The following is a 54,994-nucleotide window of genomic DNA, read 5'->3' on the forward strand; positions in this document are numbered from 1 at the left end:
ACAGCATGTCCTCGAGCTGCGCCACCTGCTTGCTGACGGCGCTCTGGGTCAGGTGCAGTTCCTGGGCCGCGCGGGTGAAGCTGAGGTGGCGGGCGGCCGCTTCGAAGCACTGAAGGGCGGTGGTCGAAGGCATCAGGCGTTTGGACATGACGGGCAAATACCGAGCAAAAAAGGAAGGAGTTCATTCCATAGCGGAATCATGTGTTTCGAAAAGGTCGTTTGTTGACCCCGGCCTATAGATTAATACTGACCTGGATCAACGATTACAACCGGTCGTGTGAAGAGGAGGTCAGTACCCGCTTCCGGCATCTGCAAAACAACAACAACGAACATCAGAAATTTATAAGAATTCTGCTCCAGTCTTCAGCCGCCCCGCTGCGGCCGACCCATTCGAGGGTTCTTCATGGCTTCGCTACACAACAACAAACAGCGCTCCCTGCAGCACGGTCTGACGTCCCGTCAGGTATCCATGATCTCCATCGCCGGCATCATCGGCGCCGGCCTGTTCATCGGCTCCTCCAACGCCATTGCCACCGCCGGCCCGGCCATCCTCATCTCCTACGCCATGACCGGGCTGCTGGTCTTGCTGGTGATGCGCATGCTGGGCGAAATGGCCATCGCCAACCCCAACAGCGGCTCGTTTTCCACCTATGCCTCCGAAGCCATCGGCCCTTGGGCGGGCTTTACCATCGGCTGGCTGTACTGGTGGTTCTGGGTACTGATCATTCCGGTCGAGGCCATTGCCGGCGCCGACATCCTGCATGCCTACTTCCCTGGCGTGCCGTCGTGGCTGTTCGCCTTCCTGATCATGCTGGTGCTGTCGGGTACCAACCTGATCAGCGTGAAGAACTTCGGTGCCTTCGAGTACTGGTTCGCGCTGGTCAAGGTGGTGGCGATCATCGCCTTCATCGTGGTCTGCAGCCTGGCGGTGTTTGGCGTCTGGCCGCTGGCCGAGGTGTCCGGGGTCAGCCGGTTGTGGGACAACGGCGGCTTCATGCCCAACGGTTTCGGCACCGTGCTCGGTGGCGTGCTGATCACCATCTTCTCGTTCTTCGGTGCCGAAATCGTCACCATTGCCGCTGACGAAACCGCCAACCCGAAAGACAAGATCCGCCGCGCTACCAACCTGGTGGTGTACCGCATCGCCATCTTCTACCTGGCGTCGATTTTCCTGGTGGTATCGCTGGTGGCGTGGAACGACCCGGGCCTGAAAGCAGTAGGTTCGTTCCAGCGCGTGCTGGAAGTGCTGAACGTGCCTGGCGCCAAGCTGCTGGTGGATATCGTGGTGCTGGTGGCCGTGACCAGCTGCATGAACTCGGGCCTGTACACCGCGTCGCGCATGCTCTATTCGCTGGGTGCCCGCGGCCAGGCGCTGAGCGTTACCAAGCGTATTTCCGGCTCTGGCGTACCGACCGTGGCGGTCATCTTCTCGACCCTGGCCGGCTTTGCCGGGTGCTTCGTCAACTATGTGTTCCCGGGCAAGGTATTCGGCTTCCTGCTGTCCACCACCGGCGCCATCGCCTTGCTGGTGTACCTGGTGATTGCCGTGTCGCAGCTGCGCATGCGGGCCCGTGCCGAGCGTGAAGGGCGGCCGCTGGAACTGAAGATGTGGCTGTTCCCATGGCTGACCTGGCTGGTGATCGGCACCATCGTCATGGTGCTGGGCTACATGCTGTTCAGCGATGCCTACCGCTACGAGACGCTGATGACCGCTGGGGTGACCGCGTTTATCCTGCTGGTTTCGCTGACCCAGCGGCGCGCCAGGGCGGTTGCCCAGACGGCCTGATGTTTCTGCTTTAATGTGGGGGCGTTGCGCGCCCCCCATATCAATAAGCACAGGAAGCGTATGAACGACCACTCCCTTTCCCTCCAGGCCCTCGCCGCACCCGACGGCACTTGCTACGGCTGCGGTTGCTCCCACCCCAGCGGCCTGCACCTGCAAAGCCACTGGGACGCCGACGGCATCCACCTGGTGTGCCGGCACGCGCCCGACAGCACCTTCATCGGCTGGCCCGGCCTGGTCTATGGCGGGCTGCTGGCGATGCTGGTCGACTGCCACTCCAACTGGACGGCAATGGCTTACCACTACCGCAACGAAGGTCGCGAAGCGGGCAGCCTGCCGCGCATCGACTGTGTCACTGGCAGCCTTGGCCTGAACTACCTCAAGCCCACGCCCATGGGTGTCGAATTGTTGCTCAAGGCGCGTGTGGAAGGTGATGTAGGGCGCAAGACCCGGGTGATTTGCGAAGTCTGGGCCGACGATGTGCTGACAGTGACTGCCGATTCGGTGTTCGTTCGCGTCGATACCGAAAAGCTCAAGCTCAAGGCCCACGGCCAGGCCTGAGCTGCCGGTGCTGATGAGTGGTCGGTGATGGTCAGCGGCCGGGGATGTCTCTAGAGTGAGAGGTTCATTCCCCAGGCAAGGTTGATCATGACCGATCTCAGTGCTTTCCCCATTACCCGCAAGTGGCCCGCCAGACACCCCGAGCGCCTGCAGCTGTATTCGCTGCCGACGCCCAACGGCGTCAAGGTGTCGATCATGCTCGAAGAGATCGGCCTGGCCTATGAGCCGCACAAGGTCAGCTTCGACAACGATGACCAGCTGAGCCCCGAGTTCATCTCGCTCAGCGCCAACAACAAGATCCCCGCCATCCTCGACCCCAATGGCCCGGGTGGCCAGCCGCTGCCGCTGTTCGAGTCGGGAGCGATCCTGCAGTACCTGGCGGAGAAGAGCGGCCAGTTGCTCAGCCAGGACCCGGCCCAGCGTTACCAGACCTTGCAGTGGCTGATGTTCCAGATGGGTGGCATCGGGCCGATGTTTGGCCAGGTCGGGTTCTTCCATTTCTTTGCTGGCAAGGAATACGAGGACAAGCGCCCGCGTGATCGTTATGTCAACGAGTCCAAGCGCCTGCTCGGTGTTCTGGACCGGCATCTGCAAGGCCGGGAATGGATGGTCGACGAGTACAGTATTGCCGACATCGCGATCTTCCCGTGGGTGCGTAACCTGGTTGAGCGTTACAACGCCCGAGACCTGGTTGGCTTCGATCAGTTCAAGGAAGTGCAGCGGGTGCTGGCGGCGTTCCTCGAGCGGCCGGCCGTGCAACAGGGCCTGAAAATCCCAGGTTGAGGTTGGCTGAAAGGGCCCTATCTCCGGCAAGCCGGCTCCCACAGGTAATGCACAGGGCTTGAGGCCTGTGGTGTTCCTGTGGGAGCTGGCTTGCCGGCGATAGGGCCAGTGAAGGCGAAACTGTCTTCAGGCTCAGAAGATGTGGTGCAGCAGCCAGTACAGGCTGCCGGCCAACAGCATCGCTGCCGGCAAGGCCAGCACCCAGGCCATCAGCAGGTTGACCAGCGTGCGCTTCTGTATCCCCGACCCGTTGGCCACCATGGTCCCGGCCACCCCGGAACTCAGCACGTGGGTGGTCGACACCGGCAACCCGAACATGTCCGCCGCACCAATGGTGCACATTGCCACCACTTCGGCCGAAGCCCCCTGGGCATAGCTGAGGTGGGCCTTGCCGATCTTCTCGCCTACCGTCACCACGATGCGCCGCCAGCCGACCATGGTGCCCAGCCCCAGTGCGATGGCCACGGCCACTTTCACCCACAGCGGGATGTAGCGGGTGGCGTCGTCCAGCTGGGTCTTGAACAACAGCACCTGGCTGCGCGTGCCTGCATCGAACACCACCAGCTGGTTCTTCTCGATCAGGCGGATGGCTTCGCTGGTCAGGTACATGTCGTTGCGCACGTTGGCCATGGCTTCGGCCGGTACCCGCTTGAGCGAGCCATAACCTTTGACCTCTTCGCCGATCATGCCGGCCAGTGCCGCCAGCGCCGGTATCAGTTGCGGGTTGGCCCTGGGCTCGGCAATGAACGTGGTCAGTACCTGGCGTGGGTCGGCCGGTGCTGCTTGCGGGGCGCCGCGCACCAGTGCCTGGCGGGTTACCTCGGCGACCGCGGAAAACTGCATGGCCTGTTCATTGGGCATGGTCTTGTTCAATGCGTAAGCCATCGGCAGGGTGCCAACCAGAATCAGCATGATCAGGCCCATGCCTTTCTGGCCGTCGTTGGAGCCGTGGGCAAAGGACACCCCGGTGCAGGTCAGGATCAGTACGCCGCGAATCCACCACGGTGGTGGTGTCTGGCCTTCCGGCGCCTGGTACAGCTCCTTGCGCTTGACCAGCGCGCGCAGGGCCAGCAGCAACAGGGCGGCACAGGCAAAGCCGATCAGTGGCGAAAACAGCAGGGCATAACCGACCTTGCTGGCCTGGGCCCAGTCCACGCCGCTGGTACCGTCGCGCCCGTGCATCAGCGCGTTGGCCACGCCCACCCCGATGATCGAACCGATCAGGGTGTGCGAGGATGAGGCCGGCAGGCCCAGCCACCAGGTGCCGAGGTTCCAGATGATCGCCGCCAGCAGCAGGGCGAAGACCATGGCGAAACCGGCCGAGGAGCCGACCTGCAGAATCAGCTCCACCGGCAGCAGGGCGATGATGCCGAATGCCACCGCGCCGCTGGAAAGCAACACCCCGAGGAAGTTGCACAGCCCGGACCAGACCACGGCGACGGGGGCCGGCAACGAGTGGGTGTAGATGACGGTGGCCACTGCATTGGCGGTGTCATGGAAGCCATTGACGAACTCGAAGCCCAGGGCAATCAGCAACGCCAGGCCCAGCAGCAGGAATGGTGTGACCGTGGTGATTACCGTGCCGCTGGCCGTCACATCCTGCTTCAGGCTCCAGGCGGTGTAGGCGATACCGGCCAGCAGCAGGCCGAAGAACAACACCAGGGTGGCTCGCCCGGGCTTGTGGGCAAGTTGTGGGCGGGCATCGCGTTGGGCCAGTTGCGGCAGGCTGGCCAGTGAAGGGGTTGCCATGGTGGCTCCGGTCGGGGGGGCAAGGGTGCCGAAGGCCTTGAGCATAGAAACAATTCGTAACCCGGCCGTGACCTCGATCAATGATTTATCTAGGCTCAAGACGGACGGTAGTGGCAGGAGAAACCCATGATTCGCTGCAAGCGTGTCTACGATGCGGTTGAGCAAGACGACGGTCAGCGCGTGCTGGTCGATCGCCTGTGGCCGCGTAACAAGCGCAAGGACGACCTGCACGGGCAGTGGTTGCGCGAAGTTGCACCCTCGGATGAGTTGCGCAAGGCGTTTCACCAGGGTGAAGTGGATTTCGCCGGCTTCACCCAGCGTTACCAGCAGGAGCTGGCAGCCCACCCCGAGCACTGGTACCCGCTGCTGGACCTGGCCGGAAAGGGCACGCTGACATTGCTTTATGCGGGCAAGGATACCGAGCACAACAATGCCCGGGTGTTGGCTGAATGGCTGGAGGACGAACTGGACCGGCGTGGGCCTGGTAGTTCGCCCGTGTGCTATGCCCCATGATTGATATTCGTTGTGCTGGCCCTATCGCCGGCAAGCCAGCTCCCACAGGTACGGTGCTGCCCTCCAGGCTATCGCTGTACCTGTGGGAGCTGGCTTGCCGGCGATAGGGCCGGGCCTGGCAAACCGAAGAGTCCGAAATGTGATGTCCCTGAAACTGACCCCCGCCAACGACACCCACCGCACCTTCGCCCGCGACCTCACGCGCCGCGCCATGCTGCCGTACTACCGCGAATACGACCTGCTGTGGCTAGAGGAAGCCTTCGACGAAGCCTGGGGCTGGCGCGAGCAGTGGCTGGTGACCGAAGGCGACGCGGTACTCGGCTTCTGCAGCCTCAGCCAGGACCGCCAGGCGCTGTTCATCCGCGAGTTGCACCTGCTACCCGAACACCGTGGGCGTGGGGTCGGCAGCTGGGTGCTGGAGCAGTTGGCACTGTGGGCCCGCCAGCGGCACCTGCCGCTGCTGCGGCTGATGGTGTTTCGCAGCAACCCGGCGCGTGTGCTCTACCAGCGCCACGGCTTTGTCGAAATGGGTGAGGACGAATGCTTTGTGCGCATGCAGCGCACGATCGACTAATAGCTCAATGATGGCTTGTCGCGACTGGTGAGCATCGGCATAGTGACCTCAGGCGTTCACGGCCGCCTGCAGGTGGGTAGGCCGTACATGAGTGTGATCAGGGATAAGGAGACCCCCATGAATGGAATCGGTCCGCGGCTGCGGGAAGAGCGTGAGCGTCTGGGGATGACCCAGCGCGTGTTTGGCGATATCGGCGGGGTCGAACCCAATGCCCAGGGCAAATACGAGAGTGGTGAACGCTCGCCGCGGGTCGATTACCTGGCGGCATTGGCAACCCGGGGCGTGGATGCACTCTATGTGCTCAGCGGTATCCGCACCCCGGCACCGCTCGAGGGGCTGAGCGCCGATGAGTCCGGTTTGCTGGGGGCTTTCCGGCAGTTGTCGTGCGACGATCAGGCGGCACTCTGGCACTTGTTGCGGCGTTTGACCAACAACGACAAATCCCGGCAGACAGTGAGGCCGCTCACGGTTGAACGTCAGGTGTTTCTGACAGAAGGAATGCGTTAGGTCCGCCGTGAAAAATTTTGTTAAGGTGGCGGGATCCAATCGCCCTGCTGACGAGGTGTGTGCTTGATTAGGGTCTTAGTGGTCGACGATCACGATCTGGTACGAACCGGTATTACACGCATGCTGGCCGACATCGATGGCCTGCAGGTGGTGGGTGAGGGCGATTCGGGCGAGTCGGCGCTCAGGCTGGCCCGTGAACTGAAGCCGGATGTGGTGCTGATGGATGTGAAAATGCCCGGCATCGGCGGCCTGGAGGCCACCCGCAAGCTGCTGCGCAGCCACCCGGACATCAAGGTGGTTGCCGTGACCGTGTGCGAGGAAGACCCGTTCCCTACGCGCCTGCTGCAGGCCGGCGCTGCTGGCTACCTGACCAAGGGCGCCGGCCTTGACGAAATGGTCCAGGCCATCCGCCTGGCCTTCGCCGGCCAGCGCTACATCAGCCCCCAGATTGCCCAGCAGATGGCGCTGAAGCCATTCCAGCCACAGGGCTCGCCGTTCGATGCCTTGTCGGAGCGGGAAATCCAGATTGCCCTGATGATCGTCGGCTGCCAGAAAGTGCAGATCATCTCCGACAAGTTGTGCCTCTCGCCCAAGACCGTCAATACTTACCGTTATCGGATCTTTGAAAAACTCTCGGTCACCAGCGACGTCGAACTGACCTTGCTGGCCGTTCGCCACGGTATGGTCGACGCAAGCCTGTAAAACCTCATGTCCCAAGTTTTCGATGCCAGCGCATTCCTGGCTACCTGCAGTGGTCGCCCGGGCGTCTACCGGATGTTCGACGGCGAAGCCCGGCTGCTTTACGTGGGCAAGGCCAAGAACCTCAAGAAGCGCCTGGCCAGCTATTTCCGCAAGACCGGCCTGGCGCCCAAGACCGCCGCGCTGGTGGCCCGCATCGCACAGGTCGAAACCACCATCACCGCCAACGAAACCGAGGCGCTGCTGCTGGAGCAGAACCTGATCAAGGAGTGGCGGCCGCCGTACAACATCCTGCTGCGCGATGACAAATCCTACCCCTACGTGTTCCTTTCCGACGGCGAGTTCCCGCGGCTGGGCATTCACCGTGGGGCGAAGAAGGCCAAGGGCCGCTACTTTGGCCCGTACCCCAGCGCCGGCGCCATTCGCGAAAGCCTCAGCCTGCTGCAAAAGGCATTTTCGGTGCGCCAGTGCGAAGACAGCTACTACGCCAACCGCACCCGGCCATGCCTGCAGTACCAGATCAAACGCTGCAAAGGGCCCTGCACGGGCCTGGTGACCGCCGAGGAATATGCCGAGGACGTGCGCCACTCGGTGATGTTCCTCGAAGGGCGTAGCCAGCAACTGGGCAACGAACTCAATGCCGAGATGGAGAAGGCCGCCATGGCCCTCAATTTCGAGAAGGCCGCCGAGTTGCGCGACCAGATCGCCTTGCTGCGCCGCGTCCAGGACCAGCAGTACATCGAAGGCGGCAGCGGCGACGTCGACGTTATCGCCGCCTTCGTCAACCCCGGCGGCGCCTGCGTGCACCTGATCAGCGTGCGCGGCGGGCGGGTGCTGGGCAGCAAGAACTTCTTCCCGCAGGTAGGCATCGAGGAGGAGGTGGCCGAAGTGATGGCCGCGTTCCTTTCCCAGTACTACCTGGGCAATGCCGAGCGCGAATTGCCGGGCGAACTGATCGTCAACGTGGTGCACGAAGACTTCGCCGCCATCAGCGAAGCCCTGCAGACCCTGCGTGGCCGCGAGCTGACCATCAGCCACCGGGTACGCGGTACCCGCGCCCGCTGGCAGCAGCTGGCGGTGACCAACGCCGAGCAGGCGCTCAATGCCCGCCTGGCCAACCGCCAGCACATGGCCGCACGTTTCGAGGCCCTGGCCGAGGTGCTGGGCCTGGACGAGGTGCCGCAGCGCCTGGAGTGTTACGACATCAGCCATTCCAGCGGCGAAGCCACCGTGGCCAGCTGCGTGGTGTTCGGCCCCGAAGGCCCGCTCAAGTCCGACTACCGTCGCTTCAACATCGAAGGCGTCACCGCTGGTGACGACTACGCCGCCATGCACCAGGCCCTGACCCGCCGTTACGGGCGCATCAAGGATGGCGAGGGCAAGCTGCCCGATGTGCTGCTGGTGGACGGCGGCAAGGGCCAGCTGAACATGGCCCGTGACGTGATGCAGGAGCTGGGCTTCAGCGACCTGACCCTGCTTGGCGTGGCCAAGGGCGTGACGCGCAAGGCCGGTTTCGAAACCCTGTACCTGAACGACGTGCACCATGAGTTCACCCTCAAGGGCGACTCACCGGCCTTGCACCTGATCCAGCAGATCCGCGACGAGGCCCACCGTTTCGCCATCACCGGCCACCGCGCCCGCCGCGGCAAGGCCCGCCGGGTGTCCAGCCTGGAGGATGTGGCCGGGGTAGGGCCCAAGCGCCGGCGCGACCTGCTGAAACATTTCGGCGGCCTGCAGGAGCTCAACCGCGCCAGTGTCGATGAAATCGCCAAAGCACCCGGCATCAGTAAAAAGCTTGCCGAGTCGATTTATGCCAGCCTGCATAGCGAGTAGAATGCGGGCTCAACTTGCGGCCAGTCGTACCGATGAATATTCCAAACCTGCTCACCGTTCTACGCGTCCTGCTCATCCCGATCTTCATCCTGCTGTTCTATGTGCCCTATCACTGGAGCTACATGGCCGCCAGCAGCGTGTTCGCCGTTGCCGCCGCCACCGACTGGCTGGACGGTTATCTGGCGCGCCGCCTGCAGCAGAGTACGCCGTTCGGTGCCTTCCTCGACCCAGTGGCCGACAAGCTGATGGTGGCGGTGGCCCTGGTGCTGCTGGTGCAGACCCACGCCAACTTCTGGCTGACCCTGCCGGCCGCGGTGATCATCGGCCGCGAGATCGTGGTTTCGGCGCTGCGCGAGTGGATGGCCGAACTGGGCGCGCGGGCGCATGTGGCGGTGTCCAACCTTGGCAAGTGGAAAACCGCGGCGCAGATGCTGGCGCTGGTGATCCTGCTGGGCAACCCGCCGGCGGTGACCTTCTGGGTAATCCTCGGCTACGCGCTGCTGCTGGTGGCGGCGGGGCTGACCCTGTGGTCGATGGTGCACTACCTGCTGGCCGCCTGGCCGCACCTGCGCGAAGGCTCGGAGCAGAAATAAAAGTTTTTTTGAATCAAGGGGTTGACGCTGTTTTAGAAATCGCTAGAATGGCACCCATCACGACGCGGGAATAGCTCAGTTGGTAGAGCACGACCTTGCCAAGGTCGGGGTCGCGAGTTCGAGTCTCGTTTCCCGCTCCAAATATAGATTTACAGGGTTTCATGGAAGTCTGTAAATCATTGAAAAAAGACGCTTCGGCGTCTTTTTTCGTTTCAGTCAGGTCCATCAGGATCCGTGGGCATTCGGGCCTTTCCAGGCTTTGTACGAAATCCCAAGTAACCCAATCACCGCCCCTCGAACGCTGAAACTTTGCAGAGTCCCCCCGCATCGACGGAAAGGCATTCTGTGATGGCTAAGCGTTGTGAATATTCGGACGAGGTGTGAGGTGTGGTCTCCGATCTTCTTCATCAAGCCCAGCAGCTACCGGCTGAAGGTGGGGGGGCGCCTGCAGCATCCACGAACTAGGGCAAAGCCCTGGTTTGGAGGCGATCGATGCCTGAAAATCGACTTTGCTGCGTCAAGAAGTTGCTTATTGCAGCTCGGGGAAAATTGTTAGAACTTTCCCGGTACAGCAACTTTGGTCATGAGGGCTTGGTTTCAGTGAATATTCTTTCAATTTCCCTTGCGTATTGTCTGGGGTAGGGTATTCGGATCTTTATTATGTATTCTGGTAGTTCGATTTTTCTCTTCGATATTATGTAGTATTCAATAGTGTGGCCGATTGGGAAATTTACCTTGGGGGCGTGATTGATTATATTGTCTCTGCCTCCATTTGGCTCTCTGTAGGTGGCTTGTTTTTTTATGATGTAAGCAATTAAATGTTTTTGGTGGTTTGATATGGTGTGCAGCAAATCTTCGCAAGAAAGCGAGGCATGTTGCATCCATTTTTCCATTAGATTTATAATGGGTTTGTGAACTTTTGAGCTTCTATCTATTTTCTCAGGGATGTGCTTGTCTAAGTCGTCAAGGAAGGTTGTGTAGGTGTCGGACTGCATAAGTTCGGAAAGTTTCATTTAAAATCCTTTGTAATTCTTAGATCTCGCAATACCTCAATTAACTCACTCCCTGGGTGTCTGTAGGGATCTTTGGCTGCATGCTTCCAAGCTGTTACTTTTTCAAGGTTGTATGGGGTGTGAATGTGTTTGCCGTCGCGTTGAGGTCAGTGGCGGTGGTATAGCTCGATCGAGACGTTTCTAGTTCTTTCCTCTTGGGTTTTGAAATGAAACTCTCTGACTCGAATTCTTGGGGCAAGGCCTAGGCGCACTCTGAACATATTTACTGGTGAGTACATGCCCTAGGCGCTGCTTTGAGGTGACAACTGTTGTCGTCATGAGATGCTTTTCCTGGACTCGTTAGGGTTATTTGATATCGGGTTGCTTTTTACTTGCTACGAAATATGCAAAGGCGTTATTCGTGAGGTACTTTCCATTTTGTCCGCTGTAATAACTAGCAGCGTCTGGCCATGCAAGGAAATTATTTTCTGGTTTTTCGGAAATGTTGCCGCTTTTGCGGTCAATTGAAAAAAGTTGCATCGCTCCCTTCCTAGCTATCTTAAAGACTGTTTTTACAAACAAATCGGTTGCCGGGTCTTTCTTGGGGTCGTATGAAGCAGATAGTCTTCCATTTCGAAGGCAGGTGGGATCGTAGTCTGCTATGTTGGGTCTGATGTACTGGATGAGACCAGGGCCGATCGTCGCCCCGAAGTAGGAGTTTCTATCCTCGTTGGGGAATATATAATTTTTGCTGTATATGTGCTCTGGTAGTATTAGTTTGTTCCATATGGAGTGCTGTGGGCTGTCATTGTGGCATTCATTTAACGTGGGCATTATTTTGGGTGATCGCTCCTCCCATTTTCCTGTCTCGATAAATGTTATCTCGGGAAGTTGAGATAGCAGTTCTTTGGAGAAGCTAAGTTCATCGGCTTTCGTCATAAATACTAGGAGTGTTGGTGTTTTGTTGGCCATTATTGATTACCTTATTATGATTTGCCCGACTGGCATGTTGGTGGTGTCTAAAGATCCTGGGCTAGTAATTTTCCCTTTGACGATGGTGATTACGATAGCGCTAGGGTCTTGTTTCGTGATTCGGATGGCATTATCCCATTCGCGTTGTGACATTCCGTTGATTTTTCCTTTGTCCACTGTTTGAATGTATACGGTTCGGCCCTTGGCATCAGTGAATGTCATGTCTGTATATGAACCTCCCTTCCGACCTAATCCTCCAGGTAGAGGCTTTAAGTATGTCTCTCTAAGTTCAATGCCAGTCCCTGTCTGTCGTCCCCCTTGAGTATGCGACATAGGTGAGAGTTTATTGTCACGTAAGAACTGATCTCTAATTTGATCCATGTGACGTTTCGTTAGTGTATTCCCCCGGCGGCAAAGCCCCAGAGGGTCGATCCATGCGGCGGTGTTGGGGCCGTACTGGTAGAGGTTTATTCCACCTGCCAACCCTGCAGGATCCGGTGTGGTGAACCTTCCCACATCTGGATCATAAAATCTGAACGTGTTGTAGTGTAACCCCGTCTCTCGGTCAAGGTACTGACCTTGGTATCGCAAATTCTGCTCGCGCTCTTGCTGTGGACTGCGCCATTCATCTCGTGTGGCTCCCCAACCGTGATAATCGATGCGCCACAATGTATGACCATCTTCATCCGTTAACTGTTCGGGCAACCCGGCCAAGTTGGAGTGGAAATGCCGTATTTCTTCTTCATTCAGATTCTCGTCTATACGTGCTAGTGGCTCATAGCTGTTAGGGCTCGCATAGATATAAAGGGTGGGCAGTGAGCTCTGTACTTCTTGTAGCAAGCGTAATCCCTGCCAGTGAAACAGCGTCCGGCATAATGGCTCAGCTTCGCCTGGCTTGTAGATCGCCTTGCAGACCCGTCGCCCCAGCGGGTCGTAGGAAAATACAATGCGTTCAACCTCACCATATCTCTCCTGCTCCAGGCACACCAGCCTATGTTCGGCGTCATACTCGAAGCGCTGCAACCGATGGCTACCGATTCGCTTCTCACTTAAGCGGCCAAAGCGGTCGTAGCGGTAGCGCTTGTCCTGATAGGCGAGGACACGGTTGTGCTCCAATAGTCCGTTGAGCTTTGGCCCGTCGAACATGTTTCCTGCCTTGTCGTACTTGAAATCCTCGACCTGTGTCGCCTGCCAGTTGAGACGTGCCTGTTGGACGGTTTGAAGTTGTTGGTTGGGATCGTAGCCATACCGATTGCTGCCTGTGTAGCTCCTACCCGTATGGGGTTGGTTGTGAAAGCGACCGATGACCTGTTCGAGGTGGGCATCTTCATCACTGGGAGCGCAGGACATGCCTTTGCGCTGGGTCTGAGTCAGCACTTCGGCGACAAGGTTGTCGCTGGCGTCATAACGATAGGTTTTGTCCAGTAACGGAAGAACTTCAGCGGGGGCATCGCGGTAGTGGATTGCCTTGCCACTCAAGCGCCCACTTTTGTCATAACGGGTGCGCGTAATCAGGCTGCCTTGGGTGCGCATGACTTCGTCATGCACGGCATCACGCTCAAAGTCACTAATGACCCGGCCGTCCAGGTTGATCTGGTGCAGGTGCCCACTGCCGTAGTAGAGGTAATTGATATTGCGTTGATCGGGGAGGGTGAGCGTCTGCAGGTTGCCCAACTCGTCGTAGAGATACTGCAACAGCCCGGCGCTGCTAGTTTCGCTCAACAGTTGCCCTGCGGGGTCGTAGGTGTATTCAAGCTGCTGTTCTTCACCCTGATTATTTGTGAAAGTGATGGACAACAGGTTGTCGGCGGTGTCGTAGCAGTAGTCGGTAATGCCATCCTCGGTGCGCTTGCTCAGCAGGCGGCCGACGGCATCACGTTCGAAGTCGTGGCGAATCGGCGTTGTTCGAGTTGCCGGGGCGTTCTCGGACAAAGGCGCTTGTTCATGGGGAGAGGGCACGTGGGTGAGGGTGGTGACCCCATCCAACACGTCGTATTCATAAATGCGACCACTGCCATCCAGGTCTTCCTGCGCGATTAGGCGGTCCAGCTTGTCCCAGCCAAAGCGATACGATTCATCGTTTTCGTTGGTGAGCTGCTCAAAGGGCTTGGCTTGCTGTAGTTGATCACCAGCAGCCGGTGCTGACCTGGAATCATGCAGGCGGCCTGGAGCTGGAAGTTGGGCTTGTCCCCCACCTTGAATTCAATGGCCATTTCGCGGGCTTCGACGGAGTTTTCACCGCCCCCCAAACGCGCGATCTTCGTGGGTGTGATGGTCATTGCCCCGGACTTTTTCCGCAGCATCCGCAGTTGGTCATCGATGGCTTGGTCCAGGGTCTTGTCATTGGCGACGGGGCTGCGCGCCATCACCAACGTGGTGTCTCGGGCACGAAAGCGCAGCATGTTGAGCGTGAGGTCTTCAGGTGCTTCCTCGCCTAGATTGAGGATCAGGTCGTGAGTCAGGTATTCCGTCATTGCGGGAGTCCTTTCAGGAGTTTTTTACGTACGGGCAAGTGCAAGCAGCTACTTGAAATGCCCATCCACATCGGCTTTCAGTGCACTGCTATCGCGTCCATCCGCTGCGGCACCCGCCGCTCCGCCCTCAGGGTTGAGGTCGAGCTTCGCTGCGGGCGTGTTGATCTGTCCGGTCTGTTGCCCGGTGAGGTTGAAGGTCTCGCAGGTGATATTGAGCGTGCCGTTGGCCTGCATCTCGATCAGTGTCTTGCCGCACTTGAGGCGCAGGGTGTTGCCTGCTTCGATCTCGTAGTCGCCGGCGATGAGGTCGTTTTTGCCGCCGCCGACTTTCAGGGTGTCGTTGGCTTTCACCACGCGCAGGTGATTGCGGCCGATGGCAACGGACTCGTCCTGGCCAATGCTCTGGGTCCGATCAACACCGACGGTGAGAGACTGGTTGTTGTTGACCTGGGTGTTCTGGTCCTTCTGGGCGTGGATGAATACCTCTTCCTTGCCCAGTTCGTCCTCAAAGCGCAGCTCATTGAAACCATCCCCTTTGTGGGTCTGGCTTTTGATGGTCATGCGGGTCTTGTGGTCGGGCAGGTCGTAGGGCGGGAGCTGATCACCACAGTAGGTACGCCCGGTAATCATCGGCTGGTCGGGGTCACCGTTGACGTACTGGATGATCACGTCCTGGCCGATGCGCGGGATCGCCATCGCGCCCCAGCTGCCACCGGCCCAGCCTTGCGACACGCGCACCCAGCAGGAGCTGAACTCGTTGTTCCGGCTTTCACGGTCCCAGGGAAAGCTGACCTTTGCTGGCAAGCCTGGCGCAGTACCCATTCGCCGACGCGGATGATCTCTCCCGACTCCTCCAGCGCAGGGATGAACTCCAGTGGCGAGATCAAGCGTTCGCCATGGCGCCACCGCAGCAGCGCTTCGACCCCGGTCACCAGCGGTGTCCCTTGGTCCAGGCGATAGATCGGTTGGTAATACAGCTCGAATTCATTCTGTTGCAGTGCCTGGCCTAGCGCGGACTCCAGTTCCAGATGCTGCTGTGCGGTGTCTTGCAATGTTTCGTCGTAGTGGGCGAAGCGCGCCTTGCCGGCAGACTTGGCTCGGTAGAGGGCAAGGTCGGCAGCCTGCAGCACATCCAGGGCTTTGCCATTGTCGTGCAATAGCGGAACAGTTGGTCAGTGGGGCGCAGGGATTCTTTCAAGCGCACAGCCACTTCCACCAGCACGCGATCACCGACGTTGTGGCCGAGGCTATCGTTGATCAGCTTGAAGCGGTCCAGGTCGATGAACAGCAACGCCTCGTAGTCACCGCCCTTGCGCTGCTTCCTGAAGGTCTTCTGCATCTGCTCGTCAAGCCGGATGCGGTTGGCCAGGCCGGTCAACGGGTCGTGCTGGGCGGTATGTTGTAGGCGATGCTCGGCATCCTTGCGTGCACTGATATCGGACTGCGAGCCAGCCATGCGTAGCTCGCCAGGGGTGGTCATTTCGGCGACCCCTCGCACGAGGACCCAGATGTAGTCACCGCTGTGCTTGCGGATACGGTACTCATGGTGAACGGACGATGTCTGCCCTTGTAGATGGGCATCGATGGCATGGCGAAAATCCGGCAGGTCGTCCGGGTGCACGCGACCGAACCAACTGGAACTGCTCTCGCCGATGCTATCGCGGCTGAGGCCAAGCATGCTGGCCCAGCGCTCCGAGACGTAAAGCCGATCCTGGTCGACGTGCCAGTCCCACAGCCCGTCGTTGGCACCGCGTAGCGCGCGGGCAAAGCGAGCCTCGCTATCTTCCAGCGCCTTGTGCTGGGCCGCACTGTAGGTATCGATGGCCAGCGTCATGTCGAAGAACACCGCCTTCAACAGGCTTGAATAGAGCGTGGCATCCGGGCTGTTGCCAAACACGCTTTCCAGCATGTCGTCGAGGTACAGCCGATAGCTGCCGAGGTACCACTTCAACTCCAGGCCGATCTGCTGGTGGATCACGCCGATACGCAGGCGGCCGTTGACGTAGGTTTCATCGTAGGGGCCGCCCCACAGGCACTGGTAGTACTCGGCCTGGCTCTGCTTCAAACGGGCGGTGACCTCCGGCGTGCGAAGCAATGCAGACGGCGTGGAGAATTCCGCCAGGTGACGGTACAGATGGTCGACGAAAGCCTGCTGGGACGGGGCCATGTACTGAGCTGCCGCACCTAGTCGCCTGGCGTCTTCGGCGCTCCAGTCGAGAAAGCGAAAGCGTTCGGCAATCTCCGCGTGATCGAGACGGATACGCTTGAGCAATTCCTCGAGGTCTTTTGTCACCTTCATTCGCATCCCCCGGTGTTGTTGAAGATTCCTTTCCGCTGAACCAAAAAAAAGCGCCGTGGCAACAAGTTCTGTTCAAGAACTTGTTGCCACGGCGCTTCGTCTTTCAGGCCTATTATCCTGCTCGGCAAAGCCGGTTCCCGCAGGGCGGAACCTGGTGATGGCACATTCACATCATTCAGGATCTTCCGACAATTTATCCAGCAATGCAACCAAGCGTCGCCGCAGCAGCCCCAGTTCGCGGGATTTGAAGGCGTGTCGGGTTTGTTCGAGAACCTCGGTGGCATCCAGCAAAGCGGCCTGTACCTGCCCAGCCGAGCCCAACTTTGCTTCACCGAGCCAGCGGCAAAGCGGTACGGCGCTGCAATTGCCAGGCGTACTCAGTACCTCGCAATCAGGTGCTATAGGTGCCAACAGCTGGCGCAATTGATCGGCCAGTTCAAGATTGTTGCAGATAATTCTGGTTGCCGGGTTGGACTCGCTCATCAAACTGCATTCCCATATGTTTGGTGTGCTGTTTACAACACCGCCTATGGCGTTTGATTGATTCAGGTCAATGCTGAAACCTTCCACTTGCACCGTGAAGCCCTTCGGTGCGAATAGCGCTCCTGGAAACCGAGCGCCGTGGGGCGGCGCTCGATTTCGAATGCGTAATGGACGCGCCATCAAACACGTTGCTGCGTGGTCAGTACCTGAACTCGACCCCCACGTACGCGCCAATCCCATCCCCCGGCCAGAACGACGCAGTATCCTGCCCGCGCGCGTTGTACACCGGCGTCACCGCCGTCACGTACGCCTTGTTTGCCAGGTTCTTCAGGTCCAGCGACACCTTCCAGTTGCCCTTCGGTGCCTCATACCCCAGGTTCGCCCCCCAGATGGTGTACGACGGCGCATACAGGGTATTGGCATAGTCCACTGCCGTACGCGAGGCGGACTGCACGTTGATTCCGGTGTACCAGCCGCTGTGGTCCTGGTACTGCAGCTCGCCCTGGTAGATGTGCTTGGGCACGCCCGGCAACTGGTTGTCGCCGAAGGTGTCGTCATGCCGGTAGTAGAAGTCGTTGTAGGTGTACACCTGACGCCAGCGTACCAGGTCGCCCTGCGGGTTTTCCCAGAGACGGGTGTTGAGCCCGGCCTCGACACCCTGGTGGATGGTCGGTGAGGCGTTGAAGGCGCCGGTGACCGCTGCCGACGATGACGTGGCGGGGATGATCTGCACATTCAGCAGCTCGTCGTGGATCCACGAGCGGTACAGTGCCAGGCTGCCATCGAAGATGCCGTGCGAGCCCTTGATACCGACCTCGAAGGTGTTGGCCTTCTGCTCCACCAACGGGCGGATGTAAGGCAGGGTCGGCCCGGAGCCCGAATATTCCCAGGAAGCAGGCGGGTCGATGCTGCGGCTGAAGTTGGTGAATACCTGCAGGTTCGGGCTGAACTCGTAGCGCAGGCCGATGCGCGGGGCGACGCTCCAGTTGTCGTAGTCCACGTGCTGCGGGAAGTTGGTGGTGTTGGGGTTCACCGCGTGGTCGATGTTGATCTTGCGCCGCACGTTGATGAACGACACGCCGCTGGTAAGCCAGAGGTTGTCGACCAGGTTGATATCGTTGCCCAGTGCGATCACCCGGTCGAACGAATCCTTGTAGTTGACCTGCTTGAGCGACAGCTTGTCGTCATTGGCCGAGTTCACCCCGCCACGCAGGTGCTGGGTGGAGGTGAAGGCGATGCTGCTGCGGCTTTCGTGGCCGAACAGGTAGTCGACCCGGTCGTAGCCCAGCAGCAGGCCGAGGTCGTGCCAGTCCCAGTAACTGGGATTGCTCGGGCTGCGCGGGCTGTTGGTATGGCGATAGTCGTGATACGACAGGCCGAAGGTCAGCCGTGCATCGTCGTCAAAGGTATAAGTGGTCTTGCTGCCCACCCAGATGCTGCCCGGGCGGCGTGCACCGGCACCGCTGGTCTCGGCGGTGGCGCTGGCGCGGCGCGGGTGGTGCAGCGCGGCGTCGAGGGTGGTGGCGCTGGGGTCGTTGTGGGTTTCGTCGCGGTAGCGCAGCAGCAGGCGGGTTTCCAGCTTTGGGCTGAAGCGGTAGCCGGCATTGGCGACGATGCCCGAGCTCTTCGACAGGCTGTAGTCGCGAAAACCCTCGTTGCGGTAGTTGTCGGCCTGCAGGTAGTAGTCCAGGTCGCCCTCGACCCCACCGTAGCTGATGCTCTGCTTCTGGTAGTGGTAGCTGCCGGCTTCGGCGCGCACGCGCAGGCCGGGGGCGCTGTAGCCGCTGTGGTTGACGAAGTTGACCGCGCCGCCGAGGGTCAGCGCGCCATATTGAAAGGCGTTGGCGCCGCGCAGGATTTCGGTGTAGTTCACGCCGCTGGCGTTGAGGAATTCGTAGGGTGTGCCGCCAGGGCCGGTCAGCGGCAGGCCGTCGAACAGGAACTTGATGCCCTCGCGGAAATAGCCGGGCGAGGTATTGGCACCGGAGCCGCGGATCGAGATCTTCGCCGCGTCGTTGCCGCCGGTGGACTGCACGAATACCCCGGGCTGGTAGCCGAGGGTGTCCTGCAGTGTGGCAGTGCGGCCTTTGGCGACCTCTTCGCTGTCGACCACGCTGGTGCCGCCGGGCACTTCGGCCAGGGCGCTGGCGGCCTGTTGTACTTCGGATTGCTTGGCGGCCTGCACGGTCACCGTGCCCAGGGTTTGCTCAGCGGCCAGTACCGTGACCGGGGCCAGCAGGGCCGTGGCCGCGGTGGCCAGGGCGGCGTGGCGGATGGCCAGGCGCAGTGGTTGGGGTTGAATCGCACGCATCGTTCAATTCCTTGCAAGTCATCGTAGGTCCTCGGCGTTCTATGGGAATAGTCAGGCCTGTCGAAATGTGTAAGAGCAGTTTCTGTGCCAGCTGGCGAAAGGCCGGAAGTTTGGGGGTGTGGCCAAAGTTTTAGTGTGAAGTGCTGAATAAAACAGCAAATTTTGTTGCGCTCCTGTTGTTTGCGGAACAGTGCAGGTTATATCCAAATATCCGAATGCTATGTCGCAACCTGTGGGAGCGGCTTTAGCCGCGAACACCGGCGCAGCCGGTGCCATGCAGCGCGTTGGATTCTTCGCGGCTGAAGCCGCTCCCACAGGGGATGCGGATTGCTTGCAATTTCAGTTATCTACGCGACAGCGCAGCCCAAAGGGTTGGATGTTGTCAGCGCAACAGGGATGAAACAGTTTGTATGGTTAATGCGTCAGGCGGTTTGAACTAGCCTCAATGAATGCGCAGTGTTAGCGCTGGCACGACAACTGCAATAGCCCTTTATGTAGCCGTCTATATAAAGGGCCCGTTGTGCAGCTGAATTCCCGATTATTCAATACATGCCTGGTGGCCAGTGCGCTGTTGGTTGCCGTCTGCTCACCCGCCACGTCCGCGCAGAGCCAGGCGCTGCTCAAGGGTGAAGCGCTCAGCGAAGTGAACGGCGTGATGCGCTACCCGGCCAGCGACTTCGTCGAGCAACAGCCCGGCAAGCGCGGTGGCACCCTGCGCGTGTCAGCGGCGAGCGACGCTGGCAGCTTCGATATACACGCGCTGTCCAACGGCAACATGCAGTGGATGGGCCGCATCCTGTTCGACTGCCTGGTGTACCAGGCCGAGGACGGTACCCTCACGCCGTGGCTGGCGAAAAGCTGGGACATCAGCGCCGACGGCCTGACCTACACCTTCCACCTGCGTGACGACGTCACTTTCAGCGATGGCGAGCGCTTCAACGCCGAGGCGGTGCGGGTCAACCTCGAACACATGCGTGACCCCGTGACCAAGTCGCCACTGGCCGCCGCCTATATCGCGCCGTACCTGCAGGGGCGGGTGGTGGACGAGTACACATTCGAGGCGACCCTGCGTGCGCCCTATGCGCCGTTTCTCGATGTGCTGTCGCAGGCCTGGCTGGGGATGATCTCGCCACGGCAGATCCTCGAGGCGCCGAAGACCATCGCCAGCCAGCCCATCGGCACCGGGCCTTTCGTGCTGACCGGCTGGGTGCGCGACCAGCGTGCCATCTTTGTCCGCCGCCCGGGGTACGACTGGGCACCGCCGGCAATCAACCACCAGGGCGAGGCCTACCTGGACGGCATCGAGCTGAGCTACGTGCCCGAAGCGATGATCCGCTACACCTCCCTGGAAGCTGCCGACAACGACATGGCCCTGGACGCACCGGCGCAGAATGCCGCGGCGATCCGCGCCAACCCGAAGCTGACCCTGCGCAACCGCATTCGCAAGGGCAACCCGTCGCGCAGCATCACCTTCAATGTCGACCGTGCGCCGTTCGATGACGTGCGGGTGCGCCAGGCCGTGGCCAAGGCCATCGACCGTGATGGCCTGGCGTGGATCTCCGGCTTCGGCGAGTACCTGGCCAAGGGGGATTTCCTTGCCGTGAATACCCCCGGCTATGACCCGGTGGCCCGCGAGGCCCTGGCCTTCGACCCGGTCGAAGCAGGGCGCTTGCTCGACGCCGCCGGCTGGACCGGGCGTGACGGCGAAGGCTATCGCAGCCGTGATGGCCGGCGCCTCGGGGCGACCTTGCTGACCTATGACAACCCGGCGTTCCCGGCCAATGTCCCGGTGGCTGCCCAGGCAGACCTGCGCAAGGTCGGCTTCGACCTGCGCATCGAGCTGCTGCCGCTCAGCAAGGTCATGGAGCTGCGTTACCTCGGCAACTTCGACGCCATCGGCGGTGGCTACTGGCACACCAACACGGCCGATGGCCTGTACATCCTCTACCACAGCCAATCCATCCCCAGCGCACGAATGATCGGCCAGAACGTCGGCCACTTCCGTGATGCCACCCTCGACCAGTTGCTCGGTGCCGCCCGGCGCAGCACCGACCCGACGCAACGCCGCGAGCTGTATCGCCAGGCCCAGCAACGCCTGGGCGAGACCGTGCCGGCCGTGCCCTCGGTGGAAAGCCAGATGCTGCTGGCCTACCGCAACGCGGTCGGCGGCGTGCTGTTCGATGGTTCGCACAACGTTCCCCTGTTCACCAGCGTGTGGCTGGCAAAGGAGCAACCATGAAACTGCTGATCATCTTGCTGCGCCGCCTGCGTGACGGTGTGATCGTGCTATGGGCGGCGGCCAGCCTGACCTTCCTCGGCATGCAACACAGCGGTGGCGACACCGCCCTGGCGATCCTCGGCGGCCCGGATGCCATGCCGAGCGAAGCGCTGCTGGCCCAGGTGCGCGCCGAGTACGGCCTCGATCAACCGCTGTGGGTGCAATACGGCCACTACCTGGCGCGCCTGGCCAAGGGCGACCTGGGCGAGTCGTACCGGTTGCGCATACCGGTCGGCCAGGCGATTGGCGAGCAGGCCGCCGCGACCTTGGCGCTGGCCAGCAGCGCGGCTGTGCTGGCGGTGCTGCTGGCGGTGGCCTCGGCGCTGCTCACCGCCAACCGCGGGCGGCGTTTGCGCGCGGTGGTGTCGGGCATCGAGCTGTTGCTGTCCTCGGCCCCCAACTTCGTGATCGGCACGGTGCTGCTGCTGGCCTTCGCGTTCCACTTCCATTGGCTACCGCCGTCCGGGTCCAGCGGTTGGCGCTCGCTGGTGCTACCGAGCCTGGCCCTGGCGCTGCCGATCGCGGCGGTGCTTGCACAGGTGTTGCGCCAGTCGCTGGAGCAGGTACTGGAACAACCCTTCATCACCCAGGCCCGTGCACGTGGCATGGGTGATATCGCTGTGCGGCTGCGCCACGCCCTGCGCCATGCCCTGGTGCCGCTGGTGACCCTGGCCGGCTACGTGTTCGCCAGCCTGCTCGGCGGCGCCGTGGTGCTGGAGCTGCTGTTCGGCCGCCAAGGCATTGGCCGTTTGATGCTCGACGCTACCGCCAGCAAGGACGTGCCACTGGTGCTCGGCGTAACCCTGCTGGCGGCAGCGATCTACGTGCTGGTCAACCTGCTGGTGGACCTGGCGACCCAGGCCATCGACCCGCGCACCGCACGCGTCTGAATTCAAGAGAAAGGAACCATCATGAGCCAAACCACGATTACCGATGCCGAACTGGATGCGCATTTCGCGCCGATCTATGCGCGTATTGCCGAAGGCGCGGTGGCCCGCGAGCAGCAGCGCACCCTGGCCCATGAGCCGGTGGCCTGGTTGCGCGAGGCCCGCTTCGGTGCCCTGCGCGTGCCACGCAGCCACGGCGGCTCAGGCGCAACCTTGCCGCAGTTGCTGCGCCAGCTGGTGCGCCTGGGGCAAGCCGATTCCAACCTGCCGCAAATCTTCCGCGCCCACTTCGGCTTCGTCGAAGGGCGGCTGTCGTCCGGCGACGCCGCCTCCCAGGACTACTGGTTCACCCGCGTGGTCGCCGGTGAACTATGGGGCGCGGCCATGGCCGAGCGCACCGACAGTACCGGCAATAGCGTGCAGTTGAGCGAAGACGAAGGCGGTTACCGCCTGGACGGCGAAAAGTACTACTGCACCGGCACGTTGTACGCCGATTGGGTGGCGGCAGTGGCCAACCATGGCGACGACTTTGTCAGCCTCGTGGTGCCGACCCGTGCGCCGGGCGTGGAGCGGGTCGACGACTGGGACGGCTTCGGCCAGCGGTTGACTGGCAGTGGCACCACCCGTTTCACCCGGGTCAGCGTGCAGCCGCAGCATTTGCTGCGCCGTTTCGCCAAGGGCGAGTTGCGTGCCGAGTCGTACCTCACCGCGTTCTACCAGGCGGTGCATCTGGCCACCCTGGCGGGTATCGGCCAGGCGGTACTGGCCGATGCCGTAGCGTTCGTCCAGGGCCGCACCCGCGCCTTCGGTGTGCCGGGGCAGTCGCAGCCGGCCGCAGACCCGCGGGTGCAGGCGGTGATCGGTCGCCTGTCGAGCCTGGCCTTCGCCGCCAATGCGCAAGTCACCGCCGTGGGCCAGAGCCTGCAGGCGGTGTACGAAGCCGGCCAGCACGGGGAGGTAGCCGAGCAGCTTTACACCGACGCCGAGATCCATGCCTTTCAGGCGCAGCAGATCGTCCTGCCGCAAGTGCTGGAAGCGAGCACCTTGCTGTTCGAAGTCGGCGGCGCATCGGCCACCAGCAATGCCCAGCGCCTCGACCGCCACTGGCGCAATGCCCGCACTCTGGCTTCGCACAACCCGGCGATCTACCGCGAGCAGGCGTTGGGCAACTACTACCTCAATGGCATCAGCCCGGCCCAGGCCTGGCGTGCCCTTCATGCCAGCGCCAGCGAAGGGCAGGGCAGCGGCGACGAAGCCAGCGCAGTCTGATCAGGAGAACCGGCATGACCACGAAACAGATGAGCCTGGGCATGAACATCCTCGGCTTCGGCTCGCATTCCGGCGCCTGGCGCCAGGGTGAGGCGGCAATCGACGCCTATATCGACGTCAACTATTACCGCGATATCGCGCGTATTTCCGAGCGCGGTTGCCTGGATGCGATCTTCCTTGCCGATGGCCCGGCGTTGCCGCCGGATGTGTCCGCCCAGCCTGGCGGGCGCCTGGAGCCGACCGTGCTGCTTACCGCAGTGGCGGCCGCCACCGAGCGCATCGGCGTGATCGCGACCTGCTCCAGCACTTACAACGAACCTTTCAACCTGGCCCGGCGAATTGCCTCGCTGGACCACATCAGCGGCGGCCGCGCAGCCTGGAATGTGGTGACCAATGCCGGTGACGCGGCAGCACACAACTTCGGCCTGGCTGGCGCGCCGTTGCATGTGGACCGCTACGGGCGGGCCGAGGAGTTCGTCGACGTGACCCTGAAGCTTTGGGACAGCTGGGAGGACGACGCGATCATCGGTGACCGCAGCGCCGGCCGTTTTGCCGACCCGGGCAAGGTCCACACCCTGGATTTCAAGGGCAAGCACTTTCAGGTCAAGGGGCCGCTGAACCTGCCGCGTTCGCCGCAGGGCAGGCCGGTACTGGTGCAGGCTGGCTCTTCCGAAGGTGGCAAGGCACTGGGTTCGCGCTATGCCGATGCGATCTTCACCACCCAGACCACCCTGGCCGATGGGCAGGCGTTCTATCGGGAGATGAAGGCACGGGCCAAAGCCTGGGGCCGTGACCCGCAGCACCTGAAGATCATGCCCGGCCTGTCGACCGTGATCGGCAGCACCGAGGCCGAGGCCCATGCACGCTTCGACGAACTCAATGCCTGGCATGGCGAGCACGGCCTGTTGCAGCAGGTGGCGGGGCGTATCGGCATCGATGCCAGCGAGCTGGATCCGGATGCGCCATTGCCCTGGGCGCGAATTGGCGCGGTGGCAGATTTCGAGCGGGGATCGCATGGTTTTCTGGAGGCCCAGTTGAACCTGGCGCGCAGCGAGAACCTGACCATTCGCCAGCTGTCGCGGCGGATTCTGGTCGGGCACCGGTTGGCCGTCGGTACCCCGGAACAGGTCGCCGATACCCTGGCCGAGTGGTTCCTGGCGGGGGCGGGGGATGGTTTCAACATCATGCCCGACATGTTCCCGTCGGGTGCTCGGGTGTTCGTCGAAGAGGTGGTGCCGCTGCTGCAGAAACGTGGGTTGTTCCGCACCGAATACACCGGCACCACCCTGCGTGAGCACCTGGGGTTGCCCAAGGCACACAACCAGTTCGCTGCTTAGGGGCGCTTTGCGCCCCAATCGCCGGCAAGCCAGCTCCCACAGGTGCCGGGCAAACCTGAAACCTGTGGTGATCCTGTGGGAGCTGGCTTGCCGGCGATGGGCTGCAAGGCAGCCCCAGGATTTGAAACCCGACACACATTCAAAAGGATGCACCCATGCGCTACCGCCCACTCGGCCACACCAACCTGCAAGTCAGCCTGCTCAGCCTCGGCACCATGACCTGGGGGCACCAGAACAGCGAACAGGATGCTCACCAGCAACTGGACGCTGCCCTTGCTGCAGGCATCAACTTCATCGACACCGCCGAGATGTACCCCACGCCCACCCGCGCTGAAACCTGGACCACCACCGAGCGCTACATCGGCACCTGGCTGGCGGCCCGCGGCAACCGCGACAAGGTCCTGTTGGCCAGCAAGATCGCCGGCCCGGCCCGTGACCCAGGCGGCCAGGTGCACATCCGCGATGGCCTGTCGCACCACGACCGCAAGAACATCGTCGCGGCCCTGGAGGGCAGCCTGCGCCGCCTGCACACCGACTACCTGGACCTCTACCAACTGCACTGGCCCGATCGCACCAGCAACTTCTTCGGCATCCGTGAATACCCCTACGTCGACGACCATCCGCAGACGGCAGCCATCGAAGAAACCCTTGCGGTGCTGGATGAACAGGTCAAGGCCGGCAAGGTGCGCCATATCGGTGTCTCCAACGAAACACCGTGGGGTGTGGCGCAGTTTCTGCGGCACAGCGAGGACAAGGGCCTGGCGCGCATTGCCAGTATTCAGAACCCGTACAGCCTGCTCAATCGCTTGTACGAAAACGGCCTGTCGGAGTTCAGCCATCGCGAAGGGATCAGCCTGTTGGCCTATTCGCCGCTGGCGTTCGGGGCGTTGACCGGCAAGTACCTGAACGGGGCAAGGCCGGAGGGTTCGCGATTGTCGTCGGTGTATCGCACGTTCAATCGCTACGGCAGCGAGGAGGCAAACGACGCGATTGCCAGCTACGTGCGGATTGCGCGCGAGCATGGGCTGACACCGGCGCAACTGGCCCTGGCTTTCGTCATACGCCAGCCGTTCGTGGCCAGTGCCATTACCGGGCAGACCACTTTGCTGCAGCTGCAGGAAAACCTGAGTGCACTGGATGTGCAACTGAGCGATGAAGTACTGGCCGAGATCCAGGCCGTGCACCGCCGTATTCCCAACCCGGCACCGTAGCCCACATGGCAAGGGCTTCGCCCTTGTTCGCGGCTGAAGCCGCTCCCACAGGGACCGCACGGATTCAGCCTTTGCGGTGATCCTGTGGGAGCGGGTTTACCCGCGAAGAGGCCAGTACAGGCGACACAAGAAGGACAGACATGAACGCGATCGTATCCATACCAAACACAGTGACCAGCAGCTGGAAGGTTCGCCCTAGCCTCCCACAGGGACCGCACGGATTCAGCCTTTTCGGTGGTCCTGTGGGAGCGGGTTTACCCGCGAAGAGGCCAGTACAGGCGACACAAGAAGGACAGACATGAACGCGATCGTATCCATACCAAACACAGTGACCAGTAGCTGGAAGGTTCGCCCTAGCCTCCCACAGGGACCGCACGGATTCAGCCTTTTCGGTGGTCCTGTGGGAGCGGGTTTACCCGCGAAGAGGCCAGTACAGGCGACACAAGAAGGACAGACATGAACGCGATCGTATCCATACCAAACACAGTGACCAGCAGCTGGCAGGTTCGCCCTGGCCTGGCGCTGGCCTGGATCACATTGGGCCTGATACTGCTGGCAGTAACCTTCCCCGACTGGCTCTCGCCAACCGACCCGTTGGCCGCCGACGCCCGCCTGGCTTACCACCCGCCAAGCCCCGCCTTCTGGCTGGGCAGTGACGAGAACGGCCGCGACGTTCTCAGCCGCCTGATCCATGGCGCCCGCCCATCGCTCTTCATCGGCCTGGCCGCCACCCTGGTCGGGCTTGGCCTGGGCACGCTGCTCGGCTTGCTCGCCGGCCTGGCTCCAGCCTGGCTGGACAACCTGCTGATGCGCGCCGTCGATGTGCTGCTGGCCTTCCCGGATCTGCTACTGGCGCTGGTCATCATCACCCTGTTCGGCCAAGGCACCAGCAACCTGATCCTTGCCGTCGGCATCGCCTCGGTGCCGCGCTATGCGCGCCTGGTACGCGCCCAGACCCTGACCATCCGGCGTGCCGGCTTCGTCGAAGCAGCCGTCACGCTGGGCCGCAGGCCCTTGGCGGTGGTGTTCTGGCATGTGCTGCCCAATGCAGTCCAACCCGTGCTGATCCTGGCCTGCATCGGCCTGGGTGGCGCCATCACCGCCGCCGCTGCGCTGAGCTTCCTCGGCTTCGGCGCACCACCTCCCGCGCCGGAGTGGGGCGCGATGATGGCAGTGGCGCGCAACTTCATGGCCAACGCGCCCTGGCTGATGGCCTGGCCCGCGCTGGCGATCACCCTGACCGTCATTTCCATCACCGTCATCGGCCGAGACTGGCTGCGCCGTAGCGAGGGCAGACGCGCATGAACATCTTCGAGAAGAACCAGGCACCGCTGGTGGATATCCGCGGTCTGCACGTGAGTTTCAATGGTGTGCCAGTGGTGCACGGCGTCGACCTGCAGTTGCGCGCAGGGCAGTGCCTGGCACTGGTGGGCGAATCGGGCTCGGGCAAGAGCGTCACGGCGCGTACCCTGGTCGGCCTGACCGGGGCCGGTGCCCATGTGCAGGCGCAGCGCCTGGCCTTTGCCGGGCAGGACCTGCGCCAGTTCGATGAGCGCGCGTGGCAGCGCTTGCGTGGCGAGCACATCGGCTTTGTCATGCAGGATGCGCTGGGTTCGCTCGACCCACTGCGACGCGTGGGTGCAGAGATCGAAGAGCCATTGCTGTTGCACACCGACCTGGCCGCGGAGCAGCGCCGTCTGCGGGTACTTGAGCTGTTGCGCCAGGTCGGGGTGCCTGAACCCGAAGTCCGTGCCCGGCAATACCCGTGGCAGCTTTCCGGAGGCCTCAGGCAGCGCGCCCTGATCGCCTCGGCCATCGCCTGTCAGCCACGCCTGTTGATCGCTGACGAGCCCACCACCGCGCTGGACGCGACCGTGCAGGCACAGATTCTCGACCTGCTGGAGCACCTGCGCGAGCGCGACAACAGCCTGTTGATGGTCAGCCATGACCTGGCCGTAGTCGCGCGCCTGGCCGACTGGGTGGCGGTGATGCGCCATGGGGTGGTGGTGGAGCAGGGCAGTGTCGAACAGATCCTGCAGGACCCGCAGGACCCCTACACCCAGCGCCTGCTGAGTGCGGCTCGGGCGGTACATTTCAAACGTCCGGCGGCGCCGGCCCTGGCGCTGGTGGAGAATGGCGTGGACGAACAACCCGTGGTGCTGGAGGCGCGTGGCCTGAGCAAGGCGTTTGTCGGGCCGGACGGCCGGCTGCGTCAGGTGCTGGACGATGTGTCGCTGCAGTTGCGCGCCGGGCAAACCCTTGGCGTGGTGGGCGAGTCCGGTTCCGGCAAGAGCACGCTGGGGCGCATCCTGCTGGGGCTGGAGCGACCGGAGCAAGGCAGCCTGCAATTGGCCGGGCAGGATTGGCTTGCGTTGTCTGCCGCGCAGCGGCGCCAGGCACGGCAGGGGATCCAGGTGGTGTTCCAGGACCCGCAGGCCTCGTTCGACCCACGCTACACCGTGCTGCGGGTATTGGCCGAGGCGCTGGCGCATGCGGGTGTACCGCGTGCGTTGCAGCGCACCGAGGCGGCGGCGTTGCTGGAGCGGGTGCAGTTGCCGGTGGGGTTGCTCGACCGCCGCCCGCTGGAGTTGTCGGGCGGTCAGCGGCAGCGCATCGCGATTGCCCGGGCGCTGGCCATGAAGCCCAGGGTGCTGGTGCTGGACGAACCGGTATCGGCACTGGATGTGTCGGTGCAGGCGCGAATCCTGGCATTGCTGGCCGAACTCAAGGCGGAGCTGGACCTGGCTTGCCTGTTCATCTCCCATGACCTTGGAGTGGTGGAGCAGGTCAGTGACCACGTGTTGGTGATGCAAGGGGGAAGGGTGGTGGAACAAGGGGCGGCAGCCCAGGTGCTCGGCCAGCCGCGTCAGGCCTATACCCGCGCCTTGCTCGACGCCGTGCCTCATCTTCCGGCGGCGCAGCCAAGCTGGTTCAGCCGTATCGCCGTGTAGGCAAGACACAAGGAGAACACTGTGACATCTACCCGCCGCCTGCCCGATGGTTGGGATATCCGTCACCTGCCAGACACCCCGCAGGCCTTCCTTCGCGCATTCATCCTGCGCCACCCGGTGGCCTACTCCGGTATGCTCGCCTTGCAGACCTTCGCCATGGTCTGCGCCGTGCTGGTCCCTTGGCAACTTGGCCAGATCACCCGCCTGGTCAGCCAGGGCCTGGACGCGAGCCAGGTCGTCACGGCATTGCGCTGGCCGCTGGCGGGTTTTGCCTTGATGCTGGTGCTCGAGATGGTCAGCACGCGTGCCGCCAGTGGCTTGCATATCTACACCGTGCCCCGTCAGCGGCGCGCGGTGACCCAGGCCTTGTTCGCCTACCTGCAACGCCATTCGCATCGCTACATCACCAGCGAGTTCGCCGGGGCATTGGCGCACCGTATCAGCGAGGTCTCGATCGGCACTACGCAGACCCTGGCGATCCTGATCTTCGATCTTATCCCGCTGCTTGTGACCCTGGCCCTGGCAGTCATCCTGCTGGCCACCGCAAACGCTTGGCTGGCGGCATTCATGGGCCTGTGGGCGGTCGGTTTTCTCATCCTGTGCTGGTTCCTGGCCAGGCGCAGCCACCCGCTGGCCCGCGACTTTGCCGCAGCGCGCAGTGTCAGCACCGGCAAGGTAGTGGACGCGGTGACCAACCTCACCAATATCCGGCTGTTCGCCCGCCACCCCTACGAGCATGGCTACCTGGGCAAGTTCCTCGACCACGAGGTGGTAGCGGCAGACCGCTCGCTCGGTTACATGGAGAAGATTCGCTGGCTGCAGAACAGCTGCGGAGTGCTGCTCAAGCTTGGCATCCTGCTGCTGGCGCTGTGGTTGTGGCAGCGCGGCAGCATCGACATCGCCACCTTCGTTACCGCTACCAGCCTGTCGCTGATGATCATCACGGATGTGGCCGGGCTGTCGCGGCGCTTGCTGGAGTTTTTCGAGGCCATGGGCAATATCGCCAATGGCGTGCGCACCCTGGTGCGGCCACACGAGGTACGCGACACGGCCGGCGCAACGTCGTTGAAAGTGGAGCGGGGCGAGGTGCATTTTGCCGATGTGACCTTTGGCTATCACCCCGGGCGGCCGATCTTTCAGCACCTGAACCTGCATATTCCGGCGGGCCAGCGGGTCGGCCTGGTGGGGGCGTCCGGCTCGGGCAAATCGACCTTGCTCGGGTTGTTGCTACGGTTGTACGACGTGGATGAGGGCCAGGTGCTGATCGACGGGCAGGACGTGCGCACGGTGACCCAGCATTCGCTGCACCAGCAGGTCGGGCTGATTCCGCAGGAGCCGGGGCTGTTCCACCGCAGCATTCGCGAGAACATCCACTATGGCTGCCTGGAAGCTGGCGACGATGCGTTGGCCGCTGCCATCGACCGGGCCGGTGCCCGGGATTTCATCGAAGCCATGGAGCAGGGCTTCGAATCGCTGGTGGGCGAGCGTGGTGTGAAGCTGTCCGGCGGGCAGCGTCAGCGTATCGCCATCGCCCGGGTGCTGTTGAAGAACGCGCCGATCCTGGTGATGGACGAAGCCACGTCAAGCCTCGACTCGATCACCGAGCGCTATATCCAGGACAAGCTCGACGAGATCATGGACGACAAGACGGTGATCGTGGTGGCACACCGGCTGTCGACCGTGGCGCACCTTGACCGGATCGTGGTGTTCGAGGACGGGCGCATTGTCGAGGATGGCAGCCATGCGCAGCTGCTGGCGCGGCGGGGGTATTACCATCGGCTGTGGAGCCGGCAAGGGGAGGCGGCCTGAGCCCCGCAACGGGCCCCCGAGCGCGGCCTGTCGCCAGCTGGCTGGCGACAGGCCGGAACAGCACTGTTGCCATTCGAACAGCCCTCACACACTTTGCCCCCGCAACAGCACCTCACCCTCGGCAAACCCCAACAAAATCAACCTCTTGAACCCGGCACAACTCCTGCAACAGGCCTATCGAAGCCCAGTCACCGCAGGAGCGCCCTTGAACACACCCATCCTCCCCCTGATTCCGCTCTGCACCGCACTGGCCTTGCTCGGCTGCAAGCCGAACGAACAGCACACGGCGCAAAGTACCCAGCCGCAGCAGGGCGGCACCTTGGTCTATGCAACCGACCGCGAGCCCACCTGCCTGGACCCGCATGTGGCCGGCGACATGCCGCAGGTTTTCATTGCCCAGCAGTACCTCGATTCGCTGGTGTCGATGGACAGCAACGGCCAGATCGGCCCCTGGCTGGCGACAAGCTGGGAGGTTTCGCCAGATGGCCTGCGCTACACCTTCCACCTGCGCCGCGACGTGCAATTCACCGACGGCACACCGTTCAATGCCGAAGCGGTCAAGGCCAACCTCGACCACATGGCCAACCCCAAGACCCAATCCAGTACCGCCGGTGGCTACATCCGCCAGTACCGCGGCACCAAGGTGCTCGACACCTACACGGCCGAAGTCACTCTGGCGACGCCCTATGCGGCTTTCCTCGAAGTGTTGGCCCAGGGCTTTCTCGGCATCCAGTCGCCCACCGCATTGCAGCGCAGCCGTGACCAGAACTGCGAAAGCCCGGTCGGCAGCGGGCCGTTCAAGGTGGTGCGCTGGGACCGGCAGAACCAGGTGGAGCTGGTGCGCAACCCGGCCTATAACTGGGCGCCACCTACCGCACGGCACCAAGGCCCGGCGTACCTGGAACGCATCGTCTGGAAGTTCATCCAGGAACCGTCGGTGCGCTTCGCCTCGCTGCAGGCCGGTGAGGTCGATGTGATCGAAGCATTGCCACCAGAGTCGCACGAAGCAGCACGGCGCAACCCGGATGTGGAACTGATCATCGCCCAGCGCCCGGGCAACCCCACCAATGGCACCTTCAACCTGCGCCGCGCACCGTTCGACGACATCCGTGTACGCGAGGCCTTCGTTCGCAGCGCCGATGTCGAGGGTGCACTGAAGAGTGTGTACTTCGGCGAGTTCCCCCGCGCCGGTGGCCCGCTGAGCTTGGCCACGCCGTTCTACAGCGGTGACTTCGAGCGCAGCCAGGACTACGACCCGGCCCGCGCCGCCAGGCTGCTCGACGAGGCTGGCTGGACCGGCCGCGACAGCGAAGGCTACCGCACCAGGAACGGCCAGCGGCTGCGCGCCGTCGTGCTGATCGGCGCGCGCACGCCGCCGTCGGAACTGACCCTGTGGGAGCAGGTACAGGCCACTACCCGGCAGGCCGGCCTGGAGCTGGTGCTGGACCAGATGAGCGATGCCCAGGTCACCGCCCGCCAGGCCGCCTGGGACTACGACATCCGCACCGGCTACTGGAACACCAACACCCCTGATGTGCTGCGCATCATCTTCACCACCGCGTTCGTGCAGCCAGCCGGGGTTGGCGGCTATCACCAGAACTCCTCCGGCTACGCCGACCCGGGCTACGACGCACTGCTCGACAGTGCCCTGGCCACCCAGGATGCGGAACTGCGCCGCCAGCGCTACTTCCAGGCACAGCAACAGGCCGCCGCGCAGTACCTGCAACTCACCACGTACCCACAAAGCACGCGCCTGGGTATCTACAAGACCGCCCATGGCGTGCGACTGGAACCTTCGCTGGCGGTGACCTACCTCTACGACGCATGGGTGAACAAATGACTACGACGACATTCGCGGTGACCGACCCGCGTCGCGAACGCCTGGCGGCCCTGGGCCGGCGCGCCGCCATCCGCCTGGCCGGTGGCGTGCTGGTGCTGTGGGCGGTGGCGACCCTGACCTTCTTCGCACTGCGGCTGATGCCGGGTGACCCGGTGCTGGCGATTCTCGGTGGCCCCAGTGGCAACCCGACGCCGGAAGCGATTGAAGCCGCGCGCGTGGAGTACGGCCTCGACAAGCCGTTGGCCGTGCAGTACGTGTTCTACCTCGGGCGCCTGCTGCAAGGTGACTTGGGTGTGTCCTACTCGCAGCACCTGCCGGTCACCCGTGTGCTGGCGGAGCAGGGTGGGGCGACCTTGGAACTGACCATCGCCGCCCTGCTGCTGGCCTGGGTGCTGGTGCTGCTGCTGACAGTGGTCACCGCCGGGCGCGGCAGGCTGGTCGGCGGCATCGCCTCGCTGGCGGAAACGCTCAGCGCGGCGCTGCCGCACTTCTGGCTCGGCGTGGTGCTGCTGGCGGTATTCGCCTTCGGCCTGCGTTGGTTCCCACCGGCCGGTAGCGACAGCTTCGCCAGCCTGATACTTCCGGCGTTTTCCCTGGCGATTCCGTTGGCCGGTTTCATTGCCCAGGTCACCCGGGAGTCGCTGGAACTGACCCTCGATCAACCCTTCGTGCTCACCGCCCGCACACGTGGCCTCAGTGACCTGGCCGTGCGCTTTCGGCACGCCTTGCGCCATGCCTTGCTGCCAGGTGTGTCGCTGTCGGGCTGGGCCATCGGCGCGCTGATCAGTGGGGCGGTGGTGTGCGAGGTGATCTTTTCCCGCAAGGGGGTGGGCCGCCAGCTGTACCAGGCGGTGCAGGCCCAGGACCTGCCGCTGGTGATCGGCATCAGCCTGGTAGTGGCGGCCGGCTATGTGCTGGCGAACATTCTGGTCGACCTGCTGTACCAGTGGATCGACCCTCGGCAGCAGGAGGCTGCAGCATGACAGACCTGACCCATGGCCAAGTGCTCGCGCCATTGCGCCGGCAGCGCCAAGTGAAACTGCCGCCGTTGGGCGCAAGCCTGGCGATCCTGTTCCTGTTCGCATTGCTTCTGGCCGCGTTGGCGCCGGGGCTGTTCACCCGCATCGACCCACTGGCCATCGTACCGCGAGAGGCTTTCCAGCCACCCAGCTGGGCGCACTGGCTGGGCACCGACCAGTCAGGCCGCGACATCTTCGCGCGGATCATCCACGGCGCCCGCCAGAGCCTGCTGATCGGCCTTGCGGCTACGGCCATTTCCATGGTCATCGCCATCGCCCTCGGCCTGCTCGGTGGCCTTGGCGGCGCACGCGTGGACCGTGCGGTGGGCTGGTTGCTGGAAGTGCTGTTCGCCTTCCCCAGCCTGGTGCTGGCGCTGCTGTTCGTGGCGGTGTTCGGCAGCGGTGTCGGCCCGTTGATCGTCGCCACCGGGCTGGGCGGTGCGCCGGGGTATGCGCGCATGGTCCGTGGCCAGGTGCTGGCGGTACGCAACGCCGGCTACATCGAAGCGGCGCGGGCATTGGGGCACCCGACGTCGCGCATCGTGCTGCGCCAATTGCTGCCCAACGCCATGCGGCCATTGGTGGTGACGCTGACCATGGGCGTTGGCCAGGCCATCGTCTGGGCCTCGGCGCTGAGCTTCCTCGGCCTGGGCGCGCGGCCGCCGGCGCCGGAGTGGGGGACCATGTTGTCCATGGGGCGTGACTTCATCGCCAATGCCTGGTGGCTCACCTTCTTCCCTGGCCTGTTCATCGTCCTCACCACCTTGGCGACCACAGTGACTGGCCGCTACATCCAACAACGCCTGGAGGGGCGCCTGCCATGAGCGACAAGACCTTGATCGTCGAAGGGCTGAACGTGGCCTTTGATGGCGCCAGCGTGGTCCGTGATCTGTCCTTCACCTTGCCGCCTGGCCGTTGCCTGGCCTTGGTCGGCGAGTCTGGCTCGGGCAAGAGCGTCAGTGCCCGCTGCCTGGTCGGGCTGGCCGGAGGTCGAGCGCAGGTGAGTGCGCGTCGCTTGAGTTTCGGCGGCCACGACCTGCTCGACCTCAGCGAGCGCCAGTGGCGCGCCGTGCGTGGCAAGGATATCGGCTTCGTGCTGCAGGATGCGCTGGTGTCGCTGGACCCACTGCGGCCGGTGGGCAAGGAAATTCTCGAAGTGCTGCAGACCCACGGATACGGTGACCGCCACACCCGTACTGCGCGCGTGCATGAGTTGCTCGAGCGGGTAGGCGTGCCGGATGTCGAACTGCGTGCCCGCCAGCGGCCCGGGCAGTTGTCCGGTGGCCTGCGCCAGCGTGCACTGATTGCCAGTGCCCTGGCCATGGACCCCGCGCTGGTGATCGCCGACGAGCCGACCACCGCGCTGGACGCCACCGTGCAGGCGCAGATTCTCGAAGTGTTCCAGCAGATCAAGGCCCGTGGCGCCTCGCTGCTGATCATCAGCCACGACCTGGCAGTGGTCGCCCAACTGGCCGATGAGGTGGTGGTGCTGCGCCATGGCGAAGTGGTGGAGCAGGGGCCGATGCAGCAGGTGCTGCGCCAGCCGCGTCACGCCTACACCCAGGCCTTGCTGGCGGCAGTACCGGCCGAGCACCCGCGCGGCAGCCGGCTGTCACCCGAGCGGGTTGGCGTGCGCAGTGAGCCGCGGGCACGCCCGCACAGCGACGTTTTGCTCGAAGGCCGTGGCCTGGGCAAGCGCTACCTCGGCCCGGACGGGCTGGTGCGGCAGGTGGTGCAGGGCGTCGACTTCACCCTGCGTGCCGGGCGCACCCTGGGCATTGTCGGCGAGTCCGGCTCGGGCAAGACCACCGTGGCACGCATCGCCCTCGGCCTGCTGCAGCCCGATGAGGGCGAAGTGCTTTATCGCGGGCAACCCTGGAACCGCCCGGCCAACGCCGTGAGCGAGGCAGTGCGCAGGCCGTTGCGGCGCGACATCAGCGTGATCTACCAGGACCCGCTGGGCTCGTTCGACCCGCGCTGGAGCGTGGCGCAGATTCTTGATGACGCCTTGCAGGTAGCCGGTATCGAGGCACCAGCCAGGCCAGCACGTATCGCTGTGCTGCTCAACCAGGTGCGTTTGCCGGCAGATCTCGGCCAGCGCAGGCCGTTGCAACTGTCGGGCGGCCAGCGCCAGCGGGTGGCAATTGCCCGGGCGATTGCCAGCGAACCCAAGGTGATCATCTGCGACGAGCCGGTGTCGGCCCTGGACGTGTCGGTGCAGGCCCAGGTGCTCGACCTGCTGGCCGACCTGCAGGACGAACTGGGCCTGGCCTACCTGTTCATCTCCCACGATCTGGGGGTGATCCGCCATGTCAGCGACGACGTGCTGGTGATGCGCCACGGTCAGGTGGTGGAGCAGGCACCGGTCGAGCAGTTGTTCGATAACCCGGCCCATGAATACACCCAGCGCTTGCTCGGCGCGGTGCCGCGCCTGCCCGGCAGCGGCGCCGAACTGGTGGTGCCGCCGCTGGACCTGGAACACGAAGCCTTCGACCTGTTCGACGAAACCCGCCTGTGGAAGATCGCCATTTGAACTGAGACGCCAAGCCCTGCACCGACCCCTGTGGGAGCCGCGCTTGCCGGCGATGGGCCGCGAAGCGGCCCCACGATTTCAAGGCTGTTGCATGAATCGCCGGGGCCGCTTCGCGGCCCATCGCCGGCAAGCGCGGCTCCCACAGGGGATAGCGCCAGCTTCAGGAAACTGGCAAGGGCGCTGCTCCCACAGGGCTCGGGTCGCCTAAACGAAACATGTACTTAAAGGACTGAACCATGACCACATTTCAACGTTTCCCAACCCAGGCTCCGGCCACCAGCGTCGCGGAGCTGAAAGCCCGCATCGCAGCCCTGCTGCCCGCCATCGGCGCAGGCGCCGCGCAGCGCGAACGCGAACGCCAGCTGCCCCATGAGGCCATTGCCCAGCTTGCGGCAGCCGGGCTGTACACCGTGCGTATCCCCGGGCAGTACGGTGGCCCCGGCGGCAGTGTCAGCGATGTGGTCGAACTGCTACTGCAAATCGCCTCGGTCGACTCCAACGTGGCCCAGGCCCTGCGCCCGGGTTTTGCCTTTGTCGAAGGCCTGCTGGCTTCACAGGCCGAAGGCGCCGAGCAGGAGCGCGAGCGTTGGTTCGCGCGCTATCTGCAGGGTGCGGTAATCGGCAATGCCGGCTGGGAACTGGGCGGTGCCAACGGCGCCATCGCCGCGCGCCTGGTGCGCGAGGGCGAGCATTTTCGCGCCAATGGCAGCAAGTTCTACAGCACGGGTGCGCTGTTCGCCGATTACGTCAGCGCCGTTGCCCTGGATGAGGACGAGCAACCGGTTTCGTTCATCCTGCCGCGCGACCGCGAGGGCCTGGAGCTGGTCGATGACTTTGACGCCATGGGCCAGCGCCTGACCGCCAGCGGCACCACTCACTTGCGCAATGTGCGCGTCGAGGCCAGCGATATCCGCACGCGTACCGTGGAGGAGGGCAAGCGCACCATCGTCACGCCGTTCCTGCAGCTGTTCCTTGCCACGGTGTTGGCCGGTATCGCCCGCAATGCGCTGGACGACGCCACCCGCTTCGCCCGCGAGCATGCCCGCCCGATCAAGCACAGCACGGCCAGCCGCTCGGTGGACGACCCCTATGTAGAGCTGTCGGTAGGTGATATCGCCGCCCGTGCCTATGGCGCTGAGGCCATGGTCCTCAAGGCCGCTGCAACCATCGACAAGGCCTGGGCCACGCAACTGGATGAAGCCGCCGTTGAGCAAGCTGCGATCGAGGTGGCGCAGACCCAGTACCTGGTCGCCGAGCTGGCGCTCAAGGCTGCGCAAACGCTGTTCGACGTTGGCGGTGCCTCCACCACCGGCCGCCAGCACAACCTCGACCGCCACTGGCGCAACGCCCGCACCGTGGCCAACCATAACCCGCGCCAATGGAAGGCGGCGGTGGTCGGTGCCTGGCAGCTCAAGGGCACTCGCCCACCTGTCTCGGGGCTGTTTTGACTGCCCAGCCGGCCTTGCTGGCCGGCCATGTGCAAAGCCCCAAGGTCCCGGTGATCATCGGTGCTGCCTTGTTCATGGAGCTGCTCGACAGCACAGCGGTGATGACCGCCTTGCCGCAGATGGCCGCCGATTTCGGCGAGCCGGGGCTGCGCATGAATCTGGTGGTGTCGCTGTACATGCTTGCCCTGGCCCTGTGCGTGCCGGTCAGCGGTTGGGCCGCCGAGCGCTTTCGCCCGCGCCAGGTCATGTTGTCGGCGATGGGCTTGTTCACCTGCGCGTCGCTGGCCTGCGCCCTGGCCGATACGCTCTGGCAACTGTGCCTGGGGCGCATGCTGCAGGGGGCGGCCGGGGCATTGATGACACCGGTGGGGCAGGTGATCATCCTGCGTTGGTCGAGCCGCGAGCAGCTGCTGCAGGCCATGTCGTGGCTGGCCCTGCCGGCGCTGGTGGGGCCACTGGTGGGGCCGTTGCTCGGCGGTTTGCTGGTGACGGTGTTGTCGTGGCACTGGATCTTCCTGATCAACCTGCCAATCTGCCTGCTCGGTTGCTGGCTGATCCTGCGCCATGTGCCGGATTATCCGGCACGGCCGGTGCCACCATTGGACGTGCGTGGCTTGCTGCTCAGCGGCGGGGCCCTGGCCATGCTGGTGTTCGGCCTGGAAGCGCTGGGGCTGGGGCAGTTGCCGCAGGCCTGGGCCATGGTGCTGGTGGCCGGTGGAGCAGCCTGTGCGTTGGGGTATCTGCTGCACGCGCGGCGACACCCCAGTCCGCTGGTGGACCTGTCGCTGCTGCGCCTGCGCAGCTTTGGCGTGGCCCAGGCGGGTGGCGGGCTGTTCCGCCTGGGTTCGGCAGCCCAGCCGTTCCTGATCGTGCTGCTGCTGCAGAACTGCCTGGGCTTGAGCCCGTTGGCGGCGGGGGGGCTGGTGGTCAGTGGTGGCGCTGGCGCGCTGCTGATGAAGCTGCTGGCAGTGCCATTGGTACGGCGCTACGGCTATCGACGGGTGCTCAGTTGCAATGCCGTGCTCAGTGGGGTGGGGATTGCCCTGTGCGCCAGTTTTGATCGTGATACCGCTGTGTGGCTGATGGCTGCGGTGCTGTTCGCCGCAGGCCTGGTGCGTTCACTGCAGTTCTCGACGTTGGGGGCTGCCAGTTATCAGGACGTGCCCGGTGAGCGTTCGGCGGCGGCCAGTTCGTTGTCGGCGATGTCCGTGCAGTTGACCATGGCCATGTCGGTGAGCCTGGCAGGGGGGCTGTTGGGGATGCTGGCCGGGATGGATGGGCGTAGCGAAACCTCGGTGGCAGATATCGCCACGGTGATGTTGCTGTGCGCTGTCATGTGTGGAATTTCCGGTTTGGTGTTCCGGCGTTTGGCGGACTAGTCATTGGGCGGGGCATGCATCAGTCCATTCCGGGGGTTGTTGGGTGTTGCATAAAAGGTCTCAAGTCGTTCGAAATATGACTTGGACGGTCTTGGTGAGTGAGGCATAGGATTGCAGCCACTGGAGTTCACAACCAACTCCCCCATCAGGAAAACGCACATGAACCTCAAATCCCTTATCGCCAACCCACTGGGCCACGGTGCCGCACCGCTGGGCAACATGTTCCGCAATGTTCCCGAGGCCGAAGTCCAGGCCACCATCGACGCCGCCTGGGCCAACGGTGTGCGCTACTACGATACCGCCCCGTTCTACGGCGCCGGCCTGTCCGAAACTCGCTTGGGCAACGCCCTGGTCGGCCGCCCGCGTGACGAGTACGTGCTCAGCACCAAGGTCGGCCGCATCATCCTCGACGAACTGGAAGACCCGGCAGCCCGTGAACTGGGCGAAAAAAGCGGCCTGTTCGAACACGGCAACCGCAACCGCATCGTCAACGACTACAGCGCCGACGCCACCCTGCGCTCCATCGAGGATAGCCTGCGCCGCCTGAAGACCGACCGCCTGGACATCGTCTGGATTCACGACATCGCCCAGGACTTCTACGGTGACGAATGGCTGAGCCAGTTCGAAACCGCCCGTACCGGTGCCTTCCGCGTACTGACCCGTCTGCGTGAAGAAGGCGTGATCAAGGCCTGGGGCCTGGGTGTGAACCGCGTCGAGCCGATCGAGCTGACCCTCGACCTGGACGAAGCCCGTCCGGATGGCTTCCTGCTGGCCGGCCGCTACTCGCTGCTGGACCATGACCGCGCACTGCAACGCGTCATGCCGCAAGCGGTGGAGCAGGGGGTAGGCATCGTCGTGGGTGGCCCGTACAGCTCGGGTGTCACCGCCGGTGGCGAGCACTTCGAATACCAGAAGGCCAACGCGACCGTGCTGGCCAAGCTCGAGCGCATCCGCGCCGTGGCCCGTGCCCATGGTGTGGATGTGAAGGCGGCCGCCCTGCAGTTCGCCCTGGCCCACCCGGCCGTGGTCTCGGTGATCCCGGGTTCCACCCGTCCGGCGCACGCCAACGAAGACCTCGCCGCCCTGAGCAAGGTGATCCCGACGGCCTTCTGGAACGACCTGCGCCAGCAAGGGCTGATCAACGCCCAGGCCCCGGTACCTGCTGTTTAAACCGATGTTGCAGGGCTGCCTCGCGGCCCTGTCTACCCCGAATCAATGGGGCCACGCCCCGGGAGAATCAAATGGCTACTGCACAAGCTTCCATCACCCTGGCAACCGATGCCAACCGCGTTTGGCAACTGATTGGCGGTTTCGACGCGCTGCCCGACTGGCTGCCGTACATACCCGAAAGCGCCCTGAGCGAAGGCGGCCGCGTACGCACCCGAAGAGCGTGGCTGGCGACACCATCATCGAGCGCCTGCTGGACTTCAACGAAGCCGGCCGCAGCTACAGCTACACCATCCTCAAGGGCCCGGCGCCGGTGCGTGACTACCAGTCGACCCTGCGCGTGGTGGCTGAAGGTAGCGGCTCTCGTGTGGAATGGTCCGGTTCGTTCGTGCCGGTGGGTGTCAGCGATGCTGAGGCAACTGCGTTGTTCGCTGGCATCTATGAAGATGGCCTGGCGGCGCTGAAGAAAGGGCTGGAAGGCTAATACCTGTCAGCTAAGTAATTGGGGGCCGCTTTGCGGCCCATCGCCGGCAAGCCAGCTCCCACAGGTACTGCGCAGAACTCAGGAGTTGAGCGATCTCTGTGGGAGCTGGCTTGCCGGCGATGGGCTGCGTAGCAGCCCCGTTAACGCTATCTTCGTTGCTTCAGAAAATGCTACCCATAACTGCGGTTAAAGCCACGCCTTGATTTGCCTGGACACAGCGTCAGTGGAGATCCCGTAACGGTCATGCAAGGTCGGAAGTGCACCCGCATCGAGAAATGCATCCGGTAGCGCGATCTGGCGGAAGGTTGGAGTGACCCCATTGCGCAACAGCACGCCCGCCACGGCCTCTCCCAGGCCGCCTATGATCGAGTGGTTTTCCGCAGTGACCACCAGGCGACCAGGCTTGCGTGCCTCGGCGAGGATGGTCTGCTCATCGAGCGGTTTGATGGTGGGTACATGCAGCACCGATACATCCACACCGTCCTTTTGCAGCTGCTCTGCAGCCTCCAGCGCACGCATGGTCATGAGGCCGCTGGCAATCAACAGCACATCCCGGCCACCGCGCAGCACCTGTGCCTTGCCCAGCTGGAACTGGTAATCGTAGCGATCGAGCACCAAGGGTACGTTGCCGCGCAGCAGCCTCATGTAGACCGGCCCTTGATGGGCAGCGATCGCTGGCACAGCCTGTTCGATCTCAAGCGCATCGCAGGGGTCGACGATCATCAGGTTGGGCATCGCCCGGAAGATGGCCAGGTCATCCGTGGCCTGGTGGCTAGGACCATAACCGGTGGTCAGGCCAGGCAGCCCGCAGACGATCTTGACGTTGAGGTTCTCTTCTGCGATTGCCATGCAGATGAAGTCATAGGCCCGACGGGAAGCGAATACCGCATAGGTGGTGGCAAAGGGGGTCATGCCTTCCCGTGCCATGCCAGCAGCGGCGCTCATCAGCAATTGTTCGGCCATGCCCATTTGATAGAAGCGCTCGGGGTAGGCTTTGGCGAAGATGTGCAGGTCGGTGTACTTGGACAGGTCGGCACTTAGCCCAACTATATCCTGACGTTGCTCGGCAAGGCTTGCCAGGGCATGGCCAAACGGGGCAGGGCGGGTCGGCTGGCCGTCGGCGGCAATCGAAGCGATCATGGCCGAGGTGGTCAGGCGTTTCTTGGGTGAGTTCACAGTGCTCATGCTTGGCTCCCGGCGTCCAGCGCCTTGAGGGCGAGGTCCCATTCGTTTTCATCGACGCGAATGAAGTGCGTCTTGTCGCGGTTTTCCAGGAAAGGCACGCCTTTGCCCATGCGGGTATCGCATATGATCACGCGCGGTTGCGCCCCGGTGTGGGCGCGGGCCTGGTCGAAGGCGCCGACCAGCGCATCCAGGTCATTGCCGTCCACGCGTTGAACGAACCAGCCAAAGGCTTGCCAACGGTCGACGATTGGCTCGAAGGCCAGTACCTCGCTGGAATGGCCATCCGCCTGCTGGTTGTTCACATCGATGATGGCGATCAGGTTGTCCAGGCGCCAATGGCTGGCCGACATGGCGGCCTCCCAGGTCGAGCCCTCGTTGAGCTCGCCATCGGACAGCAGGTTGTAGACCCAGCTGTCCGATCCCTTGCGTTTGAGCCCGAGGCAAGCGCCGACGGCGATGCCCAAGCCGTGGCCGAGCGAGCCACCAGTGATCTCCATGCCTGGGGTATAGGCAGCCATACCAGACATGGGCAAGCGGCTATCGTCGCTACCGTAGGTTTCAAGCTCATCCTCTGGGATTACGCTGGCCTCGATCAGTGCGGCATAGAGGGCAATCGCGTAGTGCCCGATGGACAGGTAGAAACGGTCGCGCTGCTCCCATTCGGGGTTGCCGGGGTCGAGGCGCAGCGCATGGAAATACGCGACCGCCAGCAGGTCGGCGGCGCCCAGCGCCTGGCCGACATAGCCTTGGCCCTGGACTTGCCCCATGCGCAATGCGTGGCGGCGGATATTGCGAGCGCGCACAGCCAGCGGCAGCGCCTCGGTGTAGGTAGGCACAGCAGTCATTGAAGTGACTCCTTTATCGAATCAACGATTGACCAGATGAGCCGGTACTCGCGACACCAGGAAGGCGCCAAACATGAGTACGGCCGTGATGAGATACATGCCGATGGCATTGCTGCCCAAGGTGGTAGTGACCCAGCCGATCAGGTACGGCGAGCAGAAGCCGGCAAGGTTGGCGAAACTGTTCACCGCCGCGATGCCTGCCGCCGCCGATACACCTCCCAGCAGCGTGGTGGGCAGCATCCAGAACAGCGAAGAGGCGGATAGCACTCCAGCCGCTGCGAGGCACAGGCTGAGGATCGATAGCGTCAGGCTGCTGCCCAGTGCTGCGGCGAGGCTCAGGCCCAGTGCGCCGATCAGCATGGGGATCGCCAGATGCCAGCGGCGTTCACGGTGACGGTCGCCGCTGCGCCCGGCCCACAGCATCGCGACGATGGCACACAGGTACGGCAGACTGGTCAGCAGGCCGATGTGCAAAGGTTCGCTGACGCCGGCATTACGTACCAGTGTGGGTAGCCAGAACGTGATTGCGTACTGGCCCATCACTACGCAGAAGTAGATGCCCGCCAGCAACCAGAGCCGACGGTCGCGGATGAAGTCGGCCACCGAGCCGTGGTTTACCTTGTGTTGCTCGTCTTCAGCGAGTTCCTTGCGCACCAGGGCTTTTTCTTCGTCGCTCAACCAGTGAGCCTGATCGACGCCATCCTTCAGGTAGCTCAGCACCAGAACGCCCACCAGTACCGTTGGGATGGCTTCGAGCAGGAACATCCACTGCCAGCCCGCCCAGCCGTGAACGCCGGCAAAGCGCTCCATGATCCAACCCGACAAGGGGCCACCGACCATGCCCGAGAGCGGAATCGCGATGAACCACAGCGCGGTCATCTTTGCCCGGCGGTAAGACGGGAACCAATAGGTCAGGTACAGCAGAAGCCCTGGTGCCAGGCCTGCTTCGGCGATCCCCAGCAAAAACCGCAGGGTATAGAATTGCCAGGCTGTCTCCACCAGGGCGAACATCGCCGAGATGATGCCCCAGGTGATCATGATGCGAGCGATCCAGCGTCGAGCGCCCACTTTGTGCAGAATGATGTTGCTGGGCACCTCGCAGAGAAAATAGCCAATGAAGAACATGCCGGCGCCCAGTCCGTAGACCGCTTCGGAAAGGGCCAGGTCGTCCATCATCTGCAGCTTCGCAAAGCCGACATTGACCCTGTCCAGATAGGCGCACAGGTAGCAGAGCATGAGAAAAGGCATCAGTCGCCAGGCCGTTTTACGGTAGGCACTGCTGCGCGCGGCGGATACCGCATCGAGCGCTAATGTGGTCATTCGTTCTGATCTCTTGTTGTTATCGAACGCGTGGCCTGCGCCGGGCTCGGGTGCAGGTCACGATGCACCGGGTGCTCAGTGGATCAGCATCCCGCCGTTGACATCCAGGGTAATGCCCGTCAGGTAGCTGGACAGGTCACTGGCCAGGAACAAAGCCGCATTGGCGACATCGCGCGCCTCACCCAGGCGGCCCAGCGGGATGCCTTCGATGATGGCGTGACAGCGCTCATCCTGCATGAGGCCACCGGTGATGTCAGTGTGAATCAGGCCTGGTGTGATCGAGTTGACGCGAATATTGTCCGGTCCCAGTTCACGGGCCATCGCCTTGCCCAATCCAAGCACGCCAGCCTTCGCCGCGCTGTAGTGAGGGCCACCGAAGATGCCGCCACCACGCTGGGCAGACACAGAAGACATGCAGATGATGCTGCCAGCGCGTTGCGCCCGCATGGTTGGGATCACCGCCTGGGACATCAGCAAGGTGCCACGAAGGTTCACGTTGAGAATCCGGTCATAGTCAGCCCCTGTGATTTCCAGGGTTTTCACCGGTTGAGTGATGCCGGCGTTGTTTACCAGCACGTCGATCCGGCCGAATTGCGCGAGCACTTGAGCGATGGCATCACGCACTTGTGCTTCATCGGCAACGTTGGCAGCCACGCCGAGGTGGCCTTCGCCGAGTGAAGCGGCAGCCTCGGTTGCGGCAGAGGCGTCCAGGTCCAGAATCGCGACTTTGGCGCCCTGAGCGGCAAACGCCTGGGCTGTTGCGCGGCCGATGCCGCGGGCAGAGGCCGCGCCAGTGATCACGGCAAATTTTCCTGTTAACAGCATCGAAGGTGCTCCAGATGGTTGTTGTTGTGAGCGGCGGTTCCGGCAGAACCGATAGGCACAGCTTCGTTCGGGACAGCACCCCGAGCAACGCTGCCTCCTTCACCCGGTGCTGAAAAAAATTCAGCCCTCGACTTGTGCCTTGGGCTTACAGGAAGGTAAAAGCCTTGGTATCGCTTCGAATCTTTCAGGAAATGGTCATGAGCCTGGACATCCTCAGAAAATCGCCTCAGATCCCTTCCCTGAAAGCAATTCAGGCCTTCGAGCAAGTCGCTCGCTTCGCCAACGTTGCACGGGCCGCAGAGCAGTTGAACCTCACGCCCTCTGCGGTGAGCCACCAGATCGCTAATCTGGAAGCCTTGATCGGTCGTCCATTGTTCATTCGCGAGGCGCGCGGTGTTGCATTGACCCCGGCCGGAGAGCAGTACCTGCGCGAGGTGTCAGGCATATTGCAAAGCCTGGCTACGGCCACCGAGCGCGCCGGCAACTCGGTGGGCTTCGATTGCTTGCGGCTTCATTCCGCGCCTAGCTTCGGCCTGCTCTGGTTGCTGCCGCGCCTGGACCATTTTCGGAACAGTCATCCGCAGATCCAGATCAACCTGTCGTGCTCCTACGAGTCGCTGCACTTCGGCCGCCATCAGATCGATCTGGATATCCGTCATGGCTACCCGAACTGGCCCAGCCTGGAAGTGCGCACCATCCGGCATGAGCGTGCAACTGTGCTGGCCTCGCCACAGCTTCTCGAGCGTACGCCTATCAAGCAGCCCAGCGATCTGCTGGGGCAGAACCTGATCCTGTCGGAGGCCGCATTGGTGCAATGGCCCCAATGGTTCGCCCAGCAAGGCGTGGCGTTGCCACAAACCCCCTACGCCCTGAGCTTCGATCGCTCCTACATGAGCCTGGAGGCCGCCAGCCATGGGTATGGGTTGGCCTTGGAGAGTTCCCTGCTGGCGCAGGACTATATCGCCCGGGGCGAGTTGGTACCGGTATTTGCAGAAGGCCTGGCGACGCCCGTCAGTGCCCACCACCTGGTATTTCCTCGAGGTCATGCTGAAACCCCCAGGGTTCGACAATTCCTTGAATGGGTGCAGGGCCAGCTCGGTCATGACTTCAACTACTGAGAGCAGTTTGCACAACAGATGAACTGCGGTAGGGGCCGGCTATCAAGTCAGCAGAAGGCTGGATAGCACCAGAACTCAACGGCAATAAGTGACAAGGGAAAAGCCCTACAACTCTATCGGAAGTAACAAACGAGCCATCCGCGGTGAAAACGATAACGGTGTAGCGCAGTGTTGATCAGGCCCAGAAACCAAACAGCACCAACGCCGCCACGCCAAGCCCGACCGCAACCGAACAGCCGCCCAGCGACAGTGCCGCCCGACCTTGCCGGTACCAACCATCCTGGCCCAGCTGCCGTGCCGGTGCCAACAAGCTGCGCCAGTGCAGTTCCGTGTCATGAAACGCCTGCAAGTTCGCCATGTCCGCATCCAGCCAACGGCGAAAATCGATCCGCTCGCACGCCGTCACCTGTGGGCTCTGCAAGCGCACATACCATTGCCCGGCAACACTCGCCAGCACATCCCGGCGCGAGCGACCGGCCTGCAGTGCCTGGTCCATGTGCCGCTCGATGCTCGCCAATGGCAGATCGAGGCGGGCGGCGATGCTGGCGAAGTCCAGTTGGTCGAGGCGGTTGAGCAGGAATACTTGTTGCACACGCCGTGGCAGGCGTTTCAGGGCGTGCAGCAGGGCGTCGTCGGCATGATGTTCGGCAGCAGGGTTTGGGTGCTCAAGGGGCAGCAGCAGACGGGTCATGGACAGCTCCTTGCTCTATGGAGGGGGAGGGATGGGGGCATCTTCCGTGATGCGTGATCAGCGTAGGTGAAACGAGATTGATTCTCAAGTGCTGATTCCGCAAAGTTTTGTAATGAGCGTTCACGCCCTGAAACACCTTTGCTATCATGCGCGCCATCACGATCTTCATTAGCCTGAAGAGCCAAAAAAAAGACCCAGCAAAAAGCTGGGTCAAAAACCGTGATTAGCCTGATGAGGAGATAATCTGAGAGCGACCTAAGCTCCAGGTTATCCAGCAGATCTCGCGATCAGCTGAGTGCAATAATAATCGTTATCATTTGCCAGTCAAATGAATTTTCGCTAATCCGGTAAAAAAGTTTTACCGGTGCGCTTCCTTGTCCCGGCAATCGGGGCCTTCGCCGTTACCCGGCCATCACGTTCTCTCCCTTCTTTCTTGTTTACAAACCCGATTCCACGGTGCGTTTGTGCTCGAGCAGTGCGCGCGCCATGTCCATCATGTGCATCAGGGCAAAGGTCAGTTCGCGCTGGCTGCCGTGCTGGTGGGTGGCGGTTTCCTGTGCGGTGGCGGCGGCGCAGCGCAGCAGGGCGATGGCGTGTTCCTGGGCCTGGTCGCCGGTTACACCCTCGTGCAGGGTCCAGATCCTGTTGTCCAAGGTGGGGCGCGGCGGGTTGGGGTTGAGGTAGTAGTCGAGGGCGCGGCGGGCGGCTTCGCTGTCGAGATCTGTTTCGTCGTTTTTCGGTGGTTTCATCGCGATACCTTCTGATTTCCCTTCAAACACACAGGAATCAGAGGATAGGTCAGTCTGTACTATCTATCTAAAAATAAATAATTCAGGTTGTGTATTGCTGCGAGTAATACAGTCCGTATTGTTGCCGCTCATGGAAAACTGGAACGCATTTCTCAAGCGCTACAAGCGCGAACACAATCTCAGCCAGCTCAAGCTGGCCGAGCGCCTGGGCATGACTCAGGGGGGCGTGGGGCATTGGCTGCGTGGCACGCGGCGGCCGACGCTGGAAACCATCAACGAAAAGCTCGAAAAGCTTGGGCTGGTGTTTCTGGAAGCCCAAGTCATGGTGGTGGAGCGCGATATCGTGCGCGAATCGCCTGGTCACTATGCGGCCGAGCAGCCGGTTTCGGCAGAAGCACTGCTTTACGCGAGCTTTCGCTTCCCGGTGCTGAGTTGGGCTGACTTGCAGGGGACCTTGCCAGAAACAAGCAAGGCCCACGAACAGACTGACTATATGCCCGCCGGCAATGCGTTCTGGCTGGTGGTGGAAAACGACTCGATGAATGCCGCCAGTGGCAGGAGCGTGCCTGAGGGTACGCGGGTGCTGGTGGATACTGGCCTGCCGGCAGAGCCAGGCCGGTTGGTGATTGCGCGGCAGCCCGGGCGGCCGGCAGTGTTGCGGCAGTTGGTCGAGGAGGGCGGAGACAGGATGCTCAAACCGCTGAATACCCGCTATCCGACAGTCCTGTGTGAAGACGGCTGCGAATTTCTGGGTGTGGTCGTGCGGGGGCACGGGGTCTTCTAGCTTGCCGGGGGCTGCTGTGCAGCCCTGTCGCGACACAAGGCCGCTCCTACAGCGGCCGCAGCGGGTTCGATCGAGACGCGCGCCTTTGCAGGAGGCTGATGGCAGCGATGAATATGGATAGATGGATTGCCCTGGTCCGTGACCGGATGGAGGAGCTAGGGCTCACTCAAGAGCAGCTTGCCGAGCGCGTTGGCGTGTCTCAAGGCAGCGTGGGGCATTGGCTGAACAAGCGGCGGCAGCCGAAGGTCGAGTCGATGAACCGCACGCTCATCGAAATTGGCATGCCGCACTATAACGTCAGCTTGCAGCTGCGCATTCAGGGGCAGGTTGACGGGGAGCGTAGCGTTTACGAGGTCGATGACTCCGATGACGACCTGGACCTCATGCAATACATCGTGTGCTTCCGCTACCCAGTTCTGGGTTGGGATGAGCCAGGTATCGCAGAGGGTGCGGAGCCAGGTGTGTTCGAGCAGACGGATTACCTGGCCCAAGGCAAGGCGTTCTGGCTGACTGTCGAGAATGATGCGATGAGTGCCGCCAGTGGCCGCAGTGTGCCGCAGGGCATGCGGATGTTGGTGGACCCTGGGGTAGATGCCGAGCCAGGGCGTCTGGTTATCGCTCGTCAGCCGGGCAAACCGGCGATTTTCCGTGAGTTGGCGGAGGAAGGTGGGCAACGGTACCTGAAGGCACTCAACAGCAACTACCCGGCGCTGTTGTGTGAGGAAGGCTGCGAGTTTCTGGGTGTGGTCGTGCGAGTGCATGGCTCCTTCTAGATTGCCGGGGCTGCTGCGCAGCCCTTTCGCGACACAAGGCCGCTCCTACAAGTACCGCACCAACCTCAGGGCATGCACCGTACCTGTAGGAGCGGCCTTGTGTCGCGAAAGGGCCGCAAAGCGGCCCCCCAGGAGTCTTACTCCGCCAGCTCGACCAGCACCGTCCCTTCGCTGACCATATCCCCTTCCTGGCAGAACAACGCCTTCACCGTGCCGCCATGTGGTGCGCGAATGCTGTGCTCCATCTTCATGGCCTCCAGCACTACCAGCGCCGTACCTGCTTCCACCACCTGCCCAGGCTCCACCAGCACCCGCACGATGCTGCCGTTCATGGGCGCGCCCAGGCCGCCCTGGTGGCTGTGGCTGGCCTCGGCCTCGGCAATCGGGTCGAAGGCTTCGATGGCATGCATCTCGCCATCCCACTGCAAGTACAACGTGCCACCGCGGCGGATCGCCAGATGCTGGCGTCGCACACCCGCCTGGTCATGCACCAACTGCTCGCCCACCAGTTGCCAGGTAGACGCAGCGCTGCGCTCCAGAGCAACCGCCTGGTCCTGCCCGCCACTCGCCAGGTGCAGGCTGCTGCGCGCCGGCAGGCCCAGGCGCAGGCCGTTGCGCTCGGCCCACGGCGAACTGCGGTCGTCCTCCCGCTGGTGTGCGGCCTGGCCCTGCAACCAGGCCTCGGCCGCGGCTTCCCAGAAGCCTGCCGGCAGCGCTTGAGGCGCGGGCAGCAGAACCTCCTGGTGACGCGGAATGAAGCCAGTATCCAACTCCGCTGCAGCAAACGCCGGGTGGGCGAGAATGCGCCGCAGGAAGGCGATGTTGGTCTTCAACCCGCCAATGGCAAACTCGTCGAGCATGGCCAGCAAGCGCAGGCGCGCCTGCTCGCGGTCTTCGCCCCAGGCGATCAGCTTGCCCAGCATCGGGTCGTAGAACGGCGACACCACATCACCTTCGCTGACCCCGCTGTCCACCCGTCGCCCTTCGCCGGCTGCCGACTCGCGGTACAGCGCCAGCTTGCCGGTCGCGGGCAGGAATTCGTTGGCCGGGTCCTCGGCATACAGGCGCACTTCGATGGCATGGCCGATCAGCGGCACCTGTTCCTGGGTGATCGGCAGGGCCTCGCCGCAGGCCACGCGAATCTGCCAGGCCACCAGGTCGAGCCCGGTAATGGCCTCGGTGACCGGGTGCTCCACCTGCAGGCGGGTGTTCATCTCCATGAAGAAGAACTCGCCACGGGCATCGAGCAGGAACTCCACGGTGCCGGCGCCCACGTAGCCGATGGCCTGGGCCGCGCGTACCGCCGCTTCACCCATGGCCCGGCGCAATTCGGCTGACAGGCCTGGCGCAGGGGCTTCTTCCACCACCTTCTGGTGGCGGCGCTGGATCGAGCAGTCGCGCTCGTTGAGGTACAGGCAGTTGCCGTGCTGGTCGGCGAATACCTGGATTTCCACATGGCGCGGCTTGAGCACGTACTTTTCCACCAGCATGCGCGCATCGCCGAACGACGACTGCGCCTCACGCTGGGCCGAGGCCAGGGCGTCGGCCAGCTGGCTTTCTTCCTCGACCACTTTCATGCCCTTGCCACCGCCGCCGGCGCTGGCCTTGAGCAGCACCGGGTAGCCGATGCGTTCGGCGGCGGCGCGGAAGGTGTCCAGGTCCTGGGCTTCGCCGTGGTAGCCCGGCACCAGTGGCACGCCAGCGGCTTCCATCAGTGCCTTGGCCGCCGACTTGCTGCCCATGGCGTCGATGGCGCTGGCCGGTGGGCCGAGGAAGATCAACCCGGCCTCTTCGATGGCGCGGGCGAAGCCTGCGTTCTCGGACAGGAAGCCATAGCCCGGGTGGATGGCCTGGGCGCCGCTGGCCTTGGCTGCGGCCAGCAGCTTGTCGACCAGCAGGTAGCTTTCGGCAGCCTTGGTGCCGCCGAGGTCGACGCGGATATCGGCTTCGCGGCTGTGCCGGGCATCACGGTCGGTGGCGCTGTGCACGGCCACGGTGGTCAGGCCCATGGCCTTGGCGGTGCGCATCACCCGGCAGGCGATTTCGCCGCGGTTGGCGACCAGCAGGGTGGTCAAAGCGGGGCGGCTCATGGGCGCGGCTCCTTCTTGTCGTCGGTTTGCCAGGCGGGGCGGCGTTTTTCCAGGAAGGCGCGCAGGCCCTCCTGGCCTTCGGCGCTGACGCGGATGCGGGCGATGGTGTTTTCGCAGTAGCGGCGCAGGGCCGGGCTGAGTTCACCGTCGTCCACTTCACGCAGCAGGTCCTTGGTGGCGCGCAGCGCTTGCGGGCTGTTTTGCAGCAGGTTGCTCACCCAGGCTTCGACCTGGGCGTCCAGTTCGCTTGCCGGGTAGACCTCGGCCAGCAGGCCCAGCTCGCGGGCTCGCACGCCGCTGAAACGCTCGGCGGTGAGGGCATAGCGGCGCGCGGCACGCTCGCCGATGGCCTTGACCACGAACGGGCTGATCACTGCCGGGGCCAGGCCGATGCGTACTTCCGACAGGCACAGCTGGGCGTCTTCGGCGCCGATGGCCATGTCGCAGCAACTGATCAGGCCCAGCGCGCCGCCAAAGGCCGCGCCTTGCACCACGGCCAGGGTCGGCGCCTTGAGGCGGTGCAGGGCGTACATCAGCTCGCCCAGCTCGCGGGCATCATCCAGGTTGGTGTTGAAGTCCAGCTGCGCCGACTGCTGCATCCAGGCCAGGTCGGCGCCGGCGCTGAAGTGCCGGCCGCGGCCGCGCAGCAGCACGAAGCGCAGGCTGGCGTCCTCGGCCAACTGGTCGAGGGCGACGATCAGCTCGCGGATCATCAAGGCGTTGAAGGCGTTGTTCTTGTCCTCGCGGCTCAGCCACAGGGTGGCGAAGCCGCGCGGGTCGCGGATCACTTCGAGGGTGCTGAAATCGCTCATGGGTCACATCCGGAAAATGCCGAAGCGGCTCTGTTCGATCGGTGCGTTCAGCGCGGCGGACAACGCCAGGCCGAGCACGTCGCGGGTCTGTGCCGGGTCGATGACACCGTCGTCCCACAGGCGGGCGCTGGAGTAGTAGGGGTGGCCCTGGTGCTCGTACTGGTCGAGGATCGGCTGCTTCAGCCGGGCTTCGTCTTCGGCGCTGAACGGGTGGCCACTGCGCTCGCTCTGTTCGCGCTTGACCTGGGCCAGCACGCCGGCGGCCTGTTCGGCCCCCATCACGCCAATCCGTGCGTTGGGCCACATCCACAGGAAGCGCGGGTCGTAGGCGCGGCCGCACATGCCATAGTTGCCGGCGCCGAAGCTGCCGCCGATGATCACCGTGAACTTCGGCACCTGGGCGCAGGCCACGGCAGTGACCAGCTTGGCGCCGTGCTTGGCGATGCCGCCTTCTTCGTACTTCTTGCCGACCATGAAGCCGGTGATGTTCTGCAGGAACAGCAGCGGGATGCCGCGCTGGCAGGCCAGTTCGATGAAGTGCGCGCCTTTTTGCGCCGCTTCGGCGAACAGGATGCCGTTGTTGGCGAGGATCGCCACCGGGTAGCCATGCAGGTGGGCAAAGCCGCACACCAGGGTGGTACCGAACAGCGCCTTGAACTCGTCGAACACCGAGCCGTCGACCAGGCGCGCGATCACCTCGCGTACGTCGAACGGTTGCTTGGCGTCGGCCGGCACCACGCCATACAGCTCATCGGCGGCATACAGCGGTGCCACCGGGGCCAGGCGCTGCAGCTTGCCCAGCTTGTGCCAGTTGAGGTTGGCCACGCTGCGTCGGGCCAGGGCCAGGGCGTGTTCGTCGTTGTCGGCATAGTGGTCGGCCACGCCGCTGGTGCGGCAGTGCACGTCGGCGCCGCCGAGGTCTTCGGCGCTCACCACCTCACCGGTGGCGGCCTTTACCAGTGGCGGGCCGGCGAGGAAGATGGTCGCTTGCTGGCGCACCATGATCGCTTCGTCGGCCATCGCGGGCACATAGGCACCGCCGGCGGTGCACGAGCCCATCACCACGGCAATCTGTGGAATGCCCAGTGCGCTCATGTTGGCCTGGTTGAAGAAGATCCGCCCGAAGTGCTCGCGGTCGGGGAACACTTCGTCCTGGCGTGGCAGGTTGGCGCCGCCGGAGTCCACCAGGTAGATGCACGGCAGGCGGTTCTGCAGGGCGATGGTCTGCGCACGCAGGTGCTTCTTCACCGTCAGCGGGTAGTAGGAACCGCCTTTGACCGTGGCGTCGTTGGCCACGATCATGCATTCCACGCCTTCGACGCGGCCGATGCCGGCGATCACGCCCGCAGCGGGCACGTCTTCGCCATATACCTCATGGGCAGCCAGTTGGCCGATTTCGAGGAACGGCGAGCCCGGGTCCAGCAGGCGGTCGATACGCTCGCGCGGCAGCAGCTTGCCACGCGAAGTGTGCCGCTCCTGGGCCTTGGGCCCACCGCCCTGGGCCACCTGGGCGAGCAGGCCGCGCAGGGCCTGGACCTGTTCGAGCATGGCCGCGCTGTTGCCGGCGAACTCCGCCGAACGCGGATTGATCTGGGTGTGCAAGGTAGCCATGTGCGCCCGTCCCTTGTGCTCAGCGGGTTTCGTTGAACAGTTCGCGGCCGATCAGCATCCGGCGGATTTCGCTGGTGCCGGCACCGATCTCGTACAGCTTGGCGTCGCGCAGCAGGCGGCCTGCCGGGAATTCGTTGATATAGCCATTGCCACCCAGAATCTGGATCGCCTCCAGGGCCATTTGCGTGGCGCGCTCGGCGGTGTACAGGATCACCCCGGCGGCGTCCTTGCGGGTGGTCTCGCCACGGTCGCAGGCCTGGGCCACGGCATACAGGTAGGCGCGGCTGGCGTTGAGCTGGGTGTACATGTCGGCGATCTTGCCCTGGATCAGCTGGAACTCGCCGATGCTCTGGCCGAACTGCTTGCGGTCGTGAATGTAGGGCACCACCAGGTCCATGCAGCTTTGCATGATGCCGGTCGGGCCGCCGGACAGCACCACGCGCTCGTAGTCCAGGCCGCTCATCAGCACGCGCACGCCACCGTTGAGCTGGCCAAGGATGTTTTCTTCCGGCACTTCGACGCCGTCGAAGAACAGCTCGCAGGTGTTGGAACCACGCATGCCCAGCTTGTCGAACTTGTTGCTGCGGCTGAAGCCTTTCCAGTCACGCTCGACGATGAACGCGGTGATGCCGTGCGCGCCCTTTTCCAGGTCGGTCTTGGCGTAGATCACGTAGGTGTTGGCGTCCGGGCCGTTGGTGATCCAGGTCTTGCTGCCGTTGAGCACGTAGTGGTCGCCGCGCTTTTCCGCGCGCAGCTTCATCGACACCACGTCGGAACCGGCGTTGGGCTCGCTCATGGCCAGGGCGCCGATGTGCTCGCCGCTGATCAGCTTGGGCAGGTACTTGAGCTTCTGCTCGTGGCTGCCGTTGCGGTTGATCTGGTTGACGCAGAGGTTGGAGTGGGCACCGTAGGACAGGGCCACCGAGGCCGAGCCACGGCTGATTTCTTCCATCGACACCACGTGGGCCAGGTAGCCCAGGCCGGCACCGCCGTATTCTTCCGGCACAGTGATGCCCAGCAGGCCCATGTCGCCGAACTTGCGCCACATGTCGGCAGGGAACAGGTTGTCGTGGTCGATTTGCGCGGCGCGCGGGGCCAGTTCGGCGGCGACGAAGGTGCGCACCTGGTCGCGGAGCATGTCGATGGTTTCGCCCAGGGCGAAGTTCAGGGTGGGGTAATGCATGCTGGGGCACCTTGTTGTTCTTGAAATTGGGTAACACCGTAGCTCAAGGGCTATCCACCGGCCCTGTGGGAGCGGGTTTACCCGCGAATGCGTCAGCAGGGCCACCGTCATTGCCTGGATGATCGCATTCGCGGGTAAACCCGCTCCCACAGGGTCGGTGGTGCGCCGACAAACCCGATGTCGTTTTCACCTTTACGTTAACGTAAACCTGCATGCGCTTACTGTCAATCGACTCATCACCTTTACGTAAACGTAAATCTGCGCCAGAGT

The 54,994-nt window shown here is 63.1% G+C and carries 46 protein-coding genes, 1 tRNA gene and 3 pseudogenes (1 of these 50 only partly in view); 29 read left to right on the forward strand and 21 right to left on the reverse strand.

Going from position 1 to position 54,994, the window contains the following annotated elements; translation table 11 throughout:
* A protein-coding gene (gene gcvA / locus RYH74_RS19615) for a transcriptional regulator GcvA (RefSeq protein ID WP_015271044.1) crosses the window boundary here: on the reverse strand, positions 1-148 show its start. It extends 749 nt beyond the left edge of the window; 148 of the gene's 897 nt are visible here — the first part of the coding sequence; it begins with the start codon at positions 146-148; its stop codon lies beyond the left edge, outside the window.
* A 255-nt stretch (positions 149-403) separates the two neighbouring features.
* On the opposite strand from gcvA, the gene RYH74_RS19620 reads away from it, so the two are divergent.
* The 3 genes from RYH74_RS19620 to RYH74_RS19630 all read left to right on the forward strand — a co-directional run bounded on the left by RYH74_RS19620 (position 404) and on the right by RYH74_RS19630 (position 3,127).
* Positions 404-1,786 (forward strand): amino acid permease, encoded by a 1,383-nt coding sequence (locus RYH74_RS19620; protein WP_286100214.1) that lies wholly within the window; start codon positions 404-406, stop codon positions 1,784-1,786.
* 60 nt (positions 1,787-1,846) lie between these two features.
* Positions 1,847-2,344, forward strand: a complete 498-nt coding sequence (locus tag RYH74_RS19625) for a PaaI family thioesterase (RefSeq protein ID WP_196183560.1) — start codon at positions 1,847-1,849, stop codon at positions 2,342-2,344.
* 87 nt (positions 2,345-2,431) lie between these two features.
* Entirely contained in the window at positions 2,432-3,127 is a 696-nt protein-coding gene (locus tag RYH74_RS19630; RefSeq protein ID WP_317409951.1) for a glutathione S-transferase N-terminal domain-containing protein, read from the forward strand.
* Positions 3,128-3,259: 132 nt separating this feature from the next.
* Here the strand turns inward: RYH74_RS19630 and RYH74_RS19635 are convergent, their stop codons facing one another.
* The gene (locus RYH74_RS19635) at positions 3,260-4,876 is read right to left on the reverse strand and encodes an inorganic phosphate transporter (RefSeq protein ID WP_317409952.1); all 1,617 of its coding nucleotides are present in this window, start codon (positions 4,874-4,876) and stop codon (positions 3,260-3,262) included.
* Between the two features lie 126 nt (positions 4,877-5,002).
* Between RYH74_RS19635 and RYH74_RS19640 the strand changes: the two genes are divergently transcribed.
* The 7 genes from RYH74_RS19640 to RYH74_RS19670 all read left to right on the forward strand — a co-directional run bounded on the left by RYH74_RS19640 (position 5,003) and on the right by RYH74_RS19670 (position 9,735).
* Positions 5,003-5,389: a DUF488 domain-containing protein gene (locus tag RYH74_RS19640; RefSeq protein ID WP_286100211.1), complete on the forward strand. Its 387-nt coding sequence runs from the start codon at positions 5,003-5,005 to the stop codon at positions 5,387-5,389.
* A gap of 142 nt (positions 5,390-5,531) precedes the next feature.
* Complete coding sequence (locus RYH74_RS19645; protein WP_075045798.1) at positions 5,532-5,963, forward strand: GNAT family N-acetyltransferase; 432 nt, start codon at positions 5,532-5,534, stop codon at positions 5,961-5,963.
* Positions 5,964-6,080: 117 nt separating this feature from the next.
* The gene (locus RYH74_RS19650; protein ID WP_025339909.1) at positions 6,081-6,470 is read left to right on the forward strand and encodes a helix-turn-helix domain-containing protein; all 390 of its coding nucleotides are present in this window, start codon (positions 6,081-6,083) and stop codon (positions 6,468-6,470) included.
* A gap of 63 nt (positions 6,471-6,533) precedes the next feature.
* Complete coding sequence (uvrY, locus tag RYH74_RS19655) at positions 6,534-7,172, forward strand: UvrY/SirA/GacA family response regulator transcription factor (protein WP_015271036.1); 639 nt, start codon at positions 6,534-6,536, stop codon at positions 7,170-7,172.
* A gap of 6 nt (positions 7,173-7,178) precedes the next feature.
* Complete coding sequence (gene uvrC, locus RYH74_RS19660) at positions 7,179-9,002, forward strand: excinuclease ABC subunit UvrC (protein WP_013973365.1); 1,824 nt, start codon at positions 7,179-7,181, stop codon at positions 9,000-9,002.
* 32 nt (positions 9,003-9,034) lie between these two features.
* Positions 9,035-9,595: a CDP-diacylglycerol--glycerol-3-phosphate 3-phosphatidyltransferase gene (gene pgsA / locus RYH74_RS19665; protein WP_025339908.1), complete on the forward strand. Its 561-nt coding sequence runs from the start codon at positions 9,035-9,037 to the stop codon at positions 9,593-9,595.
* 64 nt (positions 9,596-9,659) lie between these two features.
* Positions 9,660-9,735 (forward strand) — tRNA-Gly (locus tag RYH74_RS19670).
* A 441-nt stretch (positions 9,736-10,176) separates the two neighbouring features.
* Here the strand turns inward: RYH74_RS19670 and RYH74_RS19675 are convergent.
* The 9 genes and pseudogenes from RYH74_RS19675 to RYH74_RS19715 all read right to left on the reverse strand — a co-directional run bounded on the left by RYH74_RS19675 (position 10,177) and on the right by RYH74_RS19715 (position 19,126).
* Entirely contained in the window at positions 10,177-10,608 is a 432-nt protein-coding gene (locus RYH74_RS19675) for a hypothetical protein (protein WP_317409953.1), read from the reverse strand.
* Positions 10,609-10,953: 345 nt separating this feature from the next.
* The gene (locus RYH74_RS19680) at positions 10,954-11,559 is read right to left on the reverse strand and encodes a hypothetical protein (protein ID WP_139833460.1); all 606 of its coding nucleotides are present in this window, start codon (positions 11,557-11,559) and stop codon (positions 10,954-10,956) included.
* Positions 11,560-11,565: 6 nt separating this feature from the next.
* Positions 11,566-13,548 carry an RHS repeat-associated core domain-containing protein gene (locus tag RYH74_RS19685; RefSeq protein WP_317409954.1) on the reverse strand — a complete coding sequence of 661 codons (1,983 nt, stop codon included), beginning with the start codon at positions 13,546-13,548 and terminating at the stop codon, positions 11,566-11,568.
* Positions 13,549-13,595: 47 nt separating this feature from the next.
* The gene (locus RYH74_RS19690) at positions 13,596-14,033 is read right to left on the reverse strand and encodes a DcrB-related protein (protein ID WP_317409955.1); all 438 of its coding nucleotides are present in this window, start codon (positions 14,031-14,033) and stop codon (positions 13,596-13,598) included.
* 48 nt (positions 14,034-14,081) lie between these two features.
* Positions 14,082-14,828 (reverse strand): annotated as a pseudogene (locus tag RYH74_RS19695) (type VI secretion system Vgr family protein); the annotation flags it as partial.
* Positions 14,829-14,875: 47 nt separating this feature from the next.
* Positions 14,876-15,085, reverse strand: a pseudogene (locus RYH74_RS19700) (EAL domain-containing protein); the annotation flags it as partial.
* The gene (locus RYH74_RS19705; protein ID WP_317409956.1) at positions 15,040-16,332 is read right to left on the reverse strand and encodes a protoglobin domain-containing protein; all 1,293 of its coding nucleotides are present in this window, start codon (positions 16,330-16,332) and stop codon (positions 15,040-15,042) included. The gene RYH74_RS19705 and the pseudogene RYH74_RS19700, both read right to left, overlap by 46 nt.
* Before the next feature lie 171 nt (positions 16,333-16,503).
* Entirely contained in the window at positions 16,504-16,815 is a 312-nt protein-coding gene (locus tag RYH74_RS19710) for a hypothetical protein (RefSeq protein WP_317409957.1), read from the reverse strand.
* A gap of 199 nt (positions 16,816-17,014) precedes the next feature.
* Positions 17,015-19,126 (reverse strand): TonB-dependent receptor family protein, encoded by a 2,112-nt coding sequence (locus RYH74_RS19715; RefSeq protein WP_075045703.1) that lies wholly within the window; start codon positions 19,124-19,126, stop codon positions 17,015-17,017.
* Between the two features lie 520 nt (positions 19,127-19,646).
* On the opposite strand from RYH74_RS19715, the gene RYH74_RS19720 reads away from it, so the two are divergent.
* The 16 genes and pseudogenes from RYH74_RS19720 (at position 19,647) to RYH74_RS19795 (ending at position 40,738) form a co-directional block, all read left to right on the forward strand.
* A complete protein-coding gene (locus tag RYH74_RS19720) occupies positions 19,647-21,365 on the forward strand; it encodes an ABC transporter substrate-binding protein (RefSeq protein WP_410903106.1) in 1,719 nt (572 codons plus the stop codon).
* Complete coding sequence (locus RYH74_RS19725; protein ID WP_025339885.1) at positions 21,362-22,294, forward strand: ABC transporter permease; 933 nt, start codon at positions 21,362-21,364, stop codon at positions 22,292-22,294. The genes RYH74_RS19720 and RYH74_RS19725 overlap by 4 nt, the downstream gene beginning before the upstream one ends.
* Before the next feature lie 21 nt (positions 22,295-22,315).
* Complete coding sequence (locus RYH74_RS19730; RefSeq protein ID WP_317409958.1) at positions 22,316-23,560, forward strand: acyl-CoA dehydrogenase family protein; 1,245 nt, start codon at positions 22,316-22,318, stop codon at positions 23,558-23,560.
* Positions 23,561-23,574: 14 nt separating this feature from the next.
* Positions 23,575-24,897 carry an LLM class flavin-dependent oxidoreductase gene (locus RYH74_RS19735; protein ID WP_085590475.1) on the forward strand — a complete coding sequence of 441 codons (1,323 nt, stop codon included), beginning with the start codon at positions 23,575-23,577 and terminating at the stop codon, positions 24,895-24,897.
* Between the two features lie 155 nt (positions 24,898-25,052).
* Positions 25,053-26,108 (forward strand): NADP(H)-dependent aldo-keto reductase, encoded by a 1,056-nt coding sequence (locus tag RYH74_RS19740; protein ID WP_075045698.1) that lies wholly within the window; start codon positions 25,053-25,055, stop codon positions 26,106-26,108.
* Positions 26,109-26,564: 456 nt separating this feature from the next.
* On the forward strand, positions 26,565-27,413 hold the full coding sequence (locus RYH74_RS19745) for an ABC transporter permease (RefSeq protein ID WP_317409959.1): 849 nt from the start codon (positions 26,565-26,567) through the stop codon (positions 27,411-27,413).
* The gene (locus tag RYH74_RS19750) at positions 27,410-29,059 is read left to right on the forward strand and encodes an ABC transporter ATP-binding protein (RefSeq protein WP_317409960.1); all 1,650 of its coding nucleotides are present in this window, start codon (positions 27,410-27,412) and stop codon (positions 29,057-29,059) included. Before RYH74_RS19745 ends, RYH74_RS19750 begins: the two co-directional genes overlap by 4 nt.
* Positions 29,060-29,080: 21 nt before the next feature.
* On the forward strand, positions 29,081-30,868 hold the full coding sequence (locus RYH74_RS19755) for an ABC transporter ATP-binding protein (RefSeq protein ID WP_085664636.1): 1,788 nt from the start codon (positions 29,081-29,083) through the stop codon (positions 30,866-30,868).
* 205 nt (positions 30,869-31,073) lie between these two features.
* On the forward strand, positions 31,074-32,708 hold the full coding sequence (locus RYH74_RS19760; protein WP_410903109.1) for an ABC transporter substrate-binding protein: 1,635 nt from the start codon (positions 31,074-31,076) through the stop codon (positions 32,706-32,708).
* Positions 32,705-33,691 carry an ABC transporter permease gene (locus RYH74_RS19765; protein ID WP_317409961.1) on the forward strand — a complete coding sequence of 329 codons (987 nt, stop codon included), beginning with the start codon at positions 32,705-32,707 and terminating at the stop codon, positions 33,689-33,691. The genes RYH74_RS19760 and RYH74_RS19765 overlap by 4 nt, the downstream gene beginning before the upstream one ends.
* A complete protein-coding gene (locus RYH74_RS19770; protein ID WP_085614380.1) occupies positions 33,688-34,551 on the forward strand; it encodes an ABC transporter permease in 864 nt (287 codons plus the stop codon). The genes RYH74_RS19765 and RYH74_RS19770 overlap by 4 nt, the downstream gene beginning before the upstream one ends.
* Positions 34,548-36,260 (forward strand): dipeptide ABC transporter ATP-binding protein, encoded by a 1,713-nt coding sequence (locus RYH74_RS19775; protein WP_286100199.1) that lies wholly within the window; start codon positions 34,548-34,550, stop codon positions 36,258-36,260. The genes RYH74_RS19770 and RYH74_RS19775 overlap by 4 nt, the downstream gene beginning before the upstream one ends.
* A gap of 236 nt (positions 36,261-36,496) precedes the next feature.
* Positions 36,497-37,708 carry an acyl-CoA dehydrogenase family protein gene (locus RYH74_RS19780; RefSeq protein ID WP_075045691.1) on the forward strand — a complete coding sequence of 404 codons (1,212 nt, stop codon included), beginning with the start codon at positions 36,497-36,499 and terminating at the stop codon, positions 37,706-37,708.
* Positions 37,705-39,087 carry an MFS transporter gene (locus RYH74_RS19785; RefSeq protein WP_238066613.1) on the forward strand — a complete coding sequence of 461 codons (1,383 nt, stop codon included), beginning with the start codon at positions 37,705-37,707 and terminating at the stop codon, positions 39,085-39,087. Before RYH74_RS19780 ends, RYH74_RS19785 begins: the two co-directional genes overlap by 4 nt.
* Positions 39,088-39,246: 159 nt before the next feature.
* Complete coding sequence (locus RYH74_RS19790) at positions 39,247-40,257, forward strand: aldo/keto reductase (RefSeq protein ID WP_286100196.1); 1,011 nt, start codon at positions 39,247-39,249, stop codon at positions 40,255-40,257.
* Positions 40,258-40,328: 71 nt separating this feature from the next.
* Positions 40,329-40,738 (forward strand): annotated as a pseudogene (locus RYH74_RS19795) (SRPBCC family protein).
* A 186-nt stretch (positions 40,739-40,924) separates the two neighbouring features.
* Here the strand turns inward: RYH74_RS19795 and RYH74_RS19800 are convergent.
* From RYH74_RS19800 to RYH74_RS19815, 4 genes are all read right to left on the reverse strand, one after another.
* Positions 40,925-41,923 carry a transketolase family protein gene (locus tag RYH74_RS19800; protein ID WP_075045687.1) on the reverse strand — a complete coding sequence of 333 codons (999 nt, stop codon included), beginning with the start codon at positions 41,921-41,923 and terminating at the stop codon, positions 40,925-40,927.
* Positions 41,920-42,768 (reverse strand): transketolase, encoded by an 849-nt coding sequence (locus RYH74_RS19805; protein WP_075045686.1) that lies wholly within the window; start codon positions 42,766-42,768, stop codon positions 41,920-41,922. The genes RYH74_RS19800 and RYH74_RS19805 overlap by 4 nt, the downstream gene beginning before the upstream one ends.
* Before the next feature lie 21 nt (positions 42,769-42,789).
* Positions 42,790-44,088: an MFS transporter gene (locus RYH74_RS19810; protein WP_025339858.1), complete on the reverse strand. Its 1,299-nt coding sequence runs from the start codon at positions 44,086-44,088 to the stop codon at positions 42,790-42,792.
* Positions 44,089-44,163: 75 nt separating this feature from the next.
* The gene (locus RYH74_RS19815) at positions 44,164-44,913 is read right to left on the reverse strand and encodes an SDR family NAD(P)-dependent oxidoreductase (RefSeq protein ID WP_317409962.1); all 750 of its coding nucleotides are present in this window, start codon (positions 44,911-44,913) and stop codon (positions 44,164-44,166) included.
* A gap of 197 nt (positions 44,914-45,110) precedes the next feature.
* Here RYH74_RS19815 and RYH74_RS19820 point away from each other — a divergent pair, with 197 nt between their 5' ends.
* The gene (locus RYH74_RS19820; RefSeq protein WP_317409963.1) at positions 45,111-46,031 is read left to right on the forward strand and encodes a LysR substrate-binding domain-containing protein; all 921 of its coding nucleotides are present in this window, start codon (positions 45,111-45,113) and stop codon (positions 46,029-46,031) included.
* A 175-nt stretch (positions 46,032-46,206) separates the two neighbouring features.
* Here the strand turns inward: RYH74_RS19820 and RYH74_RS19825 are convergent, their stop codons facing one another.
* A complete protein-coding gene (locus tag RYH74_RS19825) occupies positions 46,207-46,722 on the reverse strand; it encodes a DUF4880 domain-containing protein (RefSeq protein ID WP_317409964.1) in 516 nt (171 codons plus the stop codon).
* Positions 46,723-47,159: 437 nt separating this feature from the next.
* Positions 47,160-47,471: a DUF6124 family protein gene (locus RYH74_RS19830; protein WP_025339827.1), complete on the reverse strand. Its 312-nt coding sequence runs from the start codon at positions 47,469-47,471 to the stop codon at positions 47,160-47,162.
* A 130-nt stretch (positions 47,472-47,601) separates the two neighbouring features.
* Between RYH74_RS19830 and RYH74_RS19835 the strand changes: the two genes are divergently transcribed.
* Positions 47,602-48,255: a LexA family protein gene (locus RYH74_RS19835; protein ID WP_075045682.1), complete on the forward strand. Its 654-nt coding sequence runs from the start codon at positions 47,602-47,604 to the stop codon at positions 48,253-48,255.
* Positions 48,256-48,362: 107 nt separating this feature from the next.
* A complete protein-coding gene (locus RYH74_RS19840; protein ID WP_204249932.1) occupies positions 48,363-49,028 on the forward strand; it encodes a LexA family protein in 666 nt (221 codons plus the stop codon).
* Between the two features lie 137 nt (positions 49,029-49,165).
* Here the strand turns inward: RYH74_RS19840 and RYH74_RS19845 are convergent, their stop codons facing one another.
* Genes RYH74_RS19845 through RYH74_RS19860 form a run of 4 tightly spaced genes read right to left on the reverse strand, consistent with a single transcriptional unit; the run spans position 49,166 to position 54,724 of the window.
* Positions 49,166-51,118: an acetyl/propionyl/methylcrotonyl-CoA carboxylase subunit alpha gene (locus RYH74_RS19845; protein WP_075045680.1), complete on the reverse strand. Its 1,953-nt coding sequence runs from the start codon at positions 51,116-51,118 to the stop codon at positions 49,166-49,168.
* The gene (locus RYH74_RS19850; RefSeq protein WP_039613144.1) at positions 51,115-51,930 is read right to left on the reverse strand and encodes a gamma-carboxygeranoyl-CoA hydratase; all 816 of its coding nucleotides are present in this window, start codon (positions 51,928-51,930) and stop codon (positions 51,115-51,117) included. Before RYH74_RS19850 ends, RYH74_RS19845 begins: the two co-directional genes overlap by 4 nt.
* Before the next feature lie 3 nt (positions 51,931-51,933).
* Positions 51,934-53,541 carry a carboxyl transferase domain-containing protein gene (locus tag RYH74_RS19855; RefSeq protein WP_013973340.1) on the reverse strand — a complete coding sequence of 536 codons (1,608 nt, stop codon included), beginning with the start codon at positions 53,539-53,541 and terminating at the stop codon, positions 51,934-51,936.
* 19 nt (positions 53,542-53,560) lie between these two features.
* Entirely contained in the window at positions 53,561-54,724 is a 1,164-nt protein-coding gene (locus RYH74_RS19860; protein WP_013973339.1) for an isovaleryl-CoA dehydrogenase, read from the reverse strand.
* Between the last annotated feature and the right edge of the window lie 270 nt (positions 54,725-54,994).

Origin of the sequence: Pseudomonas sp. LSJ-87 (assembly GCF_032971465.1) — a bacterium.
Taxonomy (GTDB): domain Bacteria; phylum Pseudomonadota; class Gammaproteobacteria; order Pseudomonadales; family Pseudomonadaceae; genus Aquipseudomonas; species Aquipseudomonas putida_Z.

Coding starts and splice junctions, on each gene's coding strand:
- RYH74_RS19690 (WP_317409955.1), bottom strand. CDS start 14,033: ATGACGGAATACCTGACTCACGACCTGATCCTCAATCTAGGCGAGGAA.
- RYH74_RS19730 (WP_317409958.1), top strand. CDS start 22,316: ATGAGCCAAACCACGATTACCGATGCCGAACTGGATGCGCATTTCGCG.
- RYH74_RS19715 (WP_075045703.1), bottom strand. CDS start 19,126: ATGCGTGCGATTCAACCCCAACCACTGCGCCTGGCCATCCGCCACGCC.
- RYH74_RS19710 (WP_317409957.1), bottom strand. CDS start 16,815: ATGAGCGAGTCCAACCCGGCAACCAGAATTATCTGCAACAATCTTGAA.
- RYH74_RS19745 (WP_317409959.1), top strand. CDS start 26,565: ATGAACGCGATCGTATCCATACCAAACACAGTGACCAGCAGCTGGCAG.
- pgsA (WP_025339908.1), top strand. CDS start 9,035: ATGAATATTCCAAACCTGCTCACCGTTCTACGCGTCCTGCTCATCCCG.
- uvrC (WP_013973365.1), top strand. CDS start 7,179: ATGTCCCAAGTTTTCGATGCCAGCGCATTCCTGGCTACCTGCAGTGGT.
- RYH74_RS19750 (WP_317409960.1), top strand. CDS start 27,410: ATGAACATCTTCGAGAAGAACCAGGCACCGCTGGTGGATATCCGCGGT.
- RYH74_RS19725 (WP_025339885.1), top strand. CDS start 21,362: ATGAAACTGCTGATCATCTTGCTGCGCCGCCTGCGTGACGGTGTGATC.
- RYH74_RS19790 (WP_286100196.1), top strand. CDS start 39,247: ATGAACCTCAAATCCCTTATCGCCAACCCACTGGGCCACGGTGCCGCA.
- RYH74_RS19645 (WP_075045798.1), top strand. CDS start 5,532: ATGTCCCTGAAACTGACCCCCGCCAACGACACCCACCGCACCTTCGCC.
- RYH74_RS19845 (WP_075045680.1), bottom strand. CDS start 51,118: ATGAGCCGCCCCGCTTTGACCACCCTGCTGGTCGCCAACCGCGGCGAA.
- RYH74_RS19820 (WP_317409963.1), top strand. CDS start 45,111: ATGAGCCTGGACATCCTCAGAAAATCGCCTCAGATCCCTTCCCTGAAA.
- RYH74_RS19860 (WP_013973339.1), bottom strand. CDS start 54,724: ATGCATTACCCCACCCTGAACTTCGCCCTGGGCGAAACCATCGACATG.
- RYH74_RS19840 (WP_204249932.1), top strand. CDS start 48,363: ATGAATATGGATAGATGGATTGCCCTGGTCCGTGACCGGATGGAGGAG.
- RYH74_RS19855 (WP_013973340.1), bottom strand. CDS start 53,541: ATGGCTACCTTGCACACCCAGATCAATCCGCGTTCGGCGGAGTTCGCC.
- RYH74_RS19815 (WP_317409962.1), bottom strand. CDS start 44,913: ATGCTGTTAACAGGAAAATTTGCCGTGATCACTGGCGCGGCCTCTGCC.
- RYH74_RS19810 (WP_025339858.1), bottom strand. CDS start 44,088: ATGACCACATTAGCGCTCGATGCGGTATCCGCCGCGCGCAGCAGTGCC.
- RYH74_RS19680 (WP_139833460.1), bottom strand. CDS start 11,559: ATGGCCAACAAAACACCAACACTCCTAGTATTTATGACGAAAGCCGAT.
- RYH74_RS19765 (WP_317409961.1), top strand. CDS start 32,705: ATGACTACGACGACATTCGCGGTGACCGACCCGCGTCGCGAACGCCTG.
- RYH74_RS19635 (WP_317409952.1), bottom strand. CDS start 4,876: ATGGCAACCCCTTCACTGGCCAGCCTGCCGCAACTGGCCCAACGCGAT.
- RYH74_RS19805 (WP_075045686.1), bottom strand. CDS start 42,768: ATGACTGCTGTGCCTACCTACACCGAGGCGCTGCCGCTGGCTGTGCGC.
- RYH74_RS19835 (WP_075045682.1), top strand. CDS start 47,602: ATGGAAAACTGGAACGCATTTCTCAAGCGCTACAAGCGCGAACACAAT.
- RYH74_RS19675 (WP_317409953.1), bottom strand. CDS start 10,608: ATGAAACTTTCCGAACTTATGCAGTCCGACACCTACACAACCTTCCTT.
- RYH74_RS19705 (WP_317409956.1), bottom strand. CDS start 16,332: ATGAAGGTGACAAAAGACCTCGAGGAATTGCTCAAGCGTATCCGTCTC.
- RYH74_RS19740 (WP_075045698.1), top strand. CDS start 25,053: ATGCGCTACCGCCCACTCGGCCACACCAACCTGCAAGTCAGCCTGCTC.
- RYH74_RS19780 (WP_075045691.1), top strand. CDS start 36,497: ATGACCACATTTCAACGTTTCCCAACCCAGGCTCCGGCCACCAGCGTC.
- RYH74_RS19825 (WP_317409964.1), bottom strand. CDS start 46,722: ATGACCCGTCTGCTGCTGCCCCTTGAGCACCCAAACCCTGCTGCCGAA.
- RYH74_RS19735 (WP_085590475.1), top strand. CDS start 23,575: ATGACCACGAAACAGATGAGCCTGGGCATGAACATCCTCGGCTTCGGC.
- RYH74_RS19650 (WP_025339909.1), top strand. CDS start 6,081: ATGAATGGAATCGGTCCGCGGCTGCGGGAAGAGCGTGAGCGTCTGGGG.
- RYH74_RS19775 (WP_286100199.1), top strand. CDS start 34,548: ATGAGCGACAAGACCTTGATCGTCGAAGGGCTGAACGTGGCCTTTGAT.
- RYH74_RS19770 (WP_085614380.1), top strand. CDS start 33,688: ATGACAGACCTGACCCATGGCCAAGTGCTCGCGCCATTGCGCCGGCAG.
- RYH74_RS19830 (WP_025339827.1), bottom strand. CDS start 47,471: ATGAAACCACCGAAAAACGACGAAACAGATCTCGACAGCGAAGCCGCC.
- RYH74_RS19625 (WP_196183560.1), top strand. CDS start 1,847: ATGAACGACCACTCCCTTTCCCTCCAGGCCCTCGCCGCACCCGACGGC.
- RYH74_RS19620 (WP_286100214.1), top strand. CDS start 404: ATGGCTTCGCTACACAACAACAAACAGCGCTCCCTGCAGCACGGTCTG.
- RYH74_RS19640 (WP_286100211.1), top strand. CDS start 5,003: ATGATTCGCTGCAAGCGTGTCTACGATGCGGTTGAGCAAGACGACGGT.
- RYH74_RS19850 (WP_039613144.1), bottom strand. CDS start 51,930: ATGAGCGATTTCAGCACCCTCGAAGTGATCCGCGACCCGCGCGGCTTC.
- RYH74_RS19630 (WP_317409951.1), top strand. CDS start 2,432: ATGACCGATCTCAGTGCTTTCCCCATTACCCGCAAGTGGCCCGCCAGA.
- RYH74_RS19800 (WP_075045687.1), bottom strand. CDS start 41,923: ATGAGCACTGTGAACTCACCCAAGAAACGCCTGACCACCTCGGCCATG.